The organism is Mucilaginibacter segetis, from assembly GCF_016522075.1.
Classification (GTDB): domain Bacteria; phylum Bacteroidota; class Bacteroidia; order Sphingobacteriales; family Sphingobacteriaceae; genus Mucilaginibacter; species Mucilaginibacter segetis.
In genome coordinates this window covers 461,372-519,042 of the sequence record NZ_JAEHFW010000003.1, presented here as the reverse complement: position 1 = coordinate 519,042, position 57,671 = coordinate 461,372, and the positions used below count along the sequence as shown (strand labels likewise).

The window sequence follows — 57,671 nt, the reverse complement described above, 5'->3', positions numbered from 1 at the left end:
GTTGGGTTTGTTACCCATTACGAGGTGCAGTACACCACCGTTCATGATATCAGCATGGCTTATCCAATTATGGGTATAAGGTTTACCGTTAAGCGTAGCAGATTGGATGTACACGTTTTGCTTACTGTTATTATCAGCCTCTACAGTAAATTTATTACCGTTTTCAAGTGTAATGGTCATTTTTTTGAACAGCGGACTGCCAATAACATACTGATCGGTTCCGGGGCATACACTGTAAAACCCGGCAGCGCTTAATACATACCACGATGACATTTGCCCTTCGTCCTCATCGCCGGGATAACCATCTTCGGTAGCATTATACATTTTATCCATTATCTCGCGTACATGCTCCTGACTTTTCCAGGGCTGACCAGCATAGTTATACAGATATACCAAATGATGTATCGGTTCGTTTCCCTGGGCATATTGGCCCATTTTAAAGGCTGCCATTTCGGTCATTTCGTGGATCACGCTACCATACCCGCCTACTTTGATCGTTCCCGGAGTAGAAAAAACTGAATCTATTTTGCCGGTAAAGTTATCGTTGCCACCCATCAGGTTAACTAAACCCTGCACATCCTGAAATACCGACCATGTCCAATGCCACGCATTACCTTCGGTGTAGGGGCCGCCCCAATCCAGCGGATCAAAGGGCTCTATCCAGTTACCCTCCGCGTCCTTAGCACGCATAAATCTTGTTTTGGGGTCGTAAAGATTCTTGTAATTATACATTTGCCTGCCAAAAACATTTTCGTAATGTTTATTGCCAATTTGTTTGGCTAACTGGTAGCCGCAAAAATCATCATAAGCGAATTCCAGTGTCCATGCGGTAGAGCCTTGAGTTTCTTTTGTGAAGGGCACATAACCATCGGCAAAATATTCTTTCCATCCGGGGCGGCCGTTCGCGCTTCCCCATGGACCTTTGTTGGTAGCCTCGTGATAATAAGCATCCAAAGCCTGTTTTGGATCAAATGTGTGTATACCTTTTACCCAGGCATCAGTGAGCAGCGATATAGCATGATTACCCAGCATACCGCCCGTTTCGGACGGAAATGACCACGAAGGCAACCAGCCGCATTGTTGCTGAGCCGCCAGCAGCGCCTGCATGTATTGCCCCTCCATAGTGGGGTGCATAATGGTATTCAACGGAAACTGTGCCCTGAATGTGTCCCAAAAACCATTATCAGTATACATGTAGCCATCATGAATTTTACCATCGTACGGACTATAGTAATAGGGCTTGCCATCCTTACCGTACTCAAAAAACCGATGCGAAAACAAATTAGCGTGATAAAGGCAGGAGTAAAAGGTTGCCTTTTGCTCTTCGGTACCGCCTTCTACCGCCATACGGCCAAGTAAGGTATTCCAAACCTTATCTGCAGCCTTACGGGTATCTTCAAAATTTTTGTATTTACCCAGTTCAGTATCCAGGTTAAGCTGCGCCTGATCCGGACTGATATAGGACGATGCTACTTTAACCTGCACGGTTTCGCCATTGCGAAATTGCAGGTATGCTCCCACCCCTTCTCCTTCAGCCGTCTTTTGGCCTGCTGTTGTAGTATTCTTTTTATTTTCCCATGTACCGTAAGCTTTAAAAGGCTTATCAAATTGTATTACAAAATAATTTTTAAAATTTTGAGGCGCCCAGCGGCAGTTATTCACATAGCCGGTTATGGTTCTGTTTTTCACATCTATGCTTACCGCGCTCATTTTGGTATAACCATCTAAAACCAGGTATGAGCCTTTACCTTTAGGAAAACTGAATTTAAGATGTGCCCCCCGTTCTGTAGGGCTAATCTCAGTAGTGATATTGTTATCCAGTTTTACCTTATAGTAACTGGGCTGTGCTATCTCGTTATCGTGACTAAAAGAGGCGGCCCGTTCATCTTCATTAACTACTAATTTGCCGGTTACAGGCATCATTGAAAATACCGCGTAATCATTTACCCAGGAACTGCACTGGTGCGATTGCTGAAATCCCCGTATAGTTTTTTCGAAGTACTGATACTTCCATCCGTCACCATTTTTACCGGTTTGTGGTGTCCAGGTGTTCATACTAAACGGCATGGATATGGCCGGGTAAGTGTTACCGTATGAAAATTCGAATTTAGTATTGGTACCCTGACGGGTGTTAACATATTTTACCAAATTGGCTTGCTGCGCTTTTGACAGGCTGACGCATAAGATCAAAGCAAGGCAGGTGAGTAAATTTCTTTTCATATAATTTAGCTTTTTCTGACAAGCAGAAGTATAATTTAACATATAGGGTATGATTAGTAGCGATGGGAACTATACGATCAGTCATTAAAAAGGAGGTGCTCCCACCTCCTTTAACCAACTATATCAATATAAACCCATGTATTGCTATTTTATAAGAATGTTATAAAAAACATCCGCTATGTATTTATTACCCACATCATTAGGGTGAACACCGTCTTTTGTTAAAATGCCGCTGTCTTTATTTTCCGGATTATTTTTAACATCGTATTCATGAAACATTTTGCGAAAATCTATCAACTCGCAATTGTTTTGTTTAGCCAGATCGCGTATGATCTGTGAATATTTGTTCAGATCACCATCCTGTTCGTTACTATAATCCGTTTTTTCGCCAATAGTACCGGGAGTACATAGCAATACCTTTATTCCCTTTGCCTGCATTTTTTTGATGAGCGCAGTATAAAATCTGCCAAACTTATCCCAGTCGGTACCGGTGCCAAAAAGGCGTTTATGCCAAACATCGTTAACACCGACCCATATCACTACCACATCCGGATTCTTTGCAAGCACATCATCCTCGTAGCGCAGGTATAGATCATATATTTTATTACCGCCAATACCCGCTCCTTCTACCTGGTAATCTCCGTCTTTATGTTCAGCTTTTAACCGCTGTTGTATCAGGGTAATAAAACCATTAGGTTGTACGCCATATTCGGTAATTGAATCACCAAAAAATACAATTTTGGTAGGTTTTTGAATTTGAAAAGAGCATAAAACCACTATTACTGATAACAAAAAAAACTTTTTCACGAATGTAAATTTACAGGTTGCTAAATTGATTTAGCTAAAGTAGGTGATAAAACAATTACATGCAAATTATTTATTAAAATTATTGAAATTTAACCCTTATAAAACGCGGACGATACAAATTAGGATGAACTTTAAGGTCGTTAATAAAATCAACAGAATTAATATTATAGCTGATCAATAATTCGCCTGGTTTTGAAAGGCTTGGATGCGCCTTAGCGTTATATACAACAAACGTCTTCTCGATGAGGTCGGGTTTGCAATCCCATAATTTAATAACCGGGCCGAATGGTCCTGTGGGAGACGCCCCTATCCGCATACCTACGTTAGGACTCATGCCGCCATGCTGAAAAACCAAAGCATAACGGCCGTCGGGCAGGGCCGTTAAACTTAACTCGTTAGACACCCCGTCAGTAATGTTTACTACTTTGTCGATATCTTTGTTCCATATGGAGCCGTCCCAATAGGTCCATTTGCCAAAATCCTCGAAATCTTCAGGCAGTACCCTTGCTACCATTAAATTTTTGGCTAAATCTCTTACTCCATACACATAAATATAACCATCCGGATTTGGAGCACTGGCCTGCTTAGTATTCACATATATGCCGGCCCCGAACGATCCGAAACTTCCACTTTCATCAGTAATATAAAGAGGTGTATCCTCCTGTTGTATGTTTTTATAGGGCGGCTTATCTCCCGCCGGAATTTTTATAAGCGTATTACCAACCTCTTTAAACCCAAAGGCTCCATCACTAACATTACGCACACGGTAGCCAAAAATGTAGATGTTATTATTAGCCTGATTGACAAATCCATCGCCTAACCAGTAATAGTCTGACTTTTCGGTTCGCGGCGTGTTTGGTATAAAAACAGATTCAGCATTACCCAAACTATCCCTATCCCAATAAAATCTCATTTTTGCCGCATCCGGTTTATCGCCATCTAAAATCGCGTAGGCGTTATGTATCATTTTATATCCCGGTACCATGGTTTTATTGCGAACCTTCCCTATCATGCTGTCGCTGAAAATGAAAAGGATCTTGTTGTTTGCGTGAGCTTGCTCGCCCTCCATACCGTTAAGTGGTATGGTATATATGCCATCACCCCCAAACCAGCCGGTTTGCCTTTTTAATAATGCAGACCAGTCCGGAGCAGCTTCAACGGTGAATTTAATATCTGTTAAATTCACTGTATCAGCCACTTGCTGAGCCATTGTTAATTGGACAGATATACTAATAATGAAACAAACAAAGGCAATCTTCTTCATGTAATAACGATCAATATTATAACTGGCGGGTGGTATTATTTACTTATAATATTACTACTACGGTATTTATTTACGGTTAGTATAATTAACCCGGTTATTCCGCCAAGTAACATTAAAAATCCTATAATTTCGGCTTGCGTAAAGGTAAAGCCAAAAATGGGGTAATTAAAATTTATGCGGATATGTTCTACCAAAAAACGTTCGCCACCATTTAATATCAGGTAAAGGCTGAACATTAAGCCGGGCGTTTTTATTTTTTTGCGAAAAGCCCAAAGCAGTAAAAACATACCAATACATAATACGGCTTCATACAAAGGAGTGGGGTAAACGCCATTGACCAACTGATTACAATAATTACCATTACACTCCGGAATAAGTGTACCTGCATTAATGGAATTATGAGGATATCTGAATGACCACGCCCAATCAGGCAGCCAGTTTAAAAAAGCTGGCTTTACATGCTTATTAACTATGCCCCAGTCGCCATCCCCTGCTAACTGGCACCCAATACGGCCAATACCGTAAGCAAGCATCATTCCCGGGGAACCTATATCTGCCAAATGCACCAGCTTCATGCCCCGCTTATAACCTATGTATAAATAGGTTAATGCGCCAAATATCAACCCTCCGTAGTAAGCAAACCCGTTTGATGAAAATAACGTTTGCCATGGTTTAGCCATCAACATGTCGAAATGTTCAACACTATCAAATAACTTGGCCCCTATAAAACCAAAAAAACCAACGCTGAAAACTATTAGTGGCATTAATTGGTACGGATGCACTTTTTGAGTAGTTATTACCGGTTTAGACAATTGATTCTTCCTTTTCTCAAAATATATCCAGTAACCAAATAAAATCCCGATAACTAATCCTGCAAATATGCTCCCTTGTGTTGATAAGATATATCCGCGCGGATTTGCAACGAAACTATTGTAATGAAATATTAAACCGAAAAACTTTAGCCCGAAAAAAAAGCCGAGTAAAAAATTTACCAACAGTTCAAGAAATGAAGCCGGCATACCCATAACAACTTCACAATTGAAGGCCCGTATTTTTCCGTTAGCTTCATATCTTTTGAACTCCGAAGTAAAAATGATATAGGCGAAAAAAAATGAAAGCGCTACAAAAAAACCAAAGGTTTGTACCGGGAAGGATACTCTAAAATGAAATAAATAGTATACCAGATCGCCAATGGTTGGAAACATATCGCTAATGTATTAATTACCACAGGTAAATAATAAAAAATGGTTAACGCTGCTATAACGTTAACCATTTACACATTTTATAACAATTAATTAAAAGCCTACCTGCACACCCAGGTTTATTACACGCTGATTGATGTAAGCATCACCCGCAGTGTTAGTGGAAATTTCCGGATCCTGCTGATATTTGTTGTAATTATCCCAGGTAAACAAGTTATAAGCACTCATATATATACGTGCGTTATTAATTTTGAACGGTAGTAATTTAACCGGCAACTGGTATCCTATATCTATGGTTTTTAAGCGGATATAATAAGCGTTTATTAACCAGTAATCAGAAAAATAGGCTGTTGGACTATTTACCGATGTTGGGTTTAAACCTAACCGCGGAAAATTAGCATTAACGGTATTATCCGGTGTCCAACGCTCCTGATGTATGGGTTGAAACTGACTCTGGAAAGGCTCAATACCCGTTCCGATAACTGCAAAGCTGTAATTGAATGATCCCTGGAACAGCACACTTACACTTAGCCCTTTGTAAACCGCCTGTAATGACAGCCCCAGTGAGGTATTAGGTAAATTAGGATTACCAATAGCCCTTTGATCGAATACATTTATAATACCATCACCGTTCAGATCCTGGTATTTAAGATCACCGGGTTGAATAGGGATGCCATTATCAGGAACCGCAATATTGGTGTTACCCACATTTGAACCACCATGTGCTGATTTATAGTTATCAATTGCCGCAACATCATCGGCATTGTAATATCCTAAATAGTGGTATCCGAACTGCTGACCGATAGACTGCCCCGTTCTTGCTAACCAGGGGTATGCCGGGGTGGCTTCATCCTCATACAATATTTTATTTTTAGCATAAGAGAATACTAAGCCTGCGTTATACTGCACTTTACCAATATTACTATGATAGCTCACCTGCCCGTCAAAACCCTGGTTACGTGTTTTACCGATATTAACAGCCGGCAAATCAACACCCAATATTAAAGGCACGCTACCCGGAGTTATCAGCTGGTTATAACGTATATCATGGAAGTAATCTACCGTAACAGAAACTTTATCGTTCAGTAAGTTCATATCTAAACCTATATCCAGCTTTTTGGCGCGCTCCCAAACCACGTCATAGTTACCTAACGAGCCTTCATAAATAGCATTATAGTTTTGTGCCGACTGACCGAAACTGTACGTGCCGCCAATATTATAAAACTGGTTATATACATAACGGTTACCTGGAGCAGCATCAGAACCCACCAAGCCATAGCTTGCCCGTAATTTAAACAGACTGAATGTAGGTAAGGCATCTTCAAAGAAAGACTCTTTGGCAAGGTTGTAACCCAAACTTACCGCAGGGAATATACCATAACGATGGTTTGCGGCAAAACGATCGGTACCGTTATAAGCTACGTTAAAATCTACAAGGTACTTTTGTTTATAATCATAACCTAATTTACCCGATACACCACGGAATTTTTGAGGAACCGCCACCTGAGCTGAGGCCAGTAACGGATAAGTAAAATATGTTTGTGAGGTTTGGTTAAACAGCACTAAACCGGTAAAATGATGTACAGCGCTAAAAGTACGATCGTAATTTAGGTATAACTGTAAATTATAGTTATTTGTATTAATATCGGTATTACCTGTTAAAGCATAATTTTGATATACATAGGTTGCACCCGGCCGTAACGAATAACTATCGGTTACAGGGTTATAATGATATGCAGGAATTCCTTCATTAAAAATTTGCTTGGTAAACTGCTCAATACTTGAATAGGCTATTCTACCTGTAAGCGAAAGACCGTTTGTTAAAGCATCCAGCTTTTGCGTAGCGCCGAACAGGAAATTAAAATCTGTTCTGCGGGAGTGCTGATATCCGCCTGTGGCCAGCCTGGCATTAAGTGTTGGTAAATGCTCAGGATTAAAAGATGAATACGCGTATGAATATGTTCCGTTAGGGTTTATATACGGTGCTGTAAAAGGTGTTTCTTTAGTAAAATTATATATTTCGCCCACCGCGTTCTGATTATATGGCTGGTTAAGGTCAGAGAAACGCGTGGTTACATCTAAACGCAGATCAAGTGTTTTATTCGCTTTAAAATCAAGATTTGACCTGAAATTATATCGTTTAAAATAATAATTGGTATTCACTAAACTCTGCGGATCGGCAAAATCACGAACAAGTCCGTTTTGGTCAAGCGCGCCACCTGATATAAAATATTTTAGGGCATCGGAACCACCGGAGATGTCTAAATTCGCGTTAGCCTGATAGCTGTGTTTTTTAAATATCTTATCGTACCAGTTAACATCAGGATGTCCGTACGGGTCTGATCCATCCTGAAAAGCCTGAAGGTCTTGCTGAGTGAATGATTGAGGTATCCCATCATTTTTTTGCGCCTCGTTAATTAATAGAGCTGTTTCGTATGAATTTAAAAATTTAGGCGTTTTAGTTGGCTGCTGCTGGCCGGCCTCTATACGGAAGTTTATTTTTGGGGCACCGCTCCTGCCACGGCGTGTAGTAACTACCAATACGCCATTTGCACCCTTTATACCATAAATTGCTGTAGTTGAAGCATCTTTTAATATAGATATGCTTTCAATTTCATTAACGTTTATCTGTTGTAACTGATCATAACTGTATTCAATATCATCTACAATTATAAGCGGCTGATTACCCGCTGAGTTTAACGAACTTACACCACGTATATAAAAATCGGAAGCATCCTTACCCGGCTGACCAGAAGCTTGCTGTGAAAAGAAACCAGGCAATTTACCTGTAAGAGCATTTTGTACGTTAGCTGTAGGAACCGTACGAATATCACTTGCTGATATGGAACTTACCGCCCCGGTATTGGTAATACGCTTTTTTGTACCATATGCAACTACCGATACCTCATCCAAACCATTGGTGCTTGTTTGCATAATTATATCAAGCGGCTTATCTGCTGTTACATTTATTTCACGTGTAACATATCCTATAAATCTTACCAAAATAACTTTTGATTGCCCGGTGAGTGTTAACGTAAACTTTCCGTTAACATCTGTTATAGTACCGTTGGTTGGCACTCCCTTTTCTACAACTGACACACCCGGTAATGCCCCCGAAATATCGCGTACCTTACCCGTTACAGTAATACTTTGAGCATATACTGCCGCCGGAAGTAGAATTATTATTAATTGAAAGAAAAGTATTATTTTTCTCATAGCTGCGTAATTAATTGGTTAAATTGATTTTCAGGGATTACCATCCGGGGTTTTGTTTCATATTCGGGTTCTTTAACACTTCGTCATAAGGTATCGGATACAGATACATTTTAGGAGTATCAAATTTGGTAGTTAGTACGTTTATAGGATTATAAGTTAAACTTGAACCCAGTTTAACAATACTTAAACCTGTGCGGGGCTGGTTCATAACAGTTTCCGCGATCTTCCATCTGCGTATATCCCAGTAACGGCTTTCCTCGAAAGCAAATTCCACACGTCTTTCCTTATGTATCACTTCCCTCATTTCATCTTTTGTCATACCGGTTTTAAGGCCATATAAATTATTAGCGCCTGCTGTGATACCTGCACGTTTACGTATACTAATAACCGCGTTATAAACATCTGTGGTTGGCCCTGCTGATTCATTCAGCGCCTCGGCGTACCCTAAAACTATATCTGCATATCGCATTATTATCCAATCGGCGCTATGAGAACTATATGAATTAGTGTTTTCAAAATCGCCCATAAACTTGCGCATATAATAGCTTGTTTTGGTTTGCTGCAAAGCGCTGTTAGGTTTGCTTTGTCCCCCCTCAAAAGTTTGCAGTTGGGTATTTAGCCATTGTGCACCATTGTAAAGTATAGTGTTGGTTAAACGCGGATCGCGGCCTGCATACGGATTGTTACTATCATATCCTGATGAAGGATCAATTATAGGAAGTCCGTTCTGCATCGGGAAAGCATCAACCAAACTTTGAGTCGGGCTGGTTTGTCCTTTACCTACGGCACCTGTAAATCCAACCGGCCCGTTGGTGGTTTCTATACTGGTGTTATTACCCACCTGACGCTCAAATAAAATTTCGGAATTATTCTGGGTCAGAAAAACATCTTTAAAATTCGGCAATAATGAATATGTACCTAAGTCCATTACATCTTTTGCCGCTGTTGCCGCTGCAGCCCATCTGTCGGCGCTAAAATCAGTATAACCGGTAAGGTTATTGGTTGGATCGATATTGCCACCGTTAAACAGCGGACTTGCCGCATACAACAGCACCCTTGCCTTTAAGGCCATTGCCGAGCCCTTTGTAGGGCGATGGCTATCAGCATTAGGATCGGCTACAGGCGCTACTAATAAAGAATCTTTGATGGCATCGCACTCGCTCACTATATATTTTACACACTCATCAAATGAGTTACGGGGCAGCGCTACATTATCAGTAATGGTATAAACATGGTTACCTAATAACGGCACACCACCGTACCTTTTTAGCAACTCAAAATAAAACATAGCTCTTAAAAACCGGGCCTCACTTTTCCATACATATTTCATGGAAAAACCGTGATATTTTGCCAACACAGGTACTACATCAATGTTATTTACAAATTCATTGGTACTGCGGATACCTGAATAATAATAGGCCCACAAATTTTCATCAGTAGGAACGGTATAAGAGTTGTATGCCGCGGTTGATAATACAGTTACAGCATTTGTTGCACCCGAAGCTGAGGAGATGGCATCGTCACTCGCTGCGTCAAGGTAATCACCGGCTACGCGGTTATGGCCATTTTTAAGCATTCCGTAAATACCGTACAAATATTGCTGCGCACTTACCCCTGCAGAATCTTTGCTATCAAAAATATGACTAATGGTAACCTTATCTACCGGGAACTGCTCATATTTTTTACAACCTGCTATTATCACTATTAATGATATGGCTGCTATTATATTTTTATGATTTTTCATGATCGTTTTTTTATTGATGGCAAAAAATTAAAGCTTAATAGTTACACCCGCATTTATTACCCTTTGTATTGGATAAGCATAGCCATTAACTTCAGGATCCATCCCTTTGTAGCCATAAAGGGTTACTAAATTTTCTCCGTTAGCGAATAATCTTATACCTGATAATTTTAATTTGTGAACCCATAAGTACGGAAGGCTATATCCGATTTCGGCATTTTTAAGTCTGATGTAATCTCCCGAACGTACGTACAAGGTTGAATTTGCCGTGTTATTAGCATTACCTAATGACAGGCGCGGTAAGGTGGCCGTGTTAGCAGTTTCAGGCGTCCATCTGCCGGTTAAATTATCATATCCCTGCCCTGCGTAGGTAAGCCCTAAAAAGCCTACACCTGCAAATTCCTTAACAATTGAATTGTTGTACAGGTAATCATGATTTGCCACACCCTGCAATATCATACTAAAGCTAAAGCCTTTATAGTTGAACCCTAAAGAGGTACCATAGAATATTAATGGCTTGTTATTTCCTATAACCGTTAGATCAAACTGGTTAATAACGCCATCGCTATTCAGATCGGCGTATTTAACGTCGCCTGCCTGAGCAGTATATCCTGTTGTTGTTGCACTTGTAGCCGCCTCATCAGCATCTTTAAAAAATCCTAAAACCTTGTATCCGTAAAGTGCATTTGGTGAATTACCGGTATGGCGGGTCCAGGGATAAGGCGTGGCTATTTCATCATTATAAATAGTTTTTGAAGATTGTATTGACGCGTTGCCTGAAATGAAATAATTGAAGTTATTGATATTATTCTGGTAGGTAAGCGTTAATTCTCCGCCTTCATACTGTACAACACCTATATTCTCATATGGGTAAGGGGTGCCCAGTAATGCGATGCTATTCCCTCTTATTTGTAAAAGATCTTTATATCTGTCGTGAAAGTAATCAGCATTGATCTTGATATGCTCATTAAATAAAGCAATATCAGCTCCTATATCAATTTTATCGGCTTTTTCCCAGGAGATAAAAGGATTTGCCAACGTGTTTGCAAATACACCCTGCACATCGCTCCTGCTTGTACCTGTACTGTATGAGTAGCCGTTAGATGGGCTATACGTTTGCAAAAAGTTGTAATACCCGTAGTTATCTACATTGGCATTACCGGTGCGGCCATAAGTGGCACGCCATTTCCATGAGGATATCCAGCTAAAGTTATCTTTGATAAAGTTCTCTTTAGCCATTTGCCAGCCTAAACCACCGGCGTAAAAAATTCCATATTGCCTGCCCGGCGGATAACGGTTGTATCCGCTACGATTTACCGCGGCCTCAACAAAATATTTACCATCGTAATTATAACCGGCTTTTAACGCTTCGTTTTTAGTAACTCCGGTAAGGTCAAAGTTTAATGTTACCGAACGGGCATCATACAATAATTTACCGGTTACGTTATGTTTGCCAAACTGCCGGTCATAGTTAACAGCTAACTGGCCAAAAAAGTACCGCGCGCTTGAAACACTGTTAAAACTGTTGCTTTGTGCTACCGGCGAACCAACCGCAGCATAACTGCTGTCGGCCTTTATTGTATAAGTATTATTTTGCAAAGACCTGTTCACCAAACTCTGCGATTCAAAAGCTAAATTACCTTTGGCTTTTGCAGAAAGACCCGGGGTTATACTGCTTAAGTCATAGTTCAGATCCAGGTTGGCCAACACGTCGTTACTGTTGTTACGCAAATAGCCTGAAAATTCAGTTTGTGCCAATAAGTTGTTCGTAAACGTTGTAGTACCTGCAAAAGAGCCATCAGGATTGTAAACAGGATATGCGTTATTAGGCGTAGTAAATAAAGTGTTTAATATATTAGTATAACCCGGCCCTGGTTGTGTGCTTTGTTGTATACGCCCAAACAGTTGCAGATCAACCGTAAATTTTTTGTTGATATTTACTGTAACATCGGAGTTTATAGTATACCGGTTAAGATCGTTATTAGTATTATAATTTACGGAGGGATCGGTTTTAAACATTCCGGCCTGATCAAGGTAGTTTAATGATACACTGTACCGGGCAATGTTTGTACCTCCATTAACATTCAGCTTATAGCTGGTCATCGGAGAATTATCGCGCAATAATGTATTAAACCAATTTACATCGGGATGGTGCAACGGATCGGTATGATTACGGTATGCATTAAAATCGTTTGCGCTATAAATTGGTGGTTTACCATCATTTTGCAACGCCTCATTATACAAATAGGCATATTGATAAGCCGGCAACGGATCTGGCAACCCTAACGATTGTTGAATGCCGGATTGAGCCGTGAATGATATCCGCGGCGGACCTGCCTGCGCCCGTTTAGTAGTTACCAGTAATACCCCTCTTGAGCTGTTTATGCCCAGTAATATGTTAGATAAACCATCTTTTAAAACTGATATGGATTCAATACTTTCAGGATCAATTGAAGAAATCTCACGTTGTACCCCATCTATTATTGTTATGGGTGTTTGGCCGCGCAGGTATAAATTAAATTCCGAATTATCATTTGCGGAGTAATTATTATGCTGTACAACATTTCCCACAAAATCTGCAACGGTTTGGCCTGATGTACGTGGATTTGTAAAACCACTGTACTGTTGGGTATATAAACCTGCAAGCTGCCCCGGTAGCGCGTAAGTGTACAATGTTGCGGGAGTAGTAGTTAACTGATTGGTATAAATAGTTGAAACAGATCCAAGGTTTTTTGACTCATCAGCCGTACCATATAATACGTTGATCTCTGAAGGTGATTTAATATATTTATTCAGCAGTCTTACCGTAATTACAGTGTTATTTTTCACCTCTACTTCAGAAACATTGTAATTAGGATATTTAAATACAAGTACATTGTTTAATCCGGCGTTTACTGAGAAACTGCCGGCCTTATCTGTTGAAACAGTATCAGTTTGTCCTTTAATAATTACGCTTACGCCCTGCAGTGGATTGCCGAATTCATCAAGCACAACACCATTAACCGTACCGAGTTGTTTGTTACCGGTTGCGGTGGTATCCTGCATGGCAGCATAACCGGTTTTAACCAGCATAAGCAGCAGTAACACCAAAACGGTAAAATATTTTTTTATGTAGCAATTAGCCATTGTATAAAGTTTAAATTGTTGGCAAAAGTTAAAATATCGTTTTAGCAGATGTAAGATTTTATACAAAACAGCTTACATCCGTTTATAATTAGCTTATTATTCGCACTTAAATGTGTATACAAAAGGGCTTAAAGTATTACCATACCCTACCTTGGTTGTGCCTGTTTTATCGGTAACAAAATATTCCATTTTCACTATGGTTTGCCCATCCGGCACGTTAAAAAACTCTTTTGGCCAAAACGTGAGCTGATATTTATTACTGGTAGCCGATGTTTGGGCCATCTTGGTTTTTTCAGTTTGCTCGCAAACCTCAATAGTCTTATTATCACTGGTGTATGCAGTAGCACATAAGTATAATTCTGTGTTACCGGTTAAAGGAGTAGCCACAACGTTACCATCGAAAGTAAGCGTAACAAAATCATTATCAAGTGATTTTGGCGGATCGATAATGGTAAGCTGCGGGTTGCAAAAATCTACCAGGTCTCCAGTACCACCGGTTACTTCAAAACAAGGGGTACTTAACTGGCTGTAATAAGTTCCGTTACCGTCACTTGTAAAGCCATTACCGGTATCTGTTATTACATAGCCTAATTTTACGAGCGTATTGTTACCATCAGCCCCTACTTTTAATTTAACATGCAGATCACCTGTAATTTCGGTTCCGTTATGTGTATAAGCTTTATCTGTTTGGAAAGGCACCCACTCCATATCATCAATAAGGTTACCTGCCAGTCCGAAAGTTTTTTTCATATATGCCGACCACGTTAACCCTCCCCCATTTTTAGGTAATGATGATTCAGGTACAATACTCATTGTGCCGTCGCCTAAAGGGCTTTTGTATGTAACGGTAGTGTTTTGTGCGCCCTTCCAGCCTTTTGGCATTAATATCCCCAAAATTAAATTATCAGGGCCACCGTCTCCTACTGTCGGAATATCAATATGAACAGTAATATCTATAGTAGAACCAACTGTGGCAGTTGAAGGCTGATCTACTCCTGTTATGATTTCGCCGCAACAGGCCAATACTACCCCTAATACTACACAGGCGCATATCATCCACAGATTTTTACCTTTTATATGTAAATATGATCTCATAATCTATTTTTCAGTTTTAAACTTATTCTCCTACTTTTTGAAATACATATACATATGTATTATTTGCACACCCCGGACTAAAAGACAAGCTTAACTGCCTCTTTCCATTAACTATAGGGTAAGTAAACGCGGTTGAAACCGGCTGCCCGCCGCTTGCGGTAAAGGTTATTTTATAAGGATATTCAGGATCATCAAGCGCAAAGGCACCATCCTTTTCTACTAAAAAGGGAAGCTTGTTAAGTAAACTATAATTTCCGGCATCAAACTTTAGCCGGAACTGGGTAAAATCAACTTTAGTAGTAAGATCGGTACCGTTACGGGTAGCCTTTATTACCTGCCAGTTACCACTAATATCTTTCAGTGCCTCTTTTTGGGGCAATACACTCTCTGTTTTACATGATGCGGCCATTAAACCGATGATCACCATCAAAAAGTGCAGCTTCTTTATTTTATATATATTTTTCATCTATTAAGTTTTATGCTGTTAATAGCCGGGGTTTTGTACTAATTCCGGTGATTTTGCCACCTCGCTTTGCGGAAAAGGCCACAAATACATAGCCGTGCGGAAATTACGCTTACGTACCGGGAAGGTGCTATACGTTACCGTGTTACCATTGCGGTTAACTTCCATACCCATAGTTTGTATGTTGTCTGTTTGCTCTGCTATCTTCCATCTTCTTACATCCCAAAAGCGCTGTCCTTCAAAAGCAAGCTCAATTCTTCTTTCATTCTGAATAACTTTCCTCATTTCTGTTTGACTTAAGCCTGCAGGTAATTGATAGGGATTTAGTCCTGCTCTTTGGCGTATAGCTTCAACTGCTGAATAAACCAAACCTGTTGGACCTTCATACTCATTAGCGGCTTCTGCATAATTCAATAGTATTTCTGCATAGCGCATTAATGGCAATACCCTGTCGGTAACGTGGGTAAAATCCTGAGCCACCGCATTAGGCGAAAGCATTTTATTAGTATAATAGCCGGTAGTTGTTCCTACGTGTACCGCATCAGGGCCGGTAGCAACACCATTATAAGTGCCCTGGTAAATATTTACAGGTGAAAAGCCGGCAGAAAGTCTGTTTTGCAGCGGCGTTTGATCGTGTATCACTGTATAATCCAATCGTGGGTCGCGGTTAGCGTAAGGGTTTTGCGGATCATAGCCCGAAGAAGGGTCGGTAATTGCCTTACCATTACTCATTGGGAAAGCATCAACCAAGCCCTGTAACGGAAATGCGCCGTTCTTACCCGTGCGTGATGGCGGATCAAATAAGCCTTCAAGATCTGAATTTCCGGTTGGACGCATCAATTGAAAAATATATTCGGTATTATATCTTTTAGTAAACACCGTTTGAAAACCAATTCCTGGCGTGCTGTTGTCTACATAAAGGCTATAAGTGCCTAAAGCTATTACAGCCGATGCGGCATTTTCTGCAAGTTTCCATCTTTCTTTATCATAAGCCGGATAGCCAACTAACCCGTTATTATCAAGCGCCTCGCCATTAAATAAGGGGCTTGCAGCATATAACAACACCCTGGACTTTAGTGCTAAGCATGCGCCTTTGGATGCCCGGCCATAATTTACCCCGGTTTGTACTGTAGGTAAATCCTGAGCTGCAGCATCGCATTCAGAAATGATATAATTTACACACTCTTCATAAGTGTTACGGGCAGCAGGAATCTGCTCGGTGTAATTATAAATACTATCTCCAACCAAATGCACACCACCGTAATGCTTTAATAATATGGAATAGTACCATGCTCTTAAAAACCGGGCTTCGGCTTTCATTTGTGTTTTTACAAAAGTATTTATAGGAGAACCCGGCAAATTCTTTAGTAACTGATTAACCGCCCTGATGTTATTATAACAAATTTTATAGGCATCATTTGTTACTACCGCTGCGTTAATTGTACCCGTTTCCCATGCAAGTGCAGTTGAACCGCCTGATGAATACACTTCAGCCTCGTCTGACGAAGCATCCAAACCACCATTAGGAGTTTGATTAAGCGGATTTGGACCATAAGTAAATCTGCTGGCCGAGGAACTGAAACCCACATTACTATAAATGCCGGCTAAGAAATCAACAGTATTTGCACTATCGGCAAAAACGGTTTCCTCGGTTAAGTTTGATGTTTGCGTTTGTCCTAAAAAGCCATCCTTTTTGCACGAAGCTAAAAGAAACAACATGATGAAAAACGAATAAACAACAAATTGAAAGTAATTTTTTCTCATATTATCTGTTTATTATAATAAAGCCTTTAAGCTAAATAATATATTATTTTATAAAATCAAAAAATCGTTTTAGCAAAATTTAAATCAAGTATTAATTTTTACTCCGATCTTTTAACTTAATAATTGGTTTATAATTTTTTGGCGTTAATTATTATGCTAATATAGCTTGTAAAAACGATTTAGCAAACTTTTTTTCAAGAAATTTTACTTTTTCAAATTTCTAATTAAGCCTTTTGTTTATTTAACATTTTTATAAAATTTATAATTTTTATAAATCACATTTTCAATAAACTTATCTTTCTATTTCTGATTATTAAAATATCTGCTAAAAAATAAAGCCTGGTAATTAATGGAATTTCCCCAATATTCCCATGTATGGCTGCCCGGCCTTACGGTATAATCATGCGGTATTTTACGCTCCAATAATTTTTGATGGAGTTCCTGGTTACCGGCATAAGTAAAATCATCATATCCGCAATCAAATGTTATAGCAAGTGAATTTGGCTTTAGTAAATATATCATGTCAACCACAGCGTTCTTTTCCCAGCGTTCAGGATACTCGCTATATTTGCCTAACACCTGTTCAATACCAAAACTATCAGAAAACTGCCTTATATCTACCACACCACTCATACTGCCTGCTGCGCCAAAGGTATCCTGATGTTTAATGGCTATATATAATGCACCGTGTCCGCCCATGCTTAAACCAGCAATAGCTCTCCCCTTTCTGTCTGCTATGGTAGAATAGTGCTTATCTATCCAGTTCACCAGTTCAGTTGATATATAGGTTTCATATTGCCAATCTTTATTCATAGGGCTATCAAAATACCAGCCCGCAAAATTGCCATCGGGGCAAACTATCATCATGTGATAGGTATCAGCCAGTTGAGCTATAGAAGGTACCTTCAGGATCCAATCGCTGTATTTTCCGCTATAACCATGCAGCAAGTATAGTACAGGGAATTTTTTATTTACTGTATAATCTGCCGGTTCAATAACAACCGTTTTAAAATCGGCATGCATACTGGCACTATGGGTTAGTACGGTATCTACTTTGGCGGCACTTGCGCGCTTAAAGCAAATAGCTGCTGATAATAATAATAGCGCAATAATTTTTTTAGTGTTCATGGGTAATTGTAGAAAGGTTATTTAACGGCTGTTATTTTTATGCGACGAGTTTTTGGCTTATTAACTGCATATATCTCATCTACTAAAACGTTCATTTCTTTTTGCCATGCATCGCGCACGCTTTTGTATCTGGCACGACTATAATTGTCTTTATTTCCATTAACAAAAGGGTTTTTTGCGGAATATTTTTTTACGCTATCCATAGCGGCGTTACTATCCTTATACAACATTCCTTTGTCTTTCAAAAAGTCGTATTCCATCCACTCATAATTGCGCAGGCGCCTTTCAATATCCCATCTTTCCTCGTTCATTTCCCTTATTTGTATAGCTTGCTGATACTGTGGAGTGGTGGTAATTTCGGCCATGTTAATACCATCAGCAAATTGCGAGGCAGAGAAATTCCCCATCAACTCATCATCAATAAACAAATTGTAATTACCACTTTTTAAATTTTTAACACTTAATATCTCACGGTCAAAATCCTTCATAAAAGGCACTACATTTAATGCATCCGATTGCTTTTTATGATTTCCCCAACCACGTGGAATGGTATCTAATGGATATGGTAACGAATTAGCCAAATAATTAAATGAAACCGAATTATTAGTACCTGCTATATTACTTATCTGGCAGTTTACACTTTTATCAAGCTTTTTAGCTGAGGCATTTATTTCAATATCGGCAACCGGCTTGCCGGCTAAACCCTGTGCCTTTAAGAACAGGTATGCCATAACCAGATGACCATCATTATCGGGGTGAATGCGATCATTTGGGGTAAGACTGAAGGTAGAATCCTTTTTCTGTTCTTCCAGATTAATTTTCTCCATCGGGTGATAAAAATCAACAAAACCCCAGTTGTTTGCTTTTGCAGATTCCTTTTGATGCTCTACCACCTTTTCCAATGCCTCACTTTTATGCGGATAAATATTTTTTGTGGTAAATTTTGTAGTTTCATCATAAGGCGATGTGCCGATCAATATTTTTCTGATATTCGGCAATTTTTTCAGCTTATCAACAACCTCGGCATACGTTTTATAACTATCAGCTAACCTTTTAGTGATAAAACCGTTGGTATCATCGCCGTACCATTCAAAATATCCGGTATCATTCATACCCCAGGTTAGCGTTAATACTGTTGGTTTTGTGGTTAATACATCTTCATCCAAACGATAGGCTATTTGCCCTATAACATCGCCCCCTATGCCTTTATTAAAACATGTGATCCTGCGATCAGGAAAATGCGTCATATAATACAACCAGATGTAAGAATGATAATGCCCGCCATCGGTTATACTATTACCAACAAAAGCAATCCGATCGCCCGCTTTAAAGGGCGCAATATTCTGAGCATTTACTCCTGACCATAAGCTGACAGCTATCAGCGCTAAAAAAAGTTTTTTCATGTTATTAATTAATTCCCCACAATTTATTTGGTGTTGCGCCCATGGTTAACTCCAACACACCGCCTGCGGCTATGTCTTTATAATCCAGGTAGCACTTGTTATAAGATTTTCCGTTTAGTTTGGCACTTTGGATGTATACATTGTCGGCAGAATTGCCTTTAGCCACAATGGTAAAGCTTTTGCCTGTTGCATAGGCCAGATCAAGTTTCATGGTGATCTTATCAAACACCGGGCTGGTAATTTCCTGCCTGGTATCGCCGGGGCATACCGGATGCAGGCCACTTGCCGCCAAAACATACCATGCCGACATTTGGCCCACATCTTCGTTACCTACCAATCCCTCTACCGAGTTTTTGTAAGCCCGGCGGCAAATAGCCCGTGTCCATTTCTGGGTAAGCCAGGGCATACCTAAACGATTATATAAAAACGGAACATGATGTACAGGCTCATTAGCATGGTTATAATAGTCGTTCCACATCATATTCTCCGGTGTTTTGTCAAAAAGGTTATTGAGATCAGCGATCACCTTTTGCTTACCTCCCATCAGTTGTACCATACCCCTCACATCCTGCGGTACAAACCATCCTTGCTGATACGGATTGGTTTCAAAAGTACCGTACCACTGTGTCATTCTGCCTGAATCGGGCCATGCAACCCATTTACCCTTTTCGTCTTTAGGGCGAAACCATCCTTTGTCCTTATCATAAATATTTTTGTATGACATGCTGCGCGCCATGTATTTACGCTCATCTGCCGGGTGATGTAACCAGTGGGCCAACTGCGCAACGCACCATTCGTTATAGGCGTACTCCAGCGTTTGGGCAATACCTATAGAGCCTGGCGCATAGCCTCTGTCGCCGTTACCAAATTTCTCTACCGACCCTACCGCTAAATCGTAAGCCTTATTGACATTATAATTACGGATGCCTTTAGCATAAGCATCGGCTAAAACAGATGTCATGGGATTGCCCAGCATACAGCCGGTATAGGCGTTTAAAAGTTCCCACCGTTCAAAATACCCCTTCTGTTTTTGATCGGCCAGTGTCACCATTGAGTTCACCAGATCGTTAACCAGCGAAGGATTAATAATGGTTTGCAAAGGCATTTGGCTGCGAAATACATCCCATCCGCTAAAAACGGTACGTTTTTTAAATTTATCGGTATAATGTGCCTTGCCATCGCCACCGGGATATTTTCCGTCAACATCACTGATAATGCGCGGATCTATCATGGTATGATATAAGGCGGTGTAAAAAACCGTTTTCTGCTCGGTTGTACCACCCTTAATATCTATTTTAGCAAGTGCATTATCCCACAAGTTTATTGCCTTTTGATGCAGGGCATCAAAATTCCAGCCCTTAATTTCGGTAAGTAAATTATTTTTTGCCCCGGCTATACTTATGTAAGATATACCGGATTTTAAAAGCACCTGTTCGTTGGCTTTAGTTTCAAATTCTGTATAAAAGCCAAGATGTTTACCCTGCTTTTCTTTAACTCCGGGCAGTATTGCTGAATGCGCTATCATGTCCTGATATTTTTCGCTTTCTACATCTTCGCGTTTACGGCTCTGCCCTTCGGGGATATTGGCGCTCCATACGCCATAATTTTTTATCGGTTTACTGAATTGCGCATAAAAATAAACGGTATAGTCCGCGTGTCCATCACCATTACCCCATCCGCCGCCATCTGGAGTACATTTCATCCATCCTTCAATGGTATGATCATCCACTACCCGAACATATTGCAAGGTAGAAGTTCCCCCTACCCGTCGTGCGAGATCAATTTGTATACGCGACTGTTTATTTTGCGGGAACGTAAAACGCAGCATACCACTATGTGGAGCTGCCGTCATTTCAGCTTTTACATGGTAATCGTTTAATAAAACACTGTAATAACCTGCCGATGCTTTTTCACTTTTTTTATCGTAACTTGAGCGGTAACCGGCATCCGGGTTTTCCCGTTTACCTGAACTCGTTTTAAGTTTACCTGTGGTTGGCATCACTAAAAAGTTACCCATATCGCCAAACCAGCCAATACCGCTCATTTGCGTGAAGGCAAAACCCTCAATGCTGGTATGCTCATAACTATAGCCCGAACCATTGTCGCCCCCGGTTATGGTATTCGGGCTTACCTGTACCATACCATAAGGTGTGGTTGCCCCCGGAAAAGTTTTGCCCAGGCCGTGGTAAACCCCTGCATCTGCCGCACTGGTGCTTGCACCAATAAACGGATTCACATATTGAGCAGCATTTTGCGCTTTTGCGGACGAAGCATAAACAGCCAAACCTGACAGCAGGGCTATCTTAAAATATTTTGGAATGTTTTTAAACATCTCTTTTCCTTGTAAGAATTTAGATGGTGCGGAGCCTGTAATTACAACAGACCTTATTTAGCAATTGGTTTACAAGCGTCCAAATTAGAAAGAAAAAACGATTTAGCAAATTTTATTGTATAATTTTTATATGCCGTTTATATCAATCCTTATTTACTGATTCCGCGCGCATTTACCAGTTTAATTGTGCGTACCCCAAACTTAGGTACATTGATGATGGCAGAAGTTTCTTCATTTTTTTGCGGTAACAAACTTAGCGTCTTCCTCTCCCTGCCATCTAATTCCATTAAAACAGCTTTATCCCCCATGCAATTAAAGGTAACTTTGCCGGATGTTACCGTGCCTGCATTAAACAAGCGAACCAGCATATCGTTACCGTCAAAATTAATGGTAGTGACCTCGAAACCCGCCGGTACATTTACTAAAGAACGGCTCATAACCGCTGGCTGCTTATCAGATAATACGGCTATTAATGGCTCGTTCCATTTGGTGTTATCTGCCCAAATACCTGCCTTATCCCATTTACCTGCATGGGGTATTAGTGCATAATTAATTTCTGAAGGCCCGACGATGGTATAATTGCGCCCCCATAAGCCCATACCTGAATATTGCAGCGTTAAGCCTAACGGGAAATTTTGGCCATGAGTATAACTGGTGGTATGATCGCTGAACAGAGCTATTCCATATTGTTGCTTACTATCGGTTACATCCACCCAGTTTAGGATCACATTATTCTTTATGCTATCCCAGCGGGTAAAAAAGGTATTCTTGAGTTTGCTTTCGGTAACATCAAATGGCGCGTTTTTATAAACCTTTTGTTGTTTAAGGTTAAGTGGAAATAAGGCCAGCAACTTATTACGATCATCATAAAAAGGCTTTTCGGGGTTTTCCATTTTATAAGTACCCCGCTCCGTATCTTCGCCAATACCGGGATTACCCTGCCAGTCGACATTTAACTTAATATCAATACGTGGCTGCCCCTGAGCCAGGCTGATGATTTGTGTATAGGGGTTACCTGCAATACTCCCCTTTACAGCCAGCTTTATACTCAGCGGACCATTTTGCAATACTTCAATTTTCGCGGCACTGTCTGCACTCGATCTGAAACCTCCGTCCTTATAAAAATTACCACGCAGTTCGTTAAAGCCACGGGAGTTAGCCTTATCAACAAATTCTTTATCATTGAATTGCTTAGCGATCAAAGATCTAATTATGCCCCCATGCTGCGGATCAAGCACTAATTTATACAGGTCTGTTTCCATTAAATATTTACCATCGGGCGTTACAGATATTACGGCACCTTTTACCCGGTTTAATTTTTGATGTTGTAAACCGAAAACCGCGTAGCCTATAGGCGGCACTTTAGCCCTGAACGTAATTTTATTTGTGCCAATAGGTTGAGTAATCATTTTTTTACCCGTCGCATCAGTCACGGTTACATTCTCCGCGTTCCAATTTGCGGGTATTTTAACCGTTACAGGTTCATTGCGGGTTACAGCTGTTGTATTGTAAACAGTTATATAGTGGCCGTCCGTATTTTTTTGGTCGATGCTTCCGGCTGAAAGATTAAGCAGGCTGTCGCATATATTATTAGTATAGCCCGTCCATCCGGTAACTTTATCGGCCCAGGTATTTCCCTTTTTTCCGTTATAAGGCACTATCCAGCAATCATGATGCTGTGATAACAACAACGTCCGCCAGGCCGAATCCAGCTGCTGCTGCGGCCATGGTGTGCCTGCGTATATTTTGGCAAGGGCCGCAAGTTTTTCAGTGCTAACCAATTTATTTTCGGATACCCTCACCTTTTGCGCAATTTGCTGTGTTACCTGCGATCCCCAAACTAAATTTACCAGCATATCTTCCTGCGATACCTTCCAGTTCTGCCGGGCATCGTTTTTCGCGATGTTGCCAAAATAGTTGCGCCAGGTAGTGTAAATACTTTTAATATCGCCGTGTATACCATTACCGATAAAGGGCCCACCCTTCCACCCGGCATCCTGCAATGTCATACCTATTGGGTGCGGCATGTTAGCCGCAAATGCGGCTTTGATATATGCAGGAGAGTTTTGCCAGGCAATGGTTTGCCATGTTGATTTTGGAGATAATTTTTCAACTGTATAGCGCGGTGAAGTAATAATGCTGGAACCATCCGGCCCTATCCAGTTCACCAGCTCACCATCATGCTCACGGGTATATCCCCCAAAACAAGTATTAGGATTTTTTAATGAAGCATATTTAAAGCCGAACGAGTTTAATATTTGCGGTAAGGCACTGGTAAAGCACGGCTCTTCCGATGAATAACTGGTAAATACCGCAGTAGGGAAATGGGCCTTTATCATTTTCATGCCGTAACTGAATTGGCGGATGATGCTCTCGCCCGAGATATTATACATGTAGCTTTGCGCATAGGCAGGGTTCACATATTCTATCCTGCCATTTAAGGATTGATCAGCAAAAAGCGCTTTAAAATCAGCATAAGCCTGCGGGTCAACAGATTGTGCCCTGTCCCATGTTTCGGGCTCCAGTTCAATATTTATTTTCCAGGCGGGATTTTTCTTCAGCATATCTGCCATGAACCGGGTATTCCAATCCGGATAATGCCCCCAGATACCGCCATGGTAGCCATCAATATAATAAGCCGTTTGTGCCTTCGCATTTTGCAGGCAAAACAAACCCGTGAGTACTAAAAGTAATACGTATAATTTTTTATTCATAATAGTATTAGTTGGCCTGCGAAATTTCCATCCGGTGGGTAACGGGTTTATTTATGGTGTACAGTTCATCCGTTAACAGGGCTATTTCTTTTTGCCATGCATCGCGCACGCTTTTAAACCTTGCCTTGCGATAGGTAGGGATAGTTACCGCCACAAAAAAATCCTTTTTAGCATATTTCTGCAACGAATCAACCGTTGCATCACCATCATTAAATAACAATCCCTTTGGTTGCAGAATGGAGTAATGTATCCAGTAATATTCACGTAAGCGGCGCTCTATTTCCCAGCGTTCCTCATTAATATGCATTATGGCAAGTGCCTGCTGGTATTGTGGCGTAGTAGTTATCAGCGCCAGATTAATGCCTTTTGCATAGTCATCAGCCGTATAAGTGCCTATAGTTTTATTATCAATTTTAAGCGTATAATTATTGTTTTTTAATCCCTTAACCTGTAATATCTCCTGATTGAAATCATGGGTGAAGGGTATCAGCTTTAAAGCTTCCGCCTGTGTTTTGGCAGGTTGGCCAAATCCGCTTGGAATAGTATCTAAAGGATAAGGAAGAGAATTAGCCAGATAATCAAACTTTAAACCTGTTTTAGTAAATACCGTTTGTGATATGTGGCAGTTCTCTGCCTCTTCTTCTTTTTTATCTTTGGCATTGATCACCACATCAGCTACTTTTTTGTCTGCAAGTCCCTGCGCTTTTAAAAAAAGGTATGCCATCACCATTTGTCCGTCGTTAGTGGGATGTATCCTGTCGCTGCCCTCCATGGTGAACAGGGAATCTTTTCGCTGCTCGCGTTCATTTATGGCGGTCATGGGACGGTTAAAATCGACAAAAGCCCAATGGTTTTGCACGGCAGCTTTTTGTTGTGCAACATCAATCCGTAGCAGTGCTTCGTTCTTTTTTAGCAGCGGGGTCGTTTTAATTTTTGATGTTTCGTCATAAGGCGATGAACCGATAAGGATCTTTTTAACCGCTGGATGTTCCTTTAATTTAACCTGTATAAGATCAAAGCTTTTTAGTGATTCCATAACCTTGGCGTTGTATACCGAATCGGCCTTGTCTCCTTTCAGATTTTGATAGCCGGTATCGTTCATCCCGAAAGTTAATGTAACTACTGTAGGGTGGTGTGCGAAAACGTCCGTGTCCATTCTTTCCAGTATTTGCTTTGACACATCGCCACCTATGCCTGCATTAAATACCGTGATGCGACGGTTAGGAAAATGTGTTAAGTAGTACAGCCATATATAAGAATGATAGTGCCCCCCATCGGTTATACTGTTGCCCGTAAATACTACCCTGTCACCATTTACAAAGGGTTGAATGGTCTGTGCTTTTAACGAAAAAAAATTATAACCGATAAATAAAAGCAGCAGCAGATATCTTTTCATGAAACAAAATTTAAATTGCTAAATTGATTTAGCAAATAAATAGTATTTTTTCGGTTTTTCAAAGAAAATCAATCAAACTGTTGCTTTTAAATTAATCCAAATTAGTAACAAATTAATAATAAGCTACTTAAACTAATACCGATAATACGTTTAATATGATATAAGTTTAATTCTATAAGAAAGGTTAAGTACCTGACGAATACTACTTATTATTAAATACCGGTTGACACATTAGAAATTCCCTTATATTTGCCAACCAAAGTTCCCGTAGTTCAATGGATAGAATGGCTGATTCCGGTTCAGCTGATATGAGTTCGAATCTCGTCGGGAACACTTCAAAGGCTGCATTTGCAGCCTTTTCTTTTACTTTTTTCTGTGTCTATTAAACACCTGAGGTCAAAATAGACGTCGTTCTCGGCTGGTTGGATGAAGCGCCGTATAAAGTTATCATAATAGACCTGAAAGACCTATAATTGTATATGAAAATTAAAGCGCTGATCAACTTTTTTCTCTTTATATCACTTTTAATACAGGCTAGAGCCGGATATAGCATATGTGCAGATAGCTTGACACCAATTAAATTCCCGATGGTTGTCGCATCGCCAAATAGCAAATTAAAGTTGGAAATCAGACTAAGCCCGGAAGGTGAGCTAAGCTATTCATTCGCGGCCAATTCAAAGATATTAATAGAAAATTCAATTATGGGACTAAGCGGTATCGGAAAACCTTCACCTGCCAGTGTCTCACGCAGATCCATCAGATCGGTTTGGAAACCGGTCTGGGGAAAGAGAGCCGTGGTGCCTGAGCAATTTAATGAAGCTACCCTGGATATAAAAACCTGCACACTCATCGTCAGGGCATATAATAATGGAGTAGCTTTTAAATACGAGTTCCCTAAAGGTAAAGCGATTAACGATCTCACGCAGTTTAACTTTAAGGGTGATTATACTGCCTGGTATTATAACGGCGAACGGCCCAATATCGGCCCTGAGAAATTAACGGACTGCGATAATAAACGATTGCCGGTAATGACCATTAAGGCAGATGATAACAATTACCTGGCTATTCATGAAGCTGATCTGTCATGGGGTGAGCCACTGGTATTGCAGTCTAAAAAAAGAGAAACGTTGTTTACCATTGCTTCTAAACCCAATAATGCCTGGAAGGTTATTATGTATGGTACCAAGCCCGGCGAATTGGTGGATTCGCATTTGCTGGAACTATTAAACCCTCCGCCATTAAAGGATCTCGATTACTCGTGGGTAAAACCCGGTGTTGCTGTTTGGGACTGGAGGATCGCCGGTGCGCATGTGGATGGTTTCAAATATAATATGTCGCTCCCTTCGTGGAAGCGAATGGTGGATTTTGCTGCAGCTAATAATATACGATATCTGATGCTTGACGCCGACTGGTACGGCCCTGAATTTGGTAAAGATTCAGATCCGCTAAAGGGCGGAAAAGTAGCCCAGGTACATGAGATCATTCGCTATGGAAAGACGAAGAACATTGGTATTTGGCTGTACTTAAATGATGTAGGTGGCCGGCAGTTTCCTATTGATCAAACCTTAAAGCAATACAAAGATTGGGGTGCCGCGGGTATCAAGTATGGATTCATGTCTGGCAGCCCGGCAGAAAAGAACGAGCGCACCCGGATGATCACTGAATTGTGCGCAAAATATCACCTGTTATGCGATTTTCATGACGGTCCGGTACATCCATACGGACAGATGCGAACGTATCCGAATGCCGTTACACGCGAATACTGCCAGGCACAGCTTGATGGCGCTACCGTACTTGAACCTAAGACATTTGTAACTTCAGTATTTGTAAATATGCTTGCCGGTCCGCTTGATATGAACAATGGTCTTGCCGACCTTAAGCAGCAGGGAAGAACGCATTCGCCTAACTATTCTGCCAACACGACCTTGGTTGCAGAGGCCGCACGTACCCTGATCACTTTTTCCGGTGTTACGGTTATACCCGACATCCCGGAGAATTACCAAAAGCATCCTGAGATCCTTCAATTTATTGCTGCTCAGAAGATGCCGTGGCTGGAAAGTAAAACCATTTCAGGCGAAATAGGAGAATACATCGTAATGGCACGGCAGGCTTCTGATAAAACATGGCTGGTTGCTGCAGCAACCAATGAAAATGCGCGGGAATTAGATATACCGCTTTCCTTTTTAAAAAAAGGCAAATATCAGGCACTGGTCATCCAGGATGGTGATGATGCGGATTATCGCACAGAAAACGAAAGTTATAAAACATCAAACATAAACGTGAAGCAATCTGACATCATCCATGTTAAGCTTGCACCCGGTGGCGGAGCCTGTATTATGCTAAAGCAGTGATGCGTTAAGTGAGAGGTCGTTGTTATTCAGAATATGAATCTGACATTCTATCCGTTGAACTACCGAAACAGAGGTGCAAATATTGTTATTGCTGTTAATTATTAATTGTGTTCATCCTTAGGAATTTTCACCTTATGAACTGATTATCACACGAGGTTCATCACAGCATATAAGGCAATAATTGATATGGCTATCCAAAGTATTACGCCTTGCAATAAAGGCCTGTACCCTACTGATGATATAACTGCCCTTGACAAGCCGGCACCTATTAAAAAAAGCGTTAAGGTAAGTCCGGATTTAGCTATGCTGATCAATAAAGGACTAATAGCAGATACTGACGGTACATAAGTATTCATTATCATAGCCAGAATAAATAATCCGATAAAGTAAGGAATGTGCACCTTTTTTGCACGATTTCTGAAAATAAAGGTCGACATAAAGGCTACCGGTATAATCCATAAGGCGCGGGCAAGTTTTACTGTAGTAGCCACTTCCAATGCTTTATTACCATACTTACCGGCAGCGGCAACTACCGAACTGGTATCATGTATGGCAATAGCACACCACAAACCAAATTGGGTTTGCGATAAGTTTAAATAATGCCCCACTAACGGAAAAATAAATAAAGCAACTGCATTTAAAATAAATACACAACCTAAGGCTACAGATATTTGCTTTTCTTCAGCCTTTATCACAGGCGCAATGGCTGCTATTGCGCTTCCGCCGCAAATGGCTGTTCCGGATGAGATGAGGTAAGAAGTTTTCTTTTCAATATTGAGCCATTTGCCCATAAAATAACCGAAGACAAGCGTACCCGATATAGAGGCTATAGTAAACAATATTCCCTGTTTACCAGCCTGCAAGGCGCTATGTACATTCATGCCAAAACCCAGGCCAACAACTGAAATTTGCAAGAGCAAATGTGTAGCCTTATGATTTAAATGTATATACGGATGTCCAGTAAACTGCGCTATAACCAAGCCAAGTATTAATGCCTCTAAAGGCCCTGTAATACCCGATAAGCATAGCACAATAGCAAAAATGAAGATGGTTTTTTGAACGTTTGAATTAACGTTCAAGAGTAATTTGTTACTACTGTCCAAGTGATGTGAAGTATTCATAACTAATGTTTTTATACTTCAAATATCCATCACATAGCGATTAAATTTTTATCATAAAAAGTCATGTTTAATAACTTAAAGTAATAGTTACATTTTAAAACTTTTAGCGAAATGAAGAAAGAAACTTGCCAGTTGAATAGCCTGACCATGTAGTTGAATAAAATAAAATGGCCGGAGTATGTTCATGTTTTTAATATCGATTATACGGCACTCGTTAGTTTTAAGCTCCTTTAGAATTGACTGTACCGAAAGGAAAGCCATGCAATTACTGCTAAGCAGATACGATTTAATACTCTCCGTGCTTCCCAACTGCATCTCAATATTCAGATCGGTAAGTTTAATACCATGATCTTTCAGGGCATGAGCTATTACATCTAAAGTGCCGGAACCGGGCTCCCGAAGTAAAAGGGGATAATTTTTTAGTTCTTCCGGTTTTATAGTGTCTTTTTTCATTAAAGAATTGTTAACACTACTTACCAGTACCAGTTCATCATCTAAAAAGGAATTATATTGTATTTGCGGATTACGGGAAAACCCCTCTACAATACCCAAATCTATCTCTTTATTTATTAAAGCCTGCTCAATTTGTTCAGTATTTCCGGCTATCAGGTTAATTTGTACATCTTTAAATTTCTGATGAAACTGAGCCAATACGGGTGGTATTACATATTGTGCAATAGTAGTACTCGCGCCAATACGTAAAATGCCCGCATATTTTTCAACCAGCAAGTTCATGTCATACTCCAACTCGCGGTATATGCTTGCCAGCTTTTCAGTATATTGTAGTAACACTTCACCTGCGACTGTTAATACTATTTTTTTGTTGCCGCTCCGTTCAAATAAAGATACTTTGAACTCCCGCTCCAATTCGTGAATGTGCTTGGTAACAGCGGGCTGTGTAATAAATAATTCTGCTGCCGCCCTGGTAAAATTAAGCCGTTTAGCTACTGTATAAAAAACCTGCAGGCGAAAATCGAACATAGTTTCAAAGGTAAAATAACTAAGCTATTAAAATACAACAAATCCCTGCAATTACCCGGTTTAAACTACTCAACAGGTTGCAGTATATGTTTGCCATATACCGCCAACGGAGTTAAACGATTCTGGAACATGGTTTCAATACTTTTATAAAAGGCTTTAAAGTCTTTGGCGCTGATCTGTCCCGGATAAGGAGCATAAAAATGATGGGTATTGCCATTACGCCAAACCATAGTATAGGAAGTTTTATGTTTGGCGAGGGTGGGCATTAAAACCTTCGTCCACCAATCGGCCTGTGGGATACCTTCGTAACCGGTTTCGGGTAAACAGGCCAGTTTATGGTTTTTGGCGGCTATTATATCTAAAAGTGATAAACGCTTGTCCAATTTTTGCTGATAATCTGTTACGCTTTTATAGCAATAATTATCAAAACCGATAAAATCAGCATACTTGTTTCCCGGGTAGCGTTCCAAAAATTCCGCCTCGGTATCAAAATCAGCCACTGAATAAACAATGAGCAAATTATGCAGCTTTTTGGTGTCCCTTAAGTAATTAATAGTAAAGCGCCAGAGGCTTTTAAATTCTTCAGGAGTGCAGGTATTAGCGCACCACCAAAACCAATTACCTGTAAGCTCATGAAACGGACGAAACAATACGGGGATGGCTTCCCCTGCAGGCCCTTTCAAATCGCTCATATAACCGGCAGCTTTATCCAGGTAGTTAACATACACATCGTGCGCGGCACCACCAGGTAATAATTCCTTTACAGTATGCTGTGTGGTATCCCATGCGGTTTTGCCATTAAAAGGGTTATCCATGTGCCAGCAAAAGGTATTTATGCCTCCCCTGTCGTAAGCCTCTCTTACCAGCTTTTGCTGCAATTTAAAAGGAATACCATTGATATCATTTTTACTGTCATGCTCAATTTTAGCCAGATCCCAGCCATATAATGCCGGGTAAGAACCTGTAACGCCTTTAACATCGGAACTATCCGGCTGGTAACGCCAGTTTACACCATAAGCCGTATCATCATGATGGCCAAATATCACCCCAGCGCCAACAAGCCGTTGCATGCTATAAAAAAGTTCGCGGGTTGCCGGGGTAGCTAACTTATCCGACGGAGCATACAACTGAGCGTTAACTGTAAAGCCAGCTAACAACAGCCCTGCTACTATATATAAACAATAAATTTTCCTCATTTTATTTTATTTGCGAGTTTTAAACAGGAATAAAAGCAGTAAGGCTGGTCATTTAACCGGCTCAAGAATTACATGGTGGATAAATATCAAAACAATCATCAGCCCGGCTCCTGATATATTACCAAAGCACTAATACTATTTTAACCAAAAGCAATTATTTAGCAGGATTGTTAAATAAAGACCCGGTTACCTGTATAGGTTTCTCTGAACTCTTTAGGGATACAAAACTTCTTACGCTTAAATATCCGGTTGAAATTTGAAATATTATTAAACCCGCATTTATAGGCAATTTCTGCTACGGTGGTAGTTGAATCTATCAGCATTCTTGAAGCGTGCCCCAACCTGATCTCATTTAAACTATCAATAAAAGTTTTACCTGTACGCTTTTTTATAAACCTGCTAAAAGATGCTTCGGGCATATTGGCTATACGGGCTACTTCGGCCAAACTAACCTGTTTATTATAATTATTGTTCATATATTCAAACACCTTCTCTATACGTCTGCTGTTATAATAAAACTTTTCGTTAGTAAAGCTTGGATCTGACAGCGTTTTCATATTCCGGGATACAGAAAGATCATGCAGGATAGATAAAAGCTCTAAAACAGAGTCAAACCCATTTTTCTTGTCTAAATTCAGCAATCTTTCTTTTAAAATCCGGATGGTTTCGGGCGAAAATGATATCCCTCTTTGCGAACGCTCCAGCATGCTTTTTACAAAGCTCATTTGATTACGTTTCAAAAACTTCTCATCAAAAAGATCTTTATGAAATTGAATAGTAACCTCGGTTATAGCTTCGCTTTTACATTGATGAGTAAACCACGCATGGTATAAATTAGGCCCTATCAGCACCAGTTCCAGATCTTCAATAACCTCAATATTACCGCCTACTACCCTTTTAGCACCGGCTGCATTTACAACGAAATTAAGCTCATATTCCTCATGATAATGAAGTGGGAAATCAAATTTGCTTTTTACCCTCGAAAAAATGGTAAAACAATCACTTGGGGTAAGTGGGGTTATCTCACGCATTACACTATTTGGCATGACAATAAAATAAATTACAGGCTTAAATAATTGATACGAATTTAACATCTTTATATCAAAATATTCAATACAGCATGCGCTCTAATTTTGCCACACCTTCAACTCGCATTACTATTTCAGCTGCATCATCCCCTAATACATATAAAGTTTAATTGACAGCAAACCCTTTTTACCGTGCTAAATAGAAATAAAATAAGCAAAACAGATGATACTTTTCCTTCAAAAAAACATCAAGTATTATGTTTAAAAAGTTTTAAAGATCTATTTCGATTGCGGAAGTATAATTTCAAAGTTTGCACCTTTACCCGGAACTGAATATATATTGATGGTTCCTTTTAAAACCTCTACAAGATGCTTTACCAGCGTTAGGCCAAAGCCGTAGCCCTGTTCGCCTCCTGTTCCTATAGTTGATGCTGCACTACCGTCTAATATATTTTCTATCTCTTCTTTTTTCAGACCGAGACCCGTATCAGAAACTATTATTTTGAGCAGGTTTTGTGTTTCTTTTATTTTCAGGCTCATATCAACTATTACCTTACCATCGCGCGGAGTAAATTTTATAGCATTGGAAATAAGATTCCCAACAATTTGAAGGATCTTATTTTTTGAGAACGGTATGGTAGCTGAGTCAACTGATGTATTTACGATAAACTGAATATTTTTATTTTTTGCCTGAGGCTGATAAAGCTGCTCCAGTTTATTTTTCAAAACCAGTAAATTAAACTCATCGTTTTGAAGCTTTTGCGATTTGTCTGAATCTAATATTTCATCTGCAAGCTCCAGCAATGAGCGTCCGCTTTTTTGTATCAGATTAATAAACTCTAATACTTCATCAAGTTGATTGGTATGGCCTTGCTCGCTAATTAATTGGGCCAGGCCAATTATTCCACCTAAAGGGCCGCGTATATCATGCGCCACACGTTTTTTAGTTTCATTAGCTTCATTCAATTTACCTTTAAGATTATTAATTATCTTAAAAGCGTTAAGACGATTTACTATTTCATCCGCTATTATCTTTAAAAGTTCAATTTTCTCGGGAGATAGTACCCTCACATCCCTGTCTAACACACATAAAGCGCCCAGGTTATGCCCTCCCGATGTTTTTAAAGGGATGCCATAATAGTAACGCAGCTTAGGCTCGTTAGCTACATAAAACTTATGTTTAAATCGTTCATCCTGAGCAAGATCTGTTATTTCAAAATTATCATTACCTGCTATTGTGTATTGGCAAACAGAATCTTCACGGGGCATTTGCTTAATATCAAGCCCATGATTGGTAATCGTCCATTGCGTAAAAGAGTCAATAAGGTTAACCAATGATATAGATGTGCCGGCAACTTTAGCAGCTAATTTGGCAAGGTCTTTAAAATTTTCTTCAAGATCGGTGTAATCCAGATCAAAGTCGGCCAGACTTATAATCCTGTCCATTTCATTGTGGGGGGTCGGTGTGTTATTCATTAGCAAAATGATTTGGTTAACACACTAAATACGATTTTTAGCGTATTTAGATTTTAAAAATTGCCAGTAAATTAAATTCTACTGTACAATTTTCTCCGCTCTCATCCTATCCAATAACTTTTTGGTACATATTTTTTTTCCATCAGGTGTTAAGTGATATTCGGTATCATAAAAGAGGCTGTCCGCAAAAATCATATCTGAAGGGCCATCCAATTGTTTAATTTTCATCTGCTGATTAAAGTCGCGGTTAACCCTGTTAAGGGTTGCAACTACATTCGAGCTGTAAACTGCATAATCCAGCGAGGGGTAAGAAAAATAAACTTTAAAATGATGTTTATCTGCATATGTTTTAAGATCGTTCAATAATGGGATATCAGGATTGAACTCACAACTTACAGGAGATTTTATACTAACTCAGCAGAGATGAAGCATCTATTTTACTTTATACCTCAACAATAAGTTTATTTTTTTTTGTACAAGTTTATTTGTCCCTTAAACTTCTCCTCACAAGGAGTGTTAAAATATATTGTTGTCACTATTTTTAAACAGATCTTGTTGGGTATAATCCGGATGAAGGGCAGCCTTTATATTTTCGGCTGACGGTTTAAGGTAGATGAAGTATACTATCATCAGTGAAGTAACAACCAGCAAAAACAAAATACCTGTAAGCATAAAACTAACTATGCTAAATAACGATGCGGCCTCAAGTGGTGCGTATCGTACTATAAGTGCGGTTTGATAGGCAGCTAATTTGTCTGAAAGAGTACTTACCTGCACAACATTACTGATCTTTTTGTGGTATAAAATATTGCTTACTATAATACTACCCACTGCAAATACAGGCACAATATAAATAAACGGATCGTGTGTATCGGTTACATTTATATAGATCTTCTCCGTAGTAAATATGGATATAAGCGCGAAAAGCACCTGCCCTACCGTTAATGCAATGTGAATAATTGTAATTGTTTTCAGCTGCTGTGCAACGGGTGGTTCGTTATTAGGTATGTTAGCCATTCGCAGGTTTATAAGGTATATGTAATTTACAATTTGAAATGATATTTCCTGCAATAAATTAGCAAACCTTTAAAGTTTGTTAAGTAAACCTTGGTTGTCTTTTAACCAAACCCCTGATAGCTTTCTTTTTAACGACTCCTGTATCAAGTAAAATATCTTGTCTGCGGCAGTCGGAAGGGCCAGTCCTTCTGTCCGTATATTGGATACGCAATTGCGGGCATCGTCTGTTAAACCGGGCTTTGGCTGATATGTAAGATAAGCCCCCATGCTGTCTGCTGAGCTTAAACCGGGCCTTTCCCCAATCAGCATTACCGAAAAAGAGGCACCCAGCTCGGCAGCTATTTCATCGCCTATGGCAACCCTTCCCTGCTCCACCAGGCAAATTGGCGCAAGTTTATAGCCTGCATCTGTTAACCGCGGTATTAACAATTTTAACAAGACAAGCACATTTTTATTAATGGCCGCTGCCGAAAGCCCATCGGCAATAATAATAACGATACCGTTATTAGTGATCTGATCGGCTAAGCGATTTGACGATAATTCATCCAATGACCGCCCCATATCCGGCCGCTGCAGGTATTGTTCACGATTAGTCGCCTTACTGTGCAACGCTAATACGGGCAATTTAAATTGGATTAACTCATCAGTTAACATTTCCGTATCCATACGTGAATATACAGCATCGCGGGCGTGGGCGTGGGCCATCTTAAATTCCAGCGCCGGCTTTGTAGGTATTGCTGCACCGCTGCTGCCAATACCTATACGGGCGGATGTAAATTGCCTTAAGAAACTTATTTGATAGTCTTCACTGCCGTCGGCTTTTTCTATTTCAACCATAGCCCTTTTGTTTTTTTAAGCAGATTGTTTGCCGCCAATGCCAATCTGTAACCGTTTTCATCTATTATCCCCTGTTTTATCAGCCATTTTTCAAATTCAGGTGCGGGCCGCAAGCCTAATACTTTGCGCAGGTACAAGGCATCATGAAACGAGGTGGATTGATAGTTAAGCATTATATCATCAGATCCGGGGATGCCCATAATAAAATTACAACCGGCAACACCCAGTAAGGTTAGTAAATTATCCATATCATCCTGGTCGGCCTCGGCATGGTTAGTATAACAAACATCAACGCCCATAGGCAAACCCAGCAGCTTACCGCAAAAATGATCTTCGAGCGCGGCCCTTATGATCTGTTTACCATCATATAAATACTCCGGTCCTATAAATCCTACTACCGAATTAACCAATAACGGTTTGTACTTTTTTGCCACTGCATATGCCCTCACCTCGCAGGTTTGCTGGTCAACTCCGTGATGTGCATTTGCCGATAAGGCACTGCCCTGTCCGGTTTCAAAATACATTACATTGTTGCCAATAGTTCCGCGGTTTAATGCCGAGGTAGCCTGGTGTGCTTCTGTCAGCAGATCAAGGTCAATTCCGAAGCTTGTATTAGCCTTTTGCGTGCCGGCTACCGACTGGAAGCAAATATCAACCGGGGCATTTTGATTAACCAATTCTAACGTAGTGGTAATATGGCTTAACACACAGGATTGTGTGGGAATATCAAACTGCTGCCTTAATTGATCTATCAGCATTAAAATATTCAATACCGCTGCAGGGCTGTCAGTTGCCGGATTTACCCCTATCACCGCGTCACCACTACCATAAAGTAAACCTTCAATTAAGCTGGCGGCTATTCCTTTTGCATCATCCGTTGGGTGGTTGGGTTGCAACCGGGTAGCAAAATGTCCTTTAAGCCCTATGGTATCCCGAAAACGGGTAATCACTTCTATTTTTTTTGCCACCGCGATCAGATCCTGATTACGCATTATTTTTGAAACCGCCGCCGCCATTTCCGGGGTTACAGCGTCTTCAATATTTTTTAAGATGCGGTTATCTGTTTCATCAAGTAACAACCAGTCGCGTAATTGACCAACCGTAAAATGACTGATAATTTGAAAAGCCTCTTTATTATGTCCGTCAATTATAAGCCGAGTAACCTCATCCTGCTCATAGGGAATAACAGCATCAGCCAGGAAATCCTTTAAGGGTACATCAGCCAGGGTTATCTGGGCTGCAACCCGCTCTTCGTAGGTTTCTGCCGCGAGACCGGCAAGCACGTCGCCGGAGCGGTGCGGAGATGCCTTTGCCAGCAAACCTTTCAGGTTATTAAACCGGTACACCCGCCCTGCTATGGTATGCTGGTAAGCCATTAATTTGACGCTATCGGCGTGTTTAGCATTACATCGTCCATTATTTTTACCTTATGCTTGCCCATCAGCATAAATATGCCAATGGCAATGGCAAGCCCTGCAAAAAACAGCAAGCTTATATTAAAGTTGTAATACATAATGGCAAACAGGCAAATTGCCGATATAAGCAGCGCAATGGCGGGGAATGCCGGGTAAAATATTGCGGCGAAAGGCCGTTCTAACTTAGGCTCCTTCCAACGCAGTACAAATAAGCTTATCATGCTCATCATATACATCAGCACCGCACCCAGTACAGATAAAATAATAATATCACCGGTGGTTCCGGTTAAAATTGCAATAAAACTTACCACGCCCCCTGCAATAATGGCCCAGTGCGGTGTTTTAAATGTACGGTTTACCCGCGAAAGTGGCTTTGGCAGATATCCGCTGCGTGCCATTGCATAAACCTGCCGCGATGATGCCAGTATAGTACCATGAATAGATGCTACCAGGCCAAATAAACCAATGCTGGCAAATAATTTGGTTAAGCCATTTGCCTTGCCCAGTACAATCCCTATCGCTTCGGGTAAGGGGTAATCCAGGTTGCTTAATTTTCGCCAGTCGGTAACGCCGCCTGTAAGTATCATTACCCCTAAAGCTAAAAAAACAAGTGTTGCCAAAGCCGATATATACCCCTTAGGGATATTTCTTTTGGGGTCTTTAACCTCTTCGGCTACCATTGCCACCCCCTCAATAGCCAGATAAAACCATACTGCAAAAGGCAACGCGGCAAAAACACCACCCCAGCCAAAGGGCATTGGGTTATTTAAATAGTTGGTCATTTTAAAATGAGGCGCAACTACGCCCATAAAAAGCAGTAACTCCGCTACGGCCAACACTGTTATAATTACCGAGAATACCGCAGATTCCTTTACCCCGGAAATATTTACCAGAATAAAAACCAAATTGAACATTAAGGCGGACTGCACAACGCCTAATTGCGGATATAAAAAGTGCAGGTAACTGCCTAAGGCAAACGCTATGGCAGGAGTAGCCAATAAAAAATCAACAAGCGTGGCATACCCTGCTACTAAACCGGCTACAGGCCCCAGTGCACGGTAAGCATATGCAAACGCTCCGCCGGCATGTGGTATGGCAGTGGTTAATTCGGTATAGCTAAATATAAACGTAACATACATTAAGGTAATAATTACTGTAGCTATTAAAAATCCGATAGTTCCGGAAACTGCCCATCCTAAATTCCATCCAAAATATTCGCCAGAAATAACCAATCCAACAGCAATGGCCCATAAATGTATGGGCTTCAGAACTTTTTTTAATTGTGTTGAGCCTGTGCTTTCCAAGATCTATTTATTTTTTTAGCTGCCTTTAAGTTAGAAATAAAAACAGCTTAATAAGTATTTTTTATTAAAAAGCTGTTTTAACTAAAAATATATCATTAAACAATCCTAACTGTTATTATAATTCATAAAGAAGAATAATTTAAATATAAATATTTCATTAATGAGTTTTAATGACGTTACGTAAACCTAATATTTTAATAACAGTTATTTAATATTAACCTAATTTATAAATTTGCACTCCTAATTGATTCAGAGAACGCCGTAGTGAGCAACGTAAAAATAAAGCAGGTGTGGATGGCTGCCCTTAAAGCGCCGGACAAAAGATTTAAGATATTGACCGGCACAGTGCTTATATTTATTGTGCTTTCTACCCTGCCTGCATTTTTTGGCCATATTGAAAAACGTGAAGGTATAGTTTTAAACGACTGGCTTTTGGCTCATATACCGGCTTATAATGTTTCGGTAATTATATTTGCTATTATATGGGGTATCGCAACACTTACGGTTATCAGGGCATTATATAATCCTGATATCTATATTAAATATGTATGGACTTTGCTGCTGATCAATATTGCCCGCATTATTAGTATTGAATTAGTTGCGCTTAACCCGCCGAAGGGGTTGATAAGGCTGAGCGATCCGCTTACGGGTATATTTTACGGAAACGCTAATATTACCAAAGATCTTTTCTTTTCGGGCCATACGGCCATATTGGTGCTCATTTTCTTGTGTCTGGAAAAACGCTCAGATAAAATAGTATGTTTTATTGGTATAATAACTGTGGCTATCTTACTGTTAATACAGCATATACACTATTCTATTGATGTGCTGGCTGCTCCGGTTATAGTATATATCCTGTTTACCATAACCTCTTATTTTTTGAAACTGGATAAACCCGTTAAGCTACAAGCCACCCCTGCAGTAAAAACTATTTAGCCTTGTGTTTAGCATATAATGTGTTAAATTTATAGCTTATTATATTCCAATTCTTGAATTTATTAACCACTGAATAAATGATCAAAAAGCTCATAATCATTGCTTTTGTGTTTTTTTCCGTTTGCGCACAGGCGCAGGAAAAAACACCCCGCCAATTATTCCCCGGTTTATTTGAAGCGGTGCAATCGTCGCATGTTTTTCCGGATAATAAGACCTTTGTTGATGCAACGCCAAAACGCTCTCCTGAGCTTATCCTTAAAACCTATAACGAACAAAAAAATAATACGGGTTTTAACCTTAAAGAGTTTGTAATGGCGAATTTCACAATTCCATCAGCCACACATAATTTTCAAACCGATGTCAGCGCGGGCATACGTCAGCATATTGATACACTTTGGCAGGTTTTACAGCGTCAACCCGATACTGTATCAAATTCTTCGAAACTTGCGCTGCCAAACCCTTATATAGTACCGGGCGGGCGTTTCAGGGAGATCTATTACTGGGATTCGTATTTTACCATGCTCGGGTTGCAGCAAAGTCACCAGGAAAAGGTGATCGAAAATATGATAGACAATTTCGCTTTCCTGATAAATAAATATGGCTTTATCCCTAACGGAAATCGTGCGTATTATCTTACCCGTTCGCAACCCCCGTTTTTCTCATTGATGGTTAATTTATTAGCTAAAAGCGAAGGCGATTCTATCCTTACCAAATATCAGCCTGAGCTGGTAAAGGAATACAATTACTGGATGCTGGGTGCAGATGACCTGCCACTAAACCATGCGGCGCATCGCGTGGTACGTATGGCCGATGGCACACTGATGAATCGCTATTGGGACGAAAGCGACCAGCCGCGCGAGGAATCATATATACAGGATGTTACGGCCGCTAAAAACACCAAAGAGCTTTTACCTGAATTTTATCACAATATACGCGCAGCAGCCGCCTCCGGGTGGGATTTCAGCAGCCGCTGGTTCAATGGTTCAGCGGATCTGGGTACCATTCAAACTACTCGTTTAATTCCGGTTGATCTGAACTGCCTGATGTATAATATGGAACTGACCATAGCCCATGCTTACCGCTTAAAAGGCGACGACGCACTGTATAAATTATATACTGCTAAAGCAGCTACACGTAAGAAAGCCATTTTAAAATATTGCTGGGATGCTAAAACCAGTTGGTTTGGCGATTATAACTGGACCACTCAAAAGTTCTCGGACATACCTACGCTGGCGGCCGTTTTTCCATTAGAATTTAAAATAGCAAGCGACGCGCAGGCAAAAAAAATAGCCGAGGGATTAAAAACTAATTTTCTGAAACCCGGCGGACTGGTTACTACGCTGAACTTTACCGGCCAGCAATGGGATGCACCTAACGGATGGGCACCTTTACAATATATGGCTATTGACGGTTTAGAGAATTACGGTCATCATGACCTGGCAAAAGAAATAGCTACACGTTGGCTGCGTTTAAATATCCGTGTGTTTAAACAAACAGGCAAATTGCTGGAGAAATATAATGTGGTTGATACCAGCCTTACCGCAGGCGGCGGTGAATATCCTTTACAGGATGGATTTGGCTGGACAAACGGCGTGTTATTAAAGTTAATGAACCGCTATAACTACGACAGCAAACAAGGCGAATAAATTCAAAGAATTCAGTTAGTTCTTGTTCTGTTCCGCGTGTGTGTATACAAAAAACGGAACAAGCGGAACATTCTGATAATTAAACAGTTACCTGTTTTTAATTTCTTGAATTTACTATCCCCGTACTTTATATAAACCCGGTATATATTTAATAGTTAGGTAACTAAAATTTTTTAAAAAGTGTTCCGTTTTTTAAAAAACGGAACAACTACACCTGCTGATCAGTGCGCTTTCGCAAACATTTTTTCACCTGCTAATATTTCGCAATCGAGGTGATTTTCATCGGGTGGTTTAGGACAGCTATATCCTCCGCTAAAAGCGCAGTAAGGGTTGTAGGCTTTATTAAAATCTATAACAACAGTGCCGTTGATAAAATCGCCCTCGCGCATATCAATATAACGCCCGCCCCCATAGGTGGTTTTTCCGTTGGTTTCGTCAGTAAAAAGCAACAGCAGGTAATCCTTATAAGAAGGTATTTTCGCCAGTGCCAGGCTTCGGTAAACCGTAAGCTGCATGGATTTGCCCTTCAGTTTAAAATTCAACAGAGCGTAGGGTGCATATTCGCGGCCTGTGCCGCTAAATACAGGCATAATAAAAGTGGGGGCAGCGGTTAATATTTGGGCAGCGGCGCGTACGCGGTAACTGCTGTCAGCATCATAAAAACGCAGGTATTGCAGATCCTCCTGCTTAAGCGGAGAATTCTTTTCCTGCAAAAAATCGCTTTTATAATCTTCCCTGAATTTTTCAATTTGCGCGGTATAGTTTTGCGCAAACAAATTCGCGCTCGTTAACAATAACAGTAATGGCAGATATTTCAGTAGTTTCATCAGTATTATATAAAGATGTGTGTAACCTTATAATTTTAATGGCGTAACCGTATACCCCTTTTTACGCAATTGTTCCACCAGCCCATCGGGCCCGGAAAGGTGCAGTGCCCCCACCCCTACAAATTGCCCCTGCTTTTGCAGCAATGCGGGCAAAACGGTCATCCATTTAAGATTACGGTTTTTAAGCAGATAATCTAAGTTACCAACTGCATCCGAGTAATTGTCATACAGGTATTGCAGTTTATCCAGGTCATTCCCTACCCAGGCGTCTACTTCTTCGTTCCCTAAAGTCCTCATTTCATCTTTATGGCGTATAAATCGTTTCAGATCGATTATTTGCTCTGCGTCGCTGGTTTTATTGAATAGTATATCCATTTGCTCTTCGGCGGTTTCAAACGGGGTAACCATTTTAGCATGCTGCTTACCGTAGTCGGCAAAGTAAATATCCAAAGGCGCGCCATCGTAATTGTTTAATACCGGCGGTTTATTTTGTTGTATGTATATCATTGATAAGGTAACCGTAATACTTATCGGTTTAAACTTATCCAGTTGCGCTAAGCCCATCCCCAGTGTGTTTTTAAGTTCGGCATCCAAACTGTCGCTAAAAGGTTTATCCAGCATACTGCTCAGCGTTTTATCTTTCAAAAAGCTCATGGCCTGCAGCTGCGGCAGCTTAGCAGAATCGATAAGTGTTTCCACTACCACCCCTTTTGATTTTTGCAGAGCCTGCTGCACGTGCGGCAACTGCGACATATAACCGCTTTTAACCAAATGGAAGGTACCAAACAGGTAAGAGGTATCTTTTAATCCGTTGCCTGTTACCGCGTAAAAAAGCCCCGGTTTACTCTTAACCTGCTGCGCGCTGCATATTGCCGGTAGCAGCATCCCCATAAATAATATAACAGCGATACTTATGCCCGCCTTTAATGTACGTGTGTGTATGATGTGCTTAGCTGCTTTCATAGTTCAATATCCCTGCAATGGTTTCGTTTATATATTAACACAATATAGGCAGCAATCAGCATATCAAAGCTATTTCATCCCCATAAAATGTAAAAGGTTGTTTCCTTTGCCGGAAACAACCTTTTATTATTGCCGCAAACGGCTTTAGCTGATTTATGTTATCCGTTATTAGCTAAGTATTCATCAAGGTTACCCAATCCCATAGTAAATCCTTCTTTAAAGCCCATTTTAATAATAGCTTCCATATCTTCCAGGTTATCAAAACTGATCTCAATATTCACGGTGGTTACCTTCCCGCTCTGGCTAAAGCGGGTATCCCAGTACATTTTCGGAAGATCAGGGTTCTCGTTACCTTGCGCATCACAAAAAAAGGTTTCAGTAGAAAATCCCTTTTGGTCTTCTACTGTCACAAAATTCACCCGGCACAGGGTGGTATCGCCCTGCGGCCCTATCATAAAATACAGCCAATGCCCGCAGGTTCTGAAGTCCATGGTTTTGGTTTCGGCACGGTAAGGTTTAGGTGCCCACCATTGGTCAAGTATAGCGCTATCCGTCCACGCCTTCCATACCTGCTCCTGAGGAGCATCAAACGCGCGTACTACTATTAGCTTTTTGTTTTGCTCGTCTTTTGTAAAAACGGTTTCTTTTGTATTCATATTATTGGTTTTTGTTTTGGTTCTTTAATAATACATCTAACTGATCAAAACGACTCTCCCACTGTTTTCGGAACTGCTCCATCCATATATCTACTTCCTTCATTTTTTGCGCGTTAAAATGGTAATGAATCTCCCGCCCTCTTTGCTGCTGATCTACCAGCCGGCATTCGGTCAGTATTTTTATATGTTTTGATATGGCCTGCCTGCTGCTGTCAAAATGTTCAGCAATAGCATTGGGCGTCATGGCGTTTAGCGCCAGTAAACTTAATATGGCCCTTCGGGTGGGATCGGCAATAGCCTGGAATACGTCTCGTCTCATCACACATTATATTTGCAATCGTTTGGTTGCAAATATAATGGCAACCATTCAGTTGCACAAATTTATTTTTACTTTCCTTGCTTCCTTTTTATACTACGTATTTTCACAGGAAATGTCTACTTTTCAATATTTAAGATGGTCTGATATTATAAGCAGGGGTAAAAGCCAAACTGAACAAGCCCTCGCTTTAATTGTTAATCCCCTGTAAACCGGAGGTAAATTGAATTATATTGATCTGTTATTATCGTTGATTTTTGTTGCATGCATATGGGTGAGCACTACACGCGGGTTTATCTTATCATCGCTGGTGTTAATATCATGGATAGGCAGTTTGATCATCGGTTTCCTGGGTTATAGTTATATAGCCTGGATATTATTAAAACTGTCACCATCATTCGGGGTTTGGGCTGCGCCGCTTGGATTTTTTATAGCGGTAATAATTGGCCGTGTAATATTAGATAAACTGGAGGGCCTGCTATTACATGAGGTACCTGAGCGTGCACATAATAATGTCATTAATAAAATATTGGGAGTTGTACCGGGAGTTATCAATGGCTACATATGGGCGACATTACTGGCTACTCTAATGTTGCTGATACCGTTTACCAATAGTATCTCCCAAAAAACCCGGGATAGTAAACTGGCTAGTGCATTGGTCAATAAAGTTAGCTGGCTGGATGATAAAATGTCGCCGGTGTTCAGTAACGCGTTAAACCACACGCTTAACGGGAATGGAGCCGAGCTGGGCGAAGAAAAATCTGTTAAGCTTCCGTTTACCAAGGATAACGCTAAGCCACGGCCTGACCTTGAGGCGCAAATGCTGATACTTGTAAATAAAGAGCGTACTTCACGTGGCCTAAATCCGGTAAAAGCCGATCCGGAAATGACTGTTGTGGCCCGCAAGCATTCGGTTGATATGTTTGTGAGGGGATATTTTTCACACTATACTCCTGAGGGTACCAATCCTTTTGGCCGCATGAAAAAAGGTAACATCACCTTTATTACCGCCGGCGAAAACCTGGCCCTTGCGCAAACACTGTCCATTGCACATAAGGGGCTGATGAATTCACCGGGGCATAAGGCTAACATCCTAAACCCCTCGTTCGGCAGGCTGGGCATTGGTATATTGGATGGCGGAATTTATGGCCTCATGATCACGCAGGATTTCAGAAACTGATGTCCGCCATCACCCATGTCCTCAATATCAAACAACCTTGATAACTATCTTACCCCTGTTGCCTTTTGCATTCAGTATTTCTGCTTGTTTGGCATCTTCCAGGTTTATAATACTTGAAACTACAGGGTCAACAACTCCTTTATCTATCAGTTCAGCAATTTTTTCTAAATCTTCTGCATAGGACTGTGCTGTAAATCCTTCCAACCGGATGTTTTTCTCCTTTGCATCATCTTTATACAAGGGTTGTACCGTAGTTATAAGCCGGCCACCCTCTTTAAGTACCTCCAGCGATCGCTTTTGTGTATCGCCACCTATCAGATCAAACACCAGATCAACATCCTGCACATGCTCTTCAAATCTTTCACTTTTATAATCTAAAGCTTCATCGGCGCCTAACTGTTTAACAAAATCAAGGTTTGGGGCTGATGCCGTACCTATTACAAAAGCACCCTTCCACTTAGCCAGCTGAACTGCAAAACTGCCTACCCCGCCTGACGCGCCATGTATTAATACTTTTTGATCGCGTTGTAAACCACCATACTTAAATAAACCCTGCCATGCGGTAAGTCCGGCCAGTGGTACAGCAGCCGCTTTCAGATGATCTATGCTTTTTGGTTTAAGCGCTATTTCATCAGCTTTTACTACCACATATTCGGCAAAGGCGCCGTTAATAGTTGGAAATGGACGCGCGTATACTTCGTCACCGATGCTAAAATTACGCACTTTATTTCCTGCACCCTCTATTACGCCGGAAACATCCCAACCGATGGTTAATGGTAAACTGACCGGGAATTTCTGCTGCGCCTTTCCCTCAAATATTTTCTGATCCACCGGGTTTACGCTACTGGCATATACTTTTATCAGCACTTCATCCTCTGCAGGCTGTGGTATATCTATATCATCCAATTCTAACACGTCGGGTCCGCCAAATTCATGAATTCTTATCGCTTTCATAATTATCTGTATTTAATATTTTATTAATTATATCAAACATAAACCGTGCCCGGATCAACCCATACAACACGCAAAACACCTCATATATGATCCGTTTAAGGATAGTAAATCCTCATAGGATTAATTAAAAGCATGCACGATTTACCGTAGATGTAATTTAGTTGGGCATTGAGCACATTTAACATTATATTAATATTAAGGTTCCGTTATGTTAATGCACACATAACATTCAACTAACATTTGGATAATAGTTTTGCACCTGATTAAACTCAGTCACGTGAAAAAAACATTATCAATCCTTACCATATTATTGGTAACCCTATTTTCTGCTAATCAGCTATTTGCACAAAGCACAGGTAAAATAGCAGGTAAAGTAATTGACGAAAAAAACAGCGAAACCTTAATTGGTGCCACAGTAAGCATACAAGGCACAACTTCGGGCACCGCAACTGATGTGGAAGGCCATTATGTATTAAGCGGTTTACAGCCCGGTAAATACACCGTATTGGTAAGATACATCGGCTATCAAAGCAAGTCGATATCCGACATTGAGGTAAAGGCCGATGCTACTACTCCGCTTAATATCACCATGGGGCAATCAGCCTCGCAAACACTTAACGAAGTAGTGATAAAGGCAACCTATCGGCAGGAATCTACCAGCGCGTTATATGCTATCCAAAAAAACAGCGTGTCGATATCTGACGGTATCTCTTCAGAACTCATCAGAAAATCGCCTGATAAAAACACCAGCGATGTACTCAAAAGAGTGAGCGGTACTACTATTCAGGATAATAAATTTGTGATCGTTCGTGGTTTGAGCGACAGGTACAACACCGCATCGTTAGATGGCGCACCGCTGCCAAGTACCGAGCCTAACCGTAAGGCATTCTCATTTGATATCGTTCCATCAAGCTTAATTGATAATATTATCATCAGCAAAACAGCAAGCCCCGATTTGCCAGGCGATTTTGCAGGTGGTAACGTACAAATTTTGACCAAGGACATCCCTGATCAAAATTTTATCAACTTCAGTTTAGGTTATAGCTATAATACCCAAAGCACGTTTAAAAATTTCAATACCGGTTTCCGCAGCGTCAGCGATTATTTTGGTTTTGATGATGGCAGCCGTAAACTGGTAGATAACTTTCCCACCACCAGCCAGATAGTAAACAAGCAATTGGGCTTTACTCAAAACATACAATCCATCAATAGCCTTAACAACGATTTTGGTATATATAACAATAAAGCCTTACCCGGTCAAAATTATCAGTTAACTGTAGGTAATGTAAAAGAGATTGGCGAAAACAAAAACCGCTTTGGTACTACTATCGCCTTAACTTATCGTAATTCGCAGAACTATACTCCTGATCTGATACAGAATTTTGATAACTACGATTACCATAATCAGGTTTCTAAATTCTCTACCAATGTAGGAGCGTTGGCCAACTTCGCTTACAGCTTCGGTAAAAATAAGATCACATTTAAAAATCTTTACAACCGCATATTGGATGATCAGTTTACGTATCGTACCGGTGCTAACACAGGTACTTCAAGTTCTGATAACAGGTTTTATGCTTATGATATGTTAGAAAAAGCATTGTTCAAATCAACCATAGAGGGCGACCACAGCATAGGTTCAAAAAACTCTAAAATAAAATGGAACCTGGGTTTCAGCAATGTATTGAATGATCAGCCTGATCAGAAAAAGGTAAACTACAAACAAACCAACGCAGGCGAACCTTACTACGCTACTGTAACTAACTTAGGTAAAGAAAATGCCCGTGTATTTTCTCATCTGAACGAGAACATCTACTCGGGTAAGGTTGATTATAATGTACCGGTTAATTTATTCACACAAAGTACATTTAAAGCAGGAGTTTCCTCACAATACCGCGACAGAACTTTTAATGCAAGATTCCTTGGGTTGGTGATCGACCAAAACAATCAGAACTATGACATTAATGCCATTTTACAGCGCCCTATAGAAACCCTGTTCGGTCCGAATGTAATAGCAACCGGTGTTTATAACCTCGAAGAATTATCAAACCCTACCGATAGGTATGATGCCAACAGCTTTACCAATTCTGGCTATGCCATGCTGGATAGCAAAATTGGCGAAAATGTGCGTATAGTTTATGGTTTAAGGGTAGAGAAATTTGACCTTAAACTAAATACCGAAGAAACCAATGTTGATCAGCCACGTGTTAAATTAGATAACCTTGACTTTTTACCATCTGTAAACTTTACTTATGCATTAACAGATAAGGCTAATTTAAGGGTAGCGTACTACCGCACGGTGGCCCGTCCGGAATTCAGGGAGCTGGCGCCATTCGCATACTATGATTATGAACTGTTAGCTACACAACAGGGTAATCCAAATCTACACCGCACTCTTATTGATAATGCTGATTTAAGATATGAGTTGTATCCTTCAGCCGGACAAATATTCTCGGTATCTGCATTTTACAAGCACTTCAACGGTGCTATAGAGCCGCTTATTGACGACCCTAACTCATCAACAACCATTACTTACTTTAACTCTAAATCGGCTTATGTGTACGGTTTTGAGATGGAAGCGCGTAAAACGCTTGATTTTATTGATGCTAACACATTCTTTAAAAATACTACAGCCTACGCTAACTTCTCGGTAAATAAATCAAGGGTAACTAACCCTGATGATGGTGTAACCCGTTTAGAAACTACGCGCCCGCTGGTTGGCCAGTCGCCGTATGTGATCAACGCCGGTTTACTGCATAATGAACTTGACAATAAACTATCTATAAACTTATTGTTTAACCGTTTGGGCAAACGTATATTTTACGCCGGTGGCGAAAGGTTCTCCAGCGTGTATGAGTTACCACGTAACGTACTGGATTTCCAGGTGGGTTATAAGGTGCTAAAGAGCAAGGGTGAGATCAAATTGAGCGGCAGCGATATCCTTAATCAAAAATACAATTTCGAATATCAGCTTGACGGGAAACCATACTCACCATCTGGCGGCACCACATTTAAAGCATACAACTTAGGTTCAAGCTATTCATTATCATTTAATTACACCTTTTGATTAATTAATTAGTCATTTGTTAAAGCCTATTTAACACAGGCTTAATATGCATAGCTTTTCTTTGCAGGAAATCGACAGACAAAAAACATTATGAAAAAAACATTATTACTATTAGCCTTAGGCGCCTCTGTAATTATTACTTCATGTAGTAAGAAAAGTTCTCCTATTGATCCAATTGTTCCACCAACGGATACAACTTCAACATCAACTTCAGTATCTGTTAGCGGAGACATTACTGCAAACACTACCTGGACAGCCGACAAAATTTATACTCTTAAAGGTTTTGTTTACGTAACTAACGGCGCAACCCTTACCATTGAACCGGGTACCATTGTTAAAGGTGAAAAAGCTTCAAAGGGTACTTTGATCATCACTCGTGGTGCTAAATTAATGGCCGTAGGTACTGCTTCTAAACCTATTGTGTTTACTTCATCATTTGCTGCAGGTACACGTAACGCAGGCGACTGGGGTGGTATCATCCTTTTAGGTAAAGCTCCGGTTAACCAGGGCGATAACGTAAGCATCGAAGGTGGTTTGGATGCTAAAGGCGACGCTGCTAAATATATACAATACGGTGGTTCTGTTGCTGATGACAACTCAGGTACCTTAAAATATATCCGTATTGAATATGCAGGTATTCCTTTCTCACCTGATAACGAGATCAATGGTCTTACTTTAGGTGGTGTAGGTTCAGGTACTACTTTGGAATATATCGAAGTTTACCGTTCAGGTGACGACTCTTTCGAGTGGTTTGGTGGTACAGTTAACGCTAAACACTTATTAGCTATAGGTAGCTTAGATGATGACTTTGATACTGACTTTGGTTTCTCCGGTAAAGTACAGTTCGGTTTATCTCAACGTTACCCAACAATTGCTGACGTTTCAGGTTCAAACGCTTTTGAATCAGACAATGATGGTTCAGGTTCTGATAAAACTCCTCAAACATCTGCAGTTTTCTCTAACATGACTTTGTTAGGTCCTATTGCAAATGCAACTTCAGGTAACATCAATGCTAACTATCAGCATGCTGCTCAGATTCGTCGTAACTCTGCCGAAAGCATCTTAAACTCTGTATTCGCAGGTTTTGTTGAAGGTGTTTACATTGATGATTCAAAGGTAGCTACAGCAGGTTCAACTTCAACTAACTACACAGCCGGCCGTTTAGTTTTCCAAAACAACATTATATACGGAAGCAACAAAAAAGGTAACGAAGTTAAAGGTGACAACGCTACTCAAAAAGCGATATTCGAAACTACTTTAAGAGCTACAAACACTTTTGACGCATCATTATATGCTGATGCTTTAATCAACTCACCATTTAAATACTCATCTGATTTCGCTAATCCGGGCACTCCTGACTTTACAGTTAAAACCGGTTCATTAGCTGCATCCGGTGCTTTATTTACTAACGCTAAAGTAACTGACACATTTTTTGAAAAAGTAACCTACCGTGGTGCTTTCGGTACTACCGACTGGACTTCAGGTTGGGCTAACTTTAACCCACAGGCTATGGCTTATACCACTCCTGGTGCTGTAAACTAATAAATAATTCATAATTAATATAAAAAATGGCTGCCCTTTAGGGCGGCCGTTTTTGTTTTATATATTTCACTTGCAGTTTATTTTCATAAAATATTACCGGTATTAATATTATTTTGCAGCAGCAATGCAAAATACCCGTAATCCTGCTATTTTATCGCCGAAGCTTGTTAACGGGCTTATATTTATGACCATTTGCCTGATATGGGGCAGCTCGTTTATTTTAATGAAACTCGGGTTATATGATGACGACAAAAAACCACTGCTCACTGCATCGCAGGTAGCGGCCATACGCATAATTACGGCAGGGATAGTTTTAATTCCGGTGTTAGTAAGGCATCGTGCTAAAATCCCCTTCAAACTGTCAGGCTATATGGTGTTCTCGGGTATATTCGGTAGTTTTTTACCCGCCTTCTTATTCTGTATAGCCGAAACTAAAATAGACAGTGCCCTGGCAGGTACGCTTAACTCGCTCACGCCTATCTTCGCTATTATATTTGGTTTCCTGTTTTTTGGCAATCGCATCCCGTTAAATCAAATAGCAGGTATAATTATCGGTTTTGGCGGCATCGTGTTGCTGTATTTTATTCAAAAACATACAGGGGTTGGCGAAGTAAGCTACGGCGGACTGGTGATACTGGCCACCATTTTTTACGGTATAAACATCGTAGTGGTAAAGCGTTACCTCAATGGCGTAAGTCCGCTGGTTATTACCGCGTTCTCACTGATAGCCGTAGGGTTGCCATCACTCCTTATTTTATGGAAAACCGGCTTTTTTGCGCTACCGCTGCATAATTGGGTATATATAAAAGCCTGCGTTGCGGTATGCACCCTGGGTATGCTGGGCACTGCACTTGCATGGGTACTATTTTACGCGCTGGTGCAGCGTACAAGTGTATTGTTCACCACTACTGCCAGTTACGGAATACCTTTTGTAGCATTTGGCTGGGGCTGGTATTATGGCGAAACCATAACATTAGGGCAAATAGCCTGCCTGCTGGTTATTTTAGCGGGTGTTTACTTAACGCGTATTAATCTTAAAGGTAAAAACAAAATGCAACCGCTGGTCGTCGGCAAATAAGTTGCGGACAGATAACATCAGTTAAAACAAATTTATTTTAACAACTGTTCCCTGAATAAGATAAATACGATATGTCGCCTATATTTTTTACCGTCGGAACAGAACTACCCGTCATGATCATTCCTAATACTGATGCGCATGTAGACGGGCATCCGGTACTTACCTACACCTACAATATTTACCGTGATTTTGGTTTTGAAAATGCCGATACAGTTAACTATAAAAAAGAGGAGTTACTGTTGGATAAAAAACACAGCCCCAATTATCTGGGTTATATTACGTTTGAAGATCCGGGTAAATTGTTCACTTACACCGCAGATGGTACAGAAGAATTATCTGCCGACGATGTACAGGAAATAATTGAAAACATAACCCATTACCGCGATCATCCCGGTTTGTGGGATGTGCAGCATGAGTAAGTTGTACCAACACTTCTGTTAAAGGTGTTACTACCCTATCAATTCCGCGTCACAAAATAACTTTACCCTGTCCCGTATTCGTACATCTGCACATTTACCTGTATCTTTGCAGTTTTAAATTATTCATCTATGCTTAAAGGATTTTTTAACGTTCCGGAACCTGTTAACGAGCCGGTTTTAAATTATGGCCCGCGCAGTTTGGAACGTGCAGCGTTAAAAGCGGCTTTAAACGAGGCCCGCTCACAACAAGTTGATATACCCATGTATATTGGGGGTAAAGAGGTTCGTACAGGTAAACTAATGGAACTGCGTCCGCCGCATGATCATAAACACCTTTTAGGCACATTTCACTGGGGAAACAAAACCCATATAAACGATGCTATTAACGCGGCATTAGCCGCCAAGGCTGATTGGGAGAATTTACCCTGGGAACAGCGTGCAGCCATATTTTTAAAAGCTGCCGAATTATTCGCAGGCCCGTATCGTGCAAAAATTAATGCGGCAACCATGCTGGGCCAAAGCAAAAATGCTTACCAGGCCGAAATTGATGCCGCTTGCGAGCTGATAGACTTTTTGCGCTTTAACGTGCATTATATGACCGAGATATACCAGCAGCAACCGCCGGTATCCGGCAAAGGTATCTGGAACCGGGTAGAACAACGCCCGCTGGAAGGTTTTGTATTCGCCCTTACGCCATTCAATTTTACCGCTATTGCGGGTAACCTGCCTGCATCAGCAGCTATGATGGGTAACGTAGTGGTTTGGAAACCTGCCGATACCCAGGTATACGCCGCTAACGTGGTAATGCAGGTATTTAAAGAAGCAGGTGTACCCGATGGCGTTATTAACCTGATATACGCAGACGGACCTGAAGTTGGCGATGTGGTATTTAATCACCCTGATTTTGCGGGTATCCATTTCACCGGATCAACCAAGGTTTTTCAGCATATATGGCAAACTATCGGCACCAATATTCATAAATACAAAACCTATCCGCGCATTGTGGGCGAAACCGGTGGTAAAGACTTTGTACTTGCCCACCCAAGTGCCGATGTTGATGTACTAAGCACAGCATTACTGCGCGGCGCGTTTGAATACCAGGGACAAAAATGTTCGGCGGCTTCAAGAGCCTACATCCCTGCATCATTATGGCCAGCAGTTAAGGCACAGCTGCAAACTGAGATAGCAGGCTTTAAAATGGGCCCTGTAGAGGATTTTGAAAATTTTATAAACGCCGTTATCAGCGAAGTATCGTTTGATAAACTGGTTAAATATATTGAGGCCGCAAAAGCTGACAAAACGGTTGAGTTAATTGCCGGTGGTAAATACGACAAAACCCGCGGATGGTTTGTTGAACCTACTGTTCTGCATGTGCAGGATCCGTATTATGTTACCATGTGCGAGGAATTATTCGGCCCGGTATTAACGGTTTATGTTTACGAGGATGATAAATGGGATGAGATATTGAACATTGTTGACAATACATCAATCTACGCGCTTACCGGAGCTATTATTTCGCAAGACAGGTATGCCATTGCGGATGCCACCTACAAATTGCGTAACGCAGCCGGAAATTTCTACATTAACGATAAACCTACTGGGGCGGTAGTTGGCCAGCAACCATTTGGTGGCGCCAGGGGCTCGGGAACTAATGATAAAGCCGGATCAATGATCAATCTGTTGCGTTGGGTATCACCGCGTACCATAAAAGAAACATTCGATCCGCCGAAGGATTACCGTTATCCGTTCCTGCAAAAGGAAGCTTAAATGATATAAGAATCAAGAGCCAAGAATCAAGAGACAGGAACAGGCACCAAGATACAAGAATCAGGAGACAAGATACAAGGCTTAAGATTCACGGTTTAAATAAAAAAAAACACTTTACAATAAACCCCGACTTTAACGAGCCGGGGTTTATTTTTTAAGTTATTTTAAGAACAACACTATCCTTCTAATTCTTAATTCTTGTGTCTTATGTCTTGACTCCTGATTCTTGTCTCTTGACTCTATCCTCCTATTTACCAGGAGAATCAAACTTAAACACATCATCCATCTCGGAGTTATTGTCGGTGCTTACTTTAAGGTCGTTGATAATACCTGTACCTACATCATATACCCAACCATGCACACTTAGCTCCTGCCCTTTTTCCCAGGCATTCTGCACTATAGAGGTTTTACATAAGTTGTTTACGTTTTCCATAATATTCAGTTCCACCAAACGGTTAACACGCCCATGTTCATTATCAATAGCGTCAAGTTCGGCAGCGTGTAAGCGGTAAACATCCTTAATGTGCCTTAACCAGTTATCTATTAACCCAAACTGCTGGTTACTCATTGATGCAATAACACCACCGCAGCCATAATGGCCCACTACAATAACGTGCTTTACCTGAAGTACATTTACGGCATAATCCAGTACACTCAGCATATTCATATCCGTATGTATTACCATGTTGGCAATATTACGATGTACAAATATTTCACCCGGTTGGGTGTTGGTTATCTGGTTTGCAGGTACGCGGCTATCCGCACAGCCTATCCATAATACGGGTGGCTTTTGGCCGTTAGCCAGTGTATTAAAAAACTCCGGATCTTCATTTAAAGCATCGGCCACAAACTGCTTATTCCCTGCCAACAGGCTTTGGTAGTTTATATGGCTGGTATCGTGTATGGTTTTATTGTATTTAGCACACATAGTATAACGTTTTATTTAAATGGTAAATGTCGTGTATTTTTAACTACTTACGTATTAACATACGTGATAGTTTATGTAAAGCCAGCGGCGAAAGGTCATAATATAAAATGGTTAATAATATCAGCGGTAAAAAATAAAATATTGCAAAGTTATACTCATTAAACAGAAACCCTCCTGCAATACATCCCGAAAAATAAAATAACAAAATGGTGAAACGAATGTAGAGCTTGTTACGCGCAGCAACTGTTCTCTCTGTTTTAGGATGCATCCACTCGGCAACTTCGCCACCCAGATCAGTAAACAACCCCGTTAGGTGCGATGTTTTTACTATACCCCCGGATATGATAGATACCAAGCTATTTTGCAACCCCATGGTAAACAAAATAGCGCCGATAACTATTTCGCGCTCGGTTTGTGTTTCGCGGTAAAAATTATGCCCGTAAACCGCAACAAATAACAATATTATTATCTCCAATATAATAGGTATGGAATGAGCCTTGTAATAGCTTTTATCCTGATAAGAGCGCACAATAAAACTGGCTGCAAACGCCCCGGCAAAAAACATAAAGAGCCAAACCACAAATACAACTATCTCTCCTATATTCTGCTCCACCACATGCTTGGCAAGCGTAGCCACATGCCCGGTAACATTTGAGGTAAAAGCCAAAAAAGCTACTAAACAGGCTACATTAGTAATACCCGATACTACAGCGGTTGATGAAGCGAGCATCAGGTTCTCCTGCAGGGTACGTTTATCTTTTTGTTGTCTCAGCATAAACTAAATTGGACCTTGAAATCAAATTTTGCGCTAAATTAAAAAGCCCCGGCTGCAATTGCAAACCGGGGCGCGTTATATAGTAAGGGGTAGTTGCTTATTTAGCCGGCACAACGCCGTCAAGCTCGTAAACGTAGCCCAGGTTATGGGCGCCGTAACTGCTTACTTTAAGGTCTTTAACCAATCCCGTCGAAAGGTTAATTACCCAGCCATGTACTTCCAGGTCATCCCGCTCCATCCATGCATTCTGTATAATAGAAGTTTTACAAAGGTTATACACCTGTTCGCTCACATTCAGCTCCACAAGGCGGTTAAGCTTTTGTGTTTCATCGGTAATGCGGTCAAGTTCATGACTGTGCAAACGGTAAACATCCTTTATATGGCGCAGCCAGTTATCAATTAAACCAAACTGTTTGTTACTTAAAGCCGCCGCAACGCCGCCGCAGCCGTGGTGTCCGGCTACTATTACGTGTTTTACCTTCAGTACATTTACGGCATAATCAAGCACACTCAGCATGTTCATATCCGAGTGAACGCATACGTTGGCAATATTGCGGTGTACAAACACTTCGCCCGGTTTGGTACCGGTAACTTCGTTAGCAGGCACGCGGCTGTCTGAGCAGCCTATCCACAACACCTCGGGGCTTTGCCCCTGCGCCAGTGTTTTAAAAAAATCCGGTTCATCTTTCAGGCGTCTTTCCACCCACTCGGCGTTGCCGCGTAGTAATGCCTCATAGCTGCCTTTTTGAGCCAGGCGTATCTCTTTACCGTTTGGTGATGGTTTATGGTTGTTTTTATTATTATCTGTTGTAGTCATGATGAATGCTTATTTAGGGTTATACATTAAGGTTTTTAGTGATGGCACATCGTATCGTTCTTTAATATCTTCCAGATGTACCACAATGTGTTTGGTATAGGCGTTCTGTTTAAAATTTTCTATGATCTCCAGAACGTCGGGATCTATATAGCGGGAGTTTGTTCCGTCGATGATCACTTCGCTGCCCTCGGGTAAACTGGTCAGGGTAACCTGTATTGCTGCTTTGTTTAAGAAAGAAACTTCCTCTGCCAGCTTTATACGGATGGTGTTTTTATCGCCGTTCGGCACTATCTGGTAGAAATAAGGGTTACGCATATTGGTACGTAACAGGTAAAAAATACCTACAACCATACCTATACCAACACCCATCAGCAGATCGGTAAATACCACGGCTATAATAGTTACCACAAAAGGTATAAACTGATTTAAGCCCTTGTGCCATATACGCTTAAACAAACTAATACGTGCCAGTTTGTAACCTACTATTAACAGTATGGCGGCCAAACTTGATAGTGGTATAAGGTTAATTAACCCGGGTATAAGCAACAACGACAGCAGCAATAAAAAACCATGAAATATGGCACTCATTTTGGTACGCGCGCCCGAGCCTACGTTGGCTGATGAACGTACAATAACTGCCGTCATGGGCATACCGCCTAATAATCCGCTGATCATGTTACCGGTTCCCTGCGCTATTAACTCCCTGTTAGTTGGCGATACACGTTTTATCGGGTCAATTTTATCTACAGCCTCTAAACTTAACAGGGTTTCTAAACTGGCAACTACGGCAATTGTAAAAGCCGTTATCCAAATTTCCTTGTTGCCTATCACGCTAAAATCCGGACTCTTAAACAACCCGAAGAATTCACTGGTGTTGCTTACTGTAGGTATCTGCACCATTTGCTTTGCCTGCAGGGCCATGCCCGAGCCTGAAAACAAAAGCGCAAGTATAACACCCACCACAACCACCAGTAATGGCGCAGGTATAATAGCCAGCTTTTTAACCCTTGGCCAGTATATCATTATTGCCAGCGAAATTACGCTGATAATAACCGCGCCGTAATTTATTTTACTGAAAGCGCTTATTATACCCGAGAAGGTGTTGTTATCCGCATCAGTTTGCAAAAAGCCTTCGTCTCCTTCAAAATCAGCATCGTAACCCACCGCGTGCGGAAACTGTTTCATAATAAGAATGATACCAATAGC

At 40.7% G+C, this 57,671-nt stretch carries 43 protein-coding genes and 1 tRNA gene (2 of these 44 running past the window's edge); 10 read left to right on the top strand and 34 right to left on the bottom strand.

What is annotated here, in order from left to right:
• From I5M19_RS16020 to I5M19_RS15950, 15 genes are all read right to left on the bottom strand, one after another.
• A protein-coding gene (locus I5M19_RS16020) for a GH92 family glycosyl hydrolase (RefSeq protein WP_200067366.1) crosses the window boundary here: on the bottom strand, nucleotides 1-2,220 show its 5' portion. Its footprint begins 60 nt before the window's first position; 2,220 of the gene's 2,280 nt are visible here — the first part of the coding sequence; it begins with the start codon at nucleotides 2,218-2,220; the stop codon falls past the left edge of the window.
• Nucleotides 2,221-2,364: 144 nt separating this feature from the next.
• A complete protein-coding gene (locus tag I5M19_RS16015) occupies nucleotides 2,365-3,027 on the bottom strand; it encodes an SGNH/GDSL hydrolase family protein (RefSeq protein WP_200067365.1) in 663 nt (220 codons plus the stop codon).
• A gap of 79 nt (nucleotides 3,028-3,106) precedes the next feature.
• On the bottom strand, nucleotides 3,107-4,291 hold the full coding sequence (locus I5M19_RS16010) for a DUF4185 domain-containing protein (RefSeq protein WP_200067364.1): 1,185 nt from the start codon (nucleotides 4,289-4,291) through the stop codon (nucleotides 3,107-3,109).
• 35 nt (nucleotides 4,292-4,326) lie between these two features.
• The gene (locus I5M19_RS16005; protein ID WP_200067363.1) at nucleotides 4,327-5,496 is read right to left on the bottom strand and encodes a prolipoprotein diacylglyceryl transferase; all 1,170 of its coding nucleotides are present in this window, start codon (nucleotides 5,494-5,496) and stop codon (nucleotides 4,327-4,329) included.
• A 90-nt stretch (nucleotides 5,497-5,586) separates the two neighbouring features.
• Complete coding sequence (locus I5M19_RS16000) at nucleotides 5,587-8,709, bottom strand: SusC/RagA family TonB-linked outer membrane protein (RefSeq protein WP_200067362.1); 3,123 nt, start codon at nucleotides 8,707-8,709, stop codon at nucleotides 5,587-5,589.
• A 37-nt stretch (nucleotides 8,710-8,746) separates the two neighbouring features.
• Nucleotides 8,747-10,453, bottom strand: coding sequence for a RagB/SusD family nutrient uptake outer membrane protein (locus I5M19_RS15995; RefSeq protein WP_200067361.1), 1,707 nt, complete (start codon nucleotides 10,451-10,453; stop codon nucleotides 8,747-8,749).
• A gap of 27 nt (nucleotides 10,454-10,480) precedes the next feature.
• Nucleotides 10,481-13,495 (bottom strand): SusC/RagA family TonB-linked outer membrane protein, encoded by a 3,015-nt coding sequence (locus tag I5M19_RS15990; RefSeq protein WP_394370718.1) that lies wholly within the window; start codon nucleotides 13,493-13,495, stop codon nucleotides 10,481-10,483.
• Between the two features lie 177 nt (nucleotides 13,496-13,672).
• Nucleotides 13,673-14,671 (bottom strand): DUF4961 domain-containing protein, encoded by a 999-nt coding sequence (locus I5M19_RS15985; protein ID WP_200067359.1) that lies wholly within the window; start codon nucleotides 14,669-14,671, stop codon nucleotides 13,673-13,675.
• A 22-nt stretch (nucleotides 14,672-14,693) separates the two neighbouring features.
• Nucleotides 14,694-15,137, bottom strand: a complete 444-nt coding sequence (locus tag I5M19_RS15980) for a DUF5004 domain-containing protein (protein ID WP_200067358.1) — start codon at nucleotides 15,135-15,137, stop codon at nucleotides 14,694-14,696.
• A gap of 18 nt (nucleotides 15,138-15,155) precedes the next feature.
• The gene (locus I5M19_RS15975; protein ID WP_200067357.1) at nucleotides 15,156-16,898 is read right to left on the bottom strand and encodes a RagB/SusD family nutrient uptake outer membrane protein; all 1,743 of its coding nucleotides are present in this window, start codon (nucleotides 16,896-16,898) and stop codon (nucleotides 15,156-15,158) included.
• Nucleotides 16,899-17,198: 300 nt separating this feature from the next.
• Complete coding sequence (locus I5M19_RS15970) at nucleotides 17,199-18,026, bottom strand: alpha/beta hydrolase (protein WP_200067356.1); 828 nt, start codon at nucleotides 18,024-18,026, stop codon at nucleotides 17,199-17,201.
• Between the two features lie 17 nt (nucleotides 18,027-18,043).
• Nucleotides 18,044-19,429, bottom strand: coding sequence for an SGNH/GDSL hydrolase family protein (locus I5M19_RS15965; protein WP_200067355.1), 1,386 nt, complete (start codon nucleotides 19,427-19,429; stop codon nucleotides 18,044-18,046).
• Between the two features lie 4 nt (nucleotides 19,430-19,433).
• Nucleotides 19,434-21,761: a GH92 family glycosyl hydrolase gene (locus tag I5M19_RS15960; protein WP_200067354.1), complete on the bottom strand. Its 2,328-nt coding sequence runs from the start codon at nucleotides 21,759-21,761 to the stop codon at nucleotides 19,434-19,436.
• Nucleotides 21,762-21,910: 149 nt separating this feature from the next.
• Nucleotides 21,911-24,475: a glycoside hydrolase family 38 C-terminal domain-containing protein gene (locus I5M19_RS15955; RefSeq protein WP_200067353.1), complete on the bottom strand. Its 2,565-nt coding sequence runs from the start codon at nucleotides 24,473-24,475 to the stop codon at nucleotides 21,911-21,913.
• A gap of 7 nt (nucleotides 24,476-24,482) precedes the next feature.
• Nucleotides 24,483-25,871 (bottom strand): SGNH/GDSL hydrolase family protein, encoded by a 1,389-nt coding sequence (locus I5M19_RS15950; RefSeq protein ID WP_200067352.1) that lies wholly within the window; start codon nucleotides 25,869-25,871, stop codon nucleotides 24,483-24,485.
• Between the two features lie 261 nt (nucleotides 25,872-26,132).
• On the opposite strand from I5M19_RS15950, the gene I5M19_RS15945 reads away from it, so the two are divergent.
• Nucleotides 26,133-26,204: transfer RNA gene (locus I5M19_RS15945), tRNA-Arg, on the top strand.
• Between the two features lie 146 nt (nucleotides 26,205-26,350).
• Entirely contained in the window at nucleotides 26,351-28,222 is a 1,872-nt protein-coding gene (locus tag I5M19_RS15940; RefSeq protein ID WP_200067351.1) for a glycoside hydrolase family 97 protein, read from the top strand.
• 146 nt (nucleotides 28,223-28,368) lie between these two features.
• On the opposite strand, the gene I5M19_RS15935 is transcribed toward I5M19_RS15940, so the two are convergent.
• The 10 genes from I5M19_RS15935 to eat form a co-directional block, all read right to left on the bottom strand.
• The gene (locus tag I5M19_RS15935) at nucleotides 28,369-29,343 is read right to left on the bottom strand and encodes a YeiH family protein (protein ID WP_200067350.1); all 975 of its coding nucleotides are present in this window, start codon (nucleotides 29,341-29,343) and stop codon (nucleotides 28,369-28,371) included.
• Nucleotides 29,344-29,430: 87 nt separating this feature from the next.
• Nucleotides 29,431-30,324, bottom strand: a complete 894-nt coding sequence (locus I5M19_RS15930; RefSeq protein ID WP_200067349.1) for a LysR family transcriptional regulator — start codon at nucleotides 30,322-30,324, stop codon at nucleotides 29,431-29,433.
• 65 nt (nucleotides 30,325-30,389) lie between these two features.
• The gene (locus tag I5M19_RS15925; RefSeq protein WP_200067348.1) at nucleotides 30,390-31,520 is read right to left on the bottom strand and encodes a glycoside hydrolase family 26 protein; all 1,131 of its coding nucleotides are present in this window, start codon (nucleotides 31,518-31,520) and stop codon (nucleotides 30,390-30,392) included.
• A 170-nt stretch (nucleotides 31,521-31,690) separates the two neighbouring features.
• The gene (locus I5M19_RS15920) at nucleotides 31,691-32,566 is read right to left on the bottom strand and encodes an AraC family transcriptional regulator (RefSeq protein WP_200067347.1); all 876 of its coding nucleotides are present in this window, start codon (nucleotides 32,564-32,566) and stop codon (nucleotides 31,691-31,693) included.
• Between the two features lie 261 nt (nucleotides 32,567-32,827).
• Nucleotides 32,828-34,024 (bottom strand): GAF domain-containing sensor histidine kinase, encoded by a 1,197-nt coding sequence (locus I5M19_RS15915; RefSeq protein ID WP_200067346.1) that lies wholly within the window; start codon nucleotides 34,022-34,024, stop codon nucleotides 32,828-32,830.
• Nucleotides 34,025-34,102: 78 nt separating this feature from the next.
• Nucleotides 34,103-34,387, bottom strand: coding sequence for a hypothetical protein (locus tag I5M19_RS15910; RefSeq protein ID WP_200067345.1), 285 nt, complete (start codon nucleotides 34,385-34,387; stop codon nucleotides 34,103-34,105).
• A gap of 153 nt (nucleotides 34,388-34,540) precedes the next feature.
• Entirely contained in the window at nucleotides 34,541-35,041 is a 501-nt protein-coding gene (locus tag I5M19_RS15905; protein WP_200067344.1) for a hypothetical protein, read from the bottom strand.
• Between the two features lie 69 nt (nucleotides 35,042-35,110).
• Nucleotides 35,111-35,878, bottom strand: a complete 768-nt coding sequence (gene eutC, locus I5M19_RS15900; protein WP_200067343.1) for an ethanolamine ammonia-lyase subunit EutC — start codon at nucleotides 35,876-35,878, stop codon at nucleotides 35,111-35,113.
• On the bottom strand, nucleotides 35,866-37,254 hold the full coding sequence (locus I5M19_RS15895; RefSeq protein WP_200067342.1) for an ethanolamine ammonia-lyase subunit EutB: 1,389 nt from the start codon (nucleotides 37,252-37,254) through the stop codon (nucleotides 35,866-35,868). The genes eutC and I5M19_RS15895 overlap by 13 nt, the downstream gene beginning before the upstream one ends.
• Complete coding sequence (gene eat / locus I5M19_RS15890) at nucleotides 37,254-38,597, bottom strand: ethanolamine permease (protein WP_200067341.1); 1,344 nt, start codon at nucleotides 38,595-38,597, stop codon at nucleotides 37,254-37,256. The genes I5M19_RS15895 and eat overlap by 1 nt, the downstream gene beginning before the upstream one ends.
• A gap of 264 nt (nucleotides 38,598-38,861) precedes the next feature.
• On the opposite strand from eat, the gene I5M19_RS15885 reads away from it, so the two are divergent.
• Both I5M19_RS15885 and treA read left to right on the top strand, forming a co-directional pair.
• On the top strand, nucleotides 38,862-39,533 hold the full coding sequence (locus tag I5M19_RS15885) for a phosphatase PAP2-related protein (RefSeq protein ID WP_200067340.1): 672 nt from the start codon (nucleotides 38,862-38,864) through the stop codon (nucleotides 39,531-39,533).
• A 77-nt stretch (nucleotides 39,534-39,610) separates the two neighbouring features.
• Nucleotides 39,611-41,179, top strand: a complete 1,569-nt coding sequence (treA, locus tag I5M19_RS15880; RefSeq protein WP_200067339.1) for an alpha,alpha-trehalase TreA — start codon at nucleotides 39,611-39,613, stop codon at nucleotides 41,177-41,179.
• Between the two features lie 221 nt (nucleotides 41,180-41,400).
• Here treA and I5M19_RS15875 read toward each other — a convergent pair whose 3' ends face one another.
• The 4 genes from I5M19_RS15875 to I5M19_RS15860 form a co-directional block, all read right to left on the bottom strand.
• Complete coding sequence (locus I5M19_RS15875) at nucleotides 41,401-42,006, bottom strand: DUF1684 domain-containing protein (RefSeq protein ID WP_235985862.1); 606 nt, start codon at nucleotides 42,004-42,006, stop codon at nucleotides 41,401-41,403.
• A 27-nt stretch (nucleotides 42,007-42,033) separates the two neighbouring features.
• A complete protein-coding gene (locus I5M19_RS15870) occupies nucleotides 42,034-42,969 on the bottom strand; it encodes a TraB/GumN family protein (RefSeq protein WP_200067338.1) in 936 nt (311 codons plus the stop codon).
• A gap of 158 nt (nucleotides 42,970-43,127) precedes the next feature.
• The gene (locus I5M19_RS15865) at nucleotides 43,128-43,625 is read right to left on the bottom strand and encodes an SRPBCC family protein (protein ID WP_200067337.1); all 498 of its coding nucleotides are present in this window, start codon (nucleotides 43,623-43,625) and stop codon (nucleotides 43,128-43,130) included.
• A 1-nt stretch (nucleotide 43,626) separates the two neighbouring features.
• Nucleotides 43,627-43,944 (bottom strand): ArsR/SmtB family transcription factor, encoded by a 318-nt coding sequence (locus I5M19_RS15860; protein WP_200067336.1) that lies wholly within the window; start codon nucleotides 43,942-43,944, stop codon nucleotides 43,627-43,629.
• A 220-nt stretch (nucleotides 43,945-44,164) separates the two neighbouring features.
• On the opposite strand from I5M19_RS15860, the gene I5M19_RS15855 reads away from it, so the two are divergent.
• Nucleotides 44,165-45,121 (top strand): CvpA family protein, encoded by a 957-nt coding sequence (locus I5M19_RS15855; RefSeq protein ID WP_200067335.1) that lies wholly within the window; start codon nucleotides 44,165-44,167, stop codon nucleotides 45,119-45,121.
• 27 nt (nucleotides 45,122-45,148) lie between these two features.
• Here I5M19_RS15855 and I5M19_RS15850 read toward each other — a convergent pair whose 3' ends face one another.
• Complete coding sequence (locus tag I5M19_RS15850) at nucleotides 45,149-46,075, bottom strand: NADP-dependent oxidoreductase (RefSeq protein ID WP_200067334.1); 927 nt, start codon at nucleotides 46,073-46,075, stop codon at nucleotides 45,149-45,151.
• A 277-nt stretch (nucleotides 46,076-46,352) separates the two neighbouring features.
• On the opposite strand from I5M19_RS15850, the gene I5M19_RS15845 reads away from it, so the two are divergent.
• The 5 genes from I5M19_RS15845 (at nucleotide 46,353) to pruA (ending at nucleotide 53,945) form a co-directional block, all read left to right on the top strand.
• On the top strand, nucleotides 46,353-49,139 hold the full coding sequence (locus I5M19_RS15845; RefSeq protein WP_317193242.1) for a TonB-dependent receptor: 2,787 nt from the start codon (nucleotides 46,353-46,355) through the stop codon (nucleotides 49,137-49,139).
• A gap of 90 nt (nucleotides 49,140-49,229) precedes the next feature.
• Entirely contained in the window at nucleotides 49,230-50,681 is a 1,452-nt protein-coding gene (locus I5M19_RS15840; RefSeq protein ID WP_200067333.1) for a hypothetical protein, read from the top strand.
• A gap of 124 nt (nucleotides 50,682-50,805) precedes the next feature.
• Nucleotides 50,806-51,759, top strand: coding sequence for a DMT family transporter (locus I5M19_RS15835; RefSeq protein ID WP_200067332.1), 954 nt, complete (start codon nucleotides 50,806-50,808; stop codon nucleotides 51,757-51,759).
• 71 nt (nucleotides 51,760-51,830) lie between these two features.
• Nucleotides 51,831-52,178, top strand: a complete 348-nt coding sequence (locus I5M19_RS15830) for a hypothetical protein (protein ID WP_200067331.1) — start codon at nucleotides 51,831-51,833, stop codon at nucleotides 52,176-52,178.
• Nucleotides 52,179-52,307: 129 nt separating this feature from the next.
• Nucleotides 52,308-53,945 (top strand): L-glutamate gamma-semialdehyde dehydrogenase, encoded by a 1,638-nt coding sequence (gene pruA / locus I5M19_RS15825; RefSeq protein ID WP_200067330.1) that lies wholly within the window; start codon nucleotides 52,308-52,310, stop codon nucleotides 53,943-53,945.
• A gap of 247 nt (nucleotides 53,946-54,192) precedes the next feature.
• Here pruA and can read toward each other — a convergent pair whose 3' ends face one another.
• The 4 genes from can to I5M19_RS15805 all read right to left on the bottom strand — a co-directional run.
• Complete coding sequence (gene can, locus I5M19_RS15820; protein WP_200067329.1) at nucleotides 54,193-54,873, bottom strand: carbonate dehydratase; 681 nt, start codon at nucleotides 54,871-54,873, stop codon at nucleotides 54,193-54,195.
• A 43-nt stretch (nucleotides 54,874-54,916) separates the two neighbouring features.
• Complete coding sequence (locus tag I5M19_RS15815; protein WP_200067328.1) at nucleotides 54,917-55,648, bottom strand: YoaK family protein; 732 nt, start codon at nucleotides 55,646-55,648, stop codon at nucleotides 54,917-54,919.
• 97 nt (nucleotides 55,649-55,745) lie between these two features.
• Nucleotides 55,746-56,465: a carbonic anhydrase gene (locus tag I5M19_RS15810; protein ID WP_200067327.1), complete on the bottom strand. Its 720-nt coding sequence runs from the start codon at nucleotides 56,463-56,465 to the stop codon at nucleotides 55,746-55,748.
• 9 nt (nucleotides 56,466-56,474) lie between these two features.
• Nucleotides 56,475-57,671, bottom strand: partial view of a SulP family inorganic anion transporter gene (locus I5M19_RS15805; protein WP_200067326.1) — the 3' portion only. 411 nt of this gene lie beyond the right edge of the window; 1,197 of the gene's 1,608 nt are visible here — the last part of the coding sequence; the start codon falls outside the window, past its right edge; the stop codon is at nucleotides 56,475-56,477.

Excerpts from the sequence above, each read along its gene's own strand:
- I5M19_RS16010 (WP_200067364.1), bottom strand. The coding sequence starts at position 4,291 with ATGAAGAAGATTGCCTTTGTTTGTTTCATTATTAGTATATCTGTCCAA.
- I5M19_RS16005 (WP_200067363.1), bottom strand. The coding sequence starts at position 5,496 with ATGTTTCCAACCATTGGCGATCTGGTATACTATTTATTTCATTTTAGA.
- I5M19_RS16000 (WP_200067362.1), bottom strand. The coding sequence starts at position 8,709 with ATGAGAAAAATAATACTTTTCTTTCAATTAATAATAATTCTACTTCCG.
- I5M19_RS15995 (WP_200067361.1), bottom strand. The coding sequence starts at position 10,453 with ATGAAAAATCATAAAAATATAATAGCAGCCATATCATTAATAGTGATA.
- I5M19_RS15990 (WP_394370718.1), bottom strand. The coding sequence starts at position 13,495 with ATGCAGGATACCACCGCAACCGGTAACAAACAACTCGGTACGGTTAAT.
- I5M19_RS15985 (WP_200067359.1), bottom strand. The coding sequence starts at position 14,671 with ATGAGATCATATTTACATATAAAAGGTAAAAATCTGTGGATGATATGC.
- I5M19_RS15980 (WP_200067358.1), bottom strand. The coding sequence starts at position 15,137 with ATGAAAAATATATATAAAATAAAGAAGCTGCACTTTTTGATGGTGATC.
- I5M19_RS15975 (WP_200067357.1), bottom strand. The coding sequence starts at position 16,898 with ATGAGAAAAAATTACTTTCAATTTGTTGTTTATTCGTTTTTCATCATG.
- I5M19_RS15970 (WP_200067356.1), bottom strand. The coding sequence starts at position 18,026 with ATGAACACTAAAAAAATTATTGCGCTATTATTATTATCAGCAGCTATT.
- I5M19_RS15965 (WP_200067355.1), bottom strand. The coding sequence starts at position 19,429 with ATGAAAAAACTTTTTTTAGCGCTGATAGCTGTCAGCTTATGGTCAGGA.
- I5M19_RS15960 (WP_200067354.1), bottom strand. The coding sequence starts at position 21,761 with ATGTTTAAAAACATTCCAAAATATTTTAAGATAGCCCTGCTGTCAGGT.
- I5M19_RS15955 (WP_200067353.1), bottom strand. The coding sequence starts at position 24,475 with ATGAATAAAAAATTATACGTATTACTTTTAGTACTCACGGGTTTGTTT.
- I5M19_RS15950 (WP_200067352.1), bottom strand. The coding sequence starts at position 25,871 with ATGAAAAGATATCTGCTGCTGCTTTTATTTATCGGTTATAATTTTTTT.
- I5M19_RS15940 (WP_200067351.1), top strand. The coding sequence starts at position 26,351 with ATGAAAATTAAAGCGCTGATCAACTTTTTTCTCTTTATATCACTTTTA.
- I5M19_RS15935 (WP_200067350.1), bottom strand. The coding sequence starts at position 29,343 with ATGAATACTTCACATCACTTGGACAGTAGTAACAAATTACTCTTGAAC.
- I5M19_RS15930 (WP_200067349.1), bottom strand. The coding sequence starts at position 30,324 with ATGTTCGATTTTCGCCTGCAGGTTTTTTATACAGTAGCTAAACGGCTT.
- I5M19_RS15925 (WP_200067348.1), bottom strand. The coding sequence starts at position 31,520 with ATGAGGAAAATTTATTGTTTATATATAGTAGCAGGGCTGTTGTTAGCT.
- I5M19_RS15920 (WP_200067347.1), bottom strand. The coding sequence starts at position 32,566 with ATGCCAAATAGTGTAATGCGTGAGATAACCCCACTTACCCCAAGTGAT.
- I5M19_RS15915 (WP_200067346.1), bottom strand. The coding sequence starts at position 34,024 with ATGAATAACACACCGACCCCCCACAATGAAATGGACAGGATTATAAGT.
- I5M19_RS15905 (WP_200067344.1), bottom strand. The coding sequence starts at position 35,041 with ATGGCTAACATACCTAATAACGAACCACCCGTTGCACAGCAGCTGAAA.
- eutC (WP_200067343.1), bottom strand. The coding sequence starts at position 35,878 with ATGGTTGAAATAGAAAAAGCCGACGGCAGTGAAGACTATCAAATAAGT.
- I5M19_RS15895 (WP_200067342.1), bottom strand. The coding sequence starts at position 37,254 with ATGGCTTACCAGCATACCATAGCAGGGCGGGTGTACCGGTTTAATAAC.
- treA (WP_200067339.1), top strand. The coding sequence starts at position 39,611 with ATGATCAAAAAGCTCATAATCATTGCTTTTGTGTTTTTTTCCGTTTGC.
- I5M19_RS15875 (WP_235985862.1), bottom strand. The coding sequence starts at position 42,006 with ATGAAACTACTGAAATATCTGCCATTACTGTTATTGTTAACGAGCGCG.
- I5M19_RS15870 (WP_200067338.1), bottom strand. The coding sequence starts at position 42,969 with ATGAAAGCAGCTAAGCACATCATACACACACGTACATTAAAGGCGGGC.
- I5M19_RS15865 (WP_200067337.1), bottom strand. The coding sequence starts at position 43,625 with ATGAATACAAAAGAAACCGTTTTTACAAAAGACGAGCAAAACAAAAAG.
- I5M19_RS15860 (WP_200067336.1), bottom strand. The coding sequence starts at position 43,944 with ATGAGACGAGACGTATTCCAGGCTATTGCCGATCCCACCCGAAGGGCC.
- I5M19_RS15850 (WP_200067334.1), bottom strand. The coding sequence starts at position 46,075 with ATGAAAGCGATAAGAATTCATGAATTTGGCGGACCCGACGTGTTAGAA.
- I5M19_RS15840 (WP_200067333.1), top strand. The coding sequence starts at position 49,230 with ATGAAAAAAACATTATTACTATTAGCCTTAGGCGCCTCTGTAATTATT.
- I5M19_RS15835 (WP_200067332.1), top strand. The coding sequence starts at position 50,806 with ATGCAAAATACCCGTAATCCTGCTATTTTATCGCCGAAGCTTGTTAAC.
- I5M19_RS15830 (WP_200067331.1), top strand. The coding sequence starts at position 51,831 with ATGTCGCCTATATTTTTTACCGTCGGAACAGAACTACCCGTCATGATC.
- pruA (WP_200067330.1), top strand. The coding sequence starts at position 52,308 with ATGCTTAAAGGATTTTTTAACGTTCCGGAACCTGTTAACGAGCCGGTT.
- can (WP_200067329.1), bottom strand. The coding sequence starts at position 54,873 with ATGTGTGCTAAATACAATAAAACCATACACGATACCAGCCATATAAAC.
- I5M19_RS15815 (WP_200067328.1), bottom strand. The coding sequence starts at position 55,648 with ATGCTGAGACAACAAAAAGATAAACGTACCCTGCAGGAGAACCTGATG.
- I5M19_RS15810 (WP_200067327.1), bottom strand. The coding sequence starts at position 56,465 with ATGACTACAACAGATAATAATAAAAACAACCATAAACCATCACCAAAC.